Here is a 57671-nt window from a genome sequence, read left to right as displayed (position 1 = left end):
TAGCTGCCCGTATCTACGCGTATTCTAGTTTAGCCGCGTATGAAGCCTTGTTGCCAGCGTATCCACAGTATCGGAGCATGGCAGGACAGTTGAATGAGTACACAGCTACGCCTAAGCCCGAAGCCGATCAGGAGTACTGCTTTCCGCTGGCCAGTAGCCGGGCCTTTCTGCTGGTCGGTCGGCAGTGGACCTTCTCAGGGGGTATGATTGATGATTTTGAAAAAGATTTTTACGAATCGTTTGAAAAGGCTTTGCCTTCGGACGTCTACGAACGCTCCATGCAGTATGGAGAGGCGGTAGCCAAACACGTCATTGCGTATTCGTTAAAAGACCAGTATAAGGAAACCCGGGGATTTCGCTATACCGTAACGAATCAAAAAGGAAGCTGGGTTCCTACGCCACCCGCGTACATGGATGCGTTGGAACCGTTCTGGGCCAAAATCCGGCCTTTGGCACTGGATTCGGCTACTCAATTCCGGCTTAAGGGTTTTCCAGCCTACAGCGATAATCCTGCCAGTGATTGTTACAAAGAGGCAAAAAAGGTGTACGAGGCCGTAAAGTTCAGTACTGAAGAGGAGAAGGAAATCGCAAATTTCTGGGATTGTAATCCTTTCAAAATGAATATTCAGGGGCACGCTGCGTTCGCTACGAAGAAAATGTCCCCAGGTGGGCACTGGATGAGTATCGTGGGTCTTACCACCCGGAAAACCCAGAAAGATTTCATGCAAACTGCCGAAGCGTATCTGCTTACGTCCATCGCTTTATTTGATGGATTCATCGCTTGCTGGGATGAAAAATACCGTACGGTTCGTATTCGACCAGAAACGTACATCAATAACCTGATCGATGAGCAGTGGCAGCCTTTGTTACAAACACCACCCTTTCCTGAATATCCTTCCGGACACAGTGTCGTTTCCGCTGCCTCAGCGGTTGCATTAACGGCTGTACTGGGAGATCATTTAACTTTTGCCGATTCCTCCGAAGTAGCCTATGGATTGCCCGTGCGGCAATACACTTCCTTTAAAGCGGCGGCTACTGAAGCGGCGATCAGTCGGCTATACGGTGGCATTCACTTTAAAACGGCCATTGATCACGGTTTTGATCAGGGAGAGGCAGTAGGTACCTGGATTTTGCATAAAATAAAGACCAGGCAGTAAAATAAATACTTAGGTGTAAAAAACTCATTTGTAAAAAACAATTTTAAGGGATTCAAATTAGGATTTTAGCTAGGTATAAACACTTAAATTGTTTTTTTTAAAACATTAGGGGCTAAATTGTATTATATGAACTAAATATTGTAGTTTGCGTACCGGAAAGCGGTAAAAATGTATCCATCCAATAGTATACTAGACAAATTCGAGTAGTTTGATTTGTCTTTTTTTGATTAGATGTGCATTTTTCTCTAACCAAGTTTACTAATACAATACATAACCCTTACAAATGATGAAACAGACTTACTTGCAGCGTAGCTCGTTGGGTCAAAAAAGTAAATTCAGACAGTGGTCTACCGCATGTCTGAGTCTTTTAATGATTCTTCTCAACATGACGACCTGGGCTCAGCAAAGAACCCTCACTGGAAAGGTTACTTCAGCTGAAGATGGAAGCGATCTCCCCGGGGTGAGCATCCTGGTCGTTGGCACCTCTAACGGTACACAAACCGCCGCCGATGGAACGTATAAGATTAACGTTACATCCGGTTCTAAACTTCGGTTTACGTCGGTTGGTATGATTTCACAGGAAATTGACATCACCAGCCAGACCACACTCAATGTAAGCTTACAGCCTAATTCTCAGTCGCTTTCGGAAGTAGTAGTAGTCGGATACGGTACGCAGCGAAAAGCGGACGTAACTGGAGCCACCGCTACGGTAACCTCGAAAGACTTTAACGCGGGGGTATTGAACAACCCCTTACAGGCCGTACAGGGTAAAGTTTCCGGTCTGGTTATCAGTGCTCCCAACAGTGATCCTACGAACAACCGTCCTACGATTCGTCTACGCGGAACGTCATCGCTGTCTGCTAACTCCGAGCCTCTGATTGTAATTGACGGAGTAGCCGGTGCTCCGTTAAACAGCGTTGCTCCGGAAGATATTCAGTCGGTTGACGTATTGAAAGATGCTTCTGCCGCGGCGATCTACGGTTCACGCGGGGCAAACGGCGTAATCATTGTTACGACTAAAAAAGGTACCGCAGGTCGTACTTCGGTTGAATACAGTGGTTACATCTCGATGGGTAAAGAAGTACGTCGTCCTGGGTTCCTGACGCCAGACGAATTCCGGGCGAAGTTAGCGGAACGGAACGTCACGGGTCAGGACTTTGGAGCTTCAACCAACTGGATTGATCAGGTCACCCAAACTTCCTGGACGCAGAACCACTCGGTAGCCGTCAGTGGTGGGGCCGAAAAATTCAGCTACCGGGGTTCACTGGTGTATCTGGATCAGCCCGGCATCGTGAAAAACTCTGGATTCAACCGGATTAACGCTCGTTTGAACCTGGTACAGAAAGCGTTGGACGACCGGTTGGAAATTCAACTTTTACTGTCCCACCAGACAAATAACAAAAAATTCGTCGATTACGGAGCCCTGCGTTCAGCGGTACGTTTCAACCCGACGCAGCCGATCTACAACGCCGACGGAACCTTCAACCAACCTCAGGGACAGTTTGAAGTAGAAAACCCGTTGGCTCGACTGATGCAATTGACGAACGAAGGCAAAGAGCGTCAGACCTTACTGAATGCCAAAGCCAGCTACGAAATTGTGAAAGGCTTGAAAGTAGGGGTGAATGCTTCGCAAAGTACGTTTGATTACCTGTATGGTTTCTTCATCCCCAGTTATTTCCGGGGTAGTGGAAACAGTATTTCGCGGGCCCGTCGGGAAACGCAGGAAGTACTGGATCGCTTGATTGAAAGCACCGTTAACTATTCGAATACGATTGATAAACACAACTTTAGCGTTCTGTTAGGTCATACGTATCAAAAGGTTAGCAACGAAGGTTTTGGTGCCGAGCACAGCAATTTCCCCGATGCCTTTGGTTACAATAACCTGGAATCGGGTAACGATAACGCGGACGGATCGACCAACCGTCGGGTAAACTCCTATAAATCAGAAGCGATCCTGGTAGGTCTGATTGGTCGGCTTAACTATTCGTACAACGAAAAGTATCTGTTGACGGCCAATATTCGCCGTGATGGTTCTTCGCGTTTCGGTGCCAATAACCGCTGGGGTTGGTTCCCCTCCGTATCAGCGGGCTGGCGTTTAATTGAAGAGGATTTCATTAAAAATAGTAACCTCTTTAGCGATTTGAAACTGCGGGCCGGATACGGCGTCACGGGTAACCAGGATGGTATTGCGGACTACGCAGCTCGGCGTTTATACGGTTCGCAAGGATCGTATTACACCAACGGTGGATTCCAAACGGCTTACTTCTACTCACAAAACGCGAATCCAGACTTGAAATGGGAAACCTCTGCCATGACCAACATCGGGGTAGACTTCGGTTTCATGAAAGGCCGCCTGACGGGCTCGCTGGAATTTTACTACAAAGACACCCGCGATCTGTTGTTTAACTACCCCGTTGCCATTGGCTCCCGGTATGGTTCACAGCAACTCGTTGCCGGAACGAACAACGTCCTGGCAAACGTAGGTCGGGTATCCAATAAAGGGGTTGAGTTAGCTCTGGATTTCCAGGCCATTAGCAAACAGGATTTCGAGTGGCGTACCACCCTGAATCTGGCTCACAACACGAATAAAATCGTATCGTTGAGTAACGACCTGTTTCAGTACAACACCAGTAACCCTATCCTTTACGGTGGTTTTGGTAGCGGACAAGGCGGTATTGCTTCCCCCATCGTATTGCAGGAAGGCTATCCCATCGGTACGTTCTACGGTCCCCGGGTAACGGGTTTCAACGACCGGGGTGAGTACATTTATCAGGATTTAGGGGGTGGAGGAACGCAACCTGCCGGTGCCGACCGTACTTACCTGGGTAATGCTCAACCCAAGCTGACCTTAGGCTGGCAAAACAACTTCACGTACAAGAACTGGGATTTGTCCATCTTCTTCCGCGGAAGTTTAGGTCAGAAAGTAGCCAACGGAATGTACATCTACTTTGCGAACCCCAACCGGTTCCCCGGCGAAAACTTGCTGAAAGATGCGTTTACGACGGGTATCGGCACGGGCGTATCCTCTGCCTGGTCGGATCTATGGCTGGAAAATGCCTCGTTTGTACGCCTGGACAACTTCCGTTTGGGTTACCGTATTCCGGGCCTGAAGAAAATTCTTCAGAATGCTCAGGTCTACCTTTCCGGTCAAAACATTTTCGTTATTACGAAATACCGTGGAGCTGATCCAGAAGTACGTACCGGAGACTCGCGTAGCCAGTATGGTTCAATCAGCGACGATAACCGGGCGGTGAACCTGTCACCCGGCGTTGACCCTGTGTCTTACTACCCGCGGGCTCGCACGTTGGTAGCTGGTGTTTCATTAACGTTCTAGGCTAGTTGCGAGTAAATTCATTATGTAATCAGTAATAGGCTTTACGCTTATTTATAGAATATCATACTTCTTATGAAAACGCTTAAAATTTTATACGGACTCGGGCTTACAGGGATGATGATTTTCAATCAATCCTGTACCAATCTGGATTCTACCGTATACGATCGGGCCGATGCAAGTAATTTCCCAGCTACTGAATCCGATCTGAACGCCGTTATTGGTTCCTCCTACGGAACGTTACGGTCTTTCGTAGACGATCCCTTCGTGTTGCAGGAAACCACTACGGATGAAGTGGTAGTACCGACGCGGGGACCTGACTGGTACGATGATGGTCGCTGGCAACAGTTAGCCCGCCATCAGTTTACGCCCGTTATTCCATCAAACATTAACGGAGCCTGGGAAGCTTTTTACCGCAGTATTGCTAACGTTAATATCAATATTGGTACTCTGAAAGAGTCTAACGTAGCCAATAAGGAGAACACGATTGCGGAATTGCGGGGAATCCGGGCTTTGAACTACTACTATCTGGTGGATCTGTTCGGTAGGGTTCCCATTCTGACGGAAAATTCTCCTGCCGGAAACCCCCGACAAAGCCCCCGGGATAGCGTATTCTACTTTATTGAAAAGGAGTTGAAAGAAGCGATTCCTCTGATGCGGAATGAAAACAGCGTCGCCATGTACGGACGGATGTCACGCGGGGCTGGACATGCTCTGCTGGCTCACGTGTACCTGAACGCAGGAGTCTTCACGGGTACGCCTCGCTGGGCTCAGGCCGCCGCAGAAGCAGACTCGGTGATCAACTCAAAACTGTACTCGCTATCGCCGAATTTCCTGGACAACTTCGCCGTCAATAACGATCGGAACGGATCAAGAGCCGAGAACATTTTCGTCATTCCTTACGACAAAACGTTTGCTACCGGGAACACCTTCCAATTGCGTACCCTGCACTACGCGTTGCAGCAGAAGTATGGACTGGCCAACAGCCCCTGGAATGGCTACTGTACGTACGCTGATTTCTATTCAACGTTCAGCGATCAGGATGCCCGTAAGAAAATGTGGTTAGCTGGTCCGCAGACGGGTCCCGATGGACGGGTTATCCAGTACGATGACCGCGTAGATGGACAACGGCACGACGTGAATTTTACCCCGGAAATCAATGCTCTGGAACGAGCTCTGGCTTATCAGGGGGTTCGTTTTCAGAAATTCGAAATTCAGGCGAATAACTTGATTACCAGTCAGGATAACGACTTTCCGATTTTCCGGTATGCATCCGTGTTGATGACCAAGGCCGAAGCTTTATTCCGCCAGGGAAAAGTAGCGGAGGCACTGCCTTACATCAATCAGATTCGGAAACGGGCGGGTGTAGCTGATTTTACGGCTTCCGATATGACGCTGGACAACCTGCTGAAAGAATACGGACGGGAATTTGCTTTCGAAGGCCGTCGCCGTACGGATTTGATTCGCTTCCAGTCCTTTACTCAAAAAGCATGGCAGTTTAAACCCGTAACGGATCCCAAGTATAACCTGATGCCGATTCCGGCTACGCAGCGAAACAGTAACCCTCTGCTGGAGCAAAATCCGGGTTATTAATTACAAATGCTTTACCTTATTTTACAGGCTCCTTTCCAGGTTGGGAAGGGGCCTGTATTGATACTAGCCCCAGTAAACAAGTAATCAATGCGTGAGCAGTGTAACGTAGTCCTGAAAGTACTAATCGTAGCGAGTGGTTTCTTACTAGGCTTGACGGCCTGTACATCTTCCCATGAAAAACCCCTGTTTGAAACGCTGGATTCGACCCAAACGGGTATTGCGTTTCAGAATACCGTTATAGACGATGACAGCCTGAATATTGTCGAATACCTGTATTTCTACAATGGAGCGGGCGTAGCGGCGGGAGACATTAACAACGATGGACTAACGGATTTGTACTTCGTTAGCAACCGTGGCAAGAATAAATTATACCTCAATAAAGGAAACTGGAAGTTTGAAGACATTACCGAGCAGGCGGGCGTCGGCGGTTTTGCCGACTGGCAGACGGGCGTGAGTATGGCCGATGTCAACGGTGACGGCTGGCTGGATATGTACGTATGTGCCGTCGGAAATTACCGGGGACTGGAAGGTTCCAACGAACTGTATATCAACAATCACGACGGAACCTTTACGGAAAAGGCCGCCGAGTATGGGCTGGATTTTACGGGCTTTTCAACGCAGGCAGCCTTTTTCGATTACGATCACGATGGCGACCTGGATTGCTATCTGCTCAACCACGCCATTCATAAAGCCATTTCGTACAACAACGTAAATGCCCGGTTTCTGCGGGATAACGAAGCCGGGGATTACCTCTTCGAAAATAAAATCATTGATAAGGAAAATCAGGCGAAACCCTTGTTTGTGAATGTATCCGAAAAAGCGGGTATCTACGGAGCACCCATGGGCTACGGTCTGGGGATTTCCGTGGGCGATCTGGATAACGACGGTTGGGAAGATCTTTACGTTTCCAACGACTTTCACGAAGACGATTACTACTATCACAATAATGGAAACGGCACGTTTACCGAAAAACTAAAGGAGACTTTTGCTCATACCAGCCGCTTTTCGATGGGCAACGACATGGCCGACATCAACAACGATGGCTGGCTGGACGTGATGACGCTGGATATGTATCCCGAAGATGAAACCGTCGAAAAATCATCGGCGGGCGAAGATGCGTTCGACGTTTTTTCGTTCAAACTCAGCTATGGGTATCACTATCAGTATGCCCGCAATTGTCTGCAATTAAACCTACAGGGTAAACGCTTCGTGGATATTGCCGCCCAACTCGGCATGGCTGCTACGGACTGGAGCTGGGCACCGCTCTGGGCCGACTACGACGGCGATGGCGTGAAGGACGTATTCATCACCAACGGTATCGTCCGGCGACCCAACAACATGGATTACATTAAATACGTCTTTCAGGACTCCGTATACGCCGCCTTGGATAAACGGGTGAAAGATGCCGTTCGCAGATCCATTCAACACATGCCCGAAGGAAAAACGCACAATTATTTATACCAGGGCGTTGCTAAAGGGCCTTTCGATTTCAACTTCAAAAACCGCTCTGCGGACTGGGGATTTGCGAAGGAAAATATAAGTAACGGAGCGGTATACGCCGATCTGGATAACGACGGCGATCTGGATCTGATCAGTAATGATATCAATGAGACCGCGGGCGTGTATCGAAATACAGCCCGTCAGACGCTGGGCAATCATTACCTGAAAGTAAAGTTTCAGGGAGAGAAAGCGAATGTTTTTGGCGTCGGGGCGAAAGTATTGATGCGGGACAGTACCCAGTTGTTTTACCAGCAAAACAGCCCCGTACGCGGGTTCCAATCGTCCGTAGAACCTACGTTAACGTTTGGTTTAGGGAAACAGACCGTGATCGACAGCCTGCTGGTCATCTGGCCGGATGGAAAATCAGAAATCCTGCGGAATGTTAAAACGGACCAGAACCTGACCTTGCGGCATGCTTCTGCCAAAAATCAGGAAGTATCGCAGTGGTGGAAAACCGCCGAAACGCCCGTACTGGAAGAAGTACAGCCCGGTCCTATTCCCTACACGCATTACGAAAACAAAGATTATTTTGACTTTAGCCGCGAACCACTGATGCCTTTTCAGCTTTCGACGGAAGGCCCGCGACTGGCCAAGGGTGACATAAACGGCGATGGCCTGGAAGATATTTACATTCCCGGAGCCAAGCTCAAGGTCGGGCAGCTATTCATGCAGAAACCCGACGGTCAGTTGGTCCGTAGTAAGCAACCCGCATTCGACGCTGATTCTTCGGCTGAACACGTAGCCGCTACGTTTTTTGATGCCGATGGGGATGGTGATCTGGATCTGTACGTTGTTGCGGGGGGGAACGAATACTACGGCGAAATGGGTCAGTTACAGGACCTGTTGTACTTCAATGACGGAAAAGGTTCATTCACCAAAGCCAGTACGGCGTTACCGAAAATGCTGGAAAACAAGTCGGGCGTGTACCCGGCGGACTTCGATAAAGACGGGGATATTGATTTGTTCGTTTCGGGCCGCGTGACGGCTTATGCCTACGGTAAACCACCCCGGTCTTTCCTGCTCGTAAATGATGGGAAAGGGAATTTCAGTGATCAAACAGATCGGCTAGCTCCCGAATTAAGGTTGGCAGGTTTACTAACGGATGCCCACTGGAGTGACTTTGATGGCGACCAGAAACCCGATCTACTGGTGATCGGCGATTGGATGCAACCCCAACTCTTCGTACAAAAAGGTGGAAAATTCACCCGAAAACCCATTCGGATGGAAGAAGCCGACGGTACGGAATCCACCCGTATGAAAGGTTTCTGGAGTCGTATGGCCTGGGGCGATCTCAATAAAGACGGGCGGGAAGATGTCGTACTTGGTAACCTGGGTCTGAATAGTCGTTTTCGGCGAAAAGGCTCTAACCATCTGAAAATGTGGGTGAAAGACATCGATTCGAATGGACAGGCCGAACAAATTCTGGCGTACGAAGATCAATCTGGCTCGTATTACCCACTGGCGGGCAAAGACGAATTGGGCAAACAGCTTCCTTCGGTCATCAATAAGAAGTTTACCACCTACGCTGATTTCGCCGGAAAAACCGTTGAGGACATCTTCAATAAAGGCGAGCTGAACGGAGCGACTGAATTTGAAATCAACCGCTACAGTTCCGTCTGGCTGGAAAACAAAGGCGGCCTTCGGTTTGTCATTCACGAACTGCCAGCCCCGGCCCAATGGTCAAAACTGTACGCGTTCGCGATTGGCGATGTGGACGGTAACGGAACACCGGACGTACTGACCGGCGGAAACCTCTACAGCGTTAATCCGGCTCAGGGGCAGTATAATGCAAACCCCGGCCTGGTACTGTTCAACGACGGCAAAGGGAACTTCCGAGCCAGTCCCGGACCTCTTTCCGGATTTTCGGTAAACGGCGAAATCCGCGACATCCAGGCCCTTCGAACGGCAGCGGGCACCCGCTGGCTGGTTAGCCGGAACAATGATCGGCTTCTTGTATTTAAAACCCATACGCACCCCATTCAGTGAATTCCCTATACCCCATGAAGCAATTGATTCGAATAATGGCCCTGATTCTGATCCTGGCCGCGTGCGGAAAGAAGCAGGAAGAAACCCTGTTTGAGTCGCTCCCGGCGGAACAAACGGGGATTACGTTCGTCAACGAAGTGAAGGACGATAAGGAACTGAACATTTTCAATTACCGAAACTTCTACAACGGCGGCGGCGTAGCCATCGGTGACATCAACAATGACAGTTTGCCCGACGTGTTGCTAACGTCCAACATGGGCGATAACAAGCTATATCTCAACAAAGGCAATTTTAAGTTTGAGGATATTTCCGAGAAAGCCGGAATCAAAGGAAAGCACGCCTGGAGTACCGGAGCCACGTTTGCGGATGTGAACGGCGATGGTCTTCTGGATTTGTACATCTGTAATGCAGGGAATCGTCCCAATGACGACCGGGCCAACGAACTCTTTATCAACAACGGCAACCTGACCTTTACCGAAAAAGCCAAAGAATACGGGCTGGATGATCGGGGCGTATCGACGCACGCCGCCTTTTTCGACTACGACCGCGATGGCGATCTGGACATGTTTCTGCTTAACAACAGCTTCATGCCGGTTGGGCGACTGGGCTATAAAAATCTGCGGAACCAACGCGATTACGACGGCGGTCACAAGTTTTTTGAAAACCGGGTCATTCACAAAGATGCGGCTCCGGTAACCACGCAGTTCGTAGATATTTCAGAGAAAGCGGGCATTTATGGAAGTGTCATTGGTTTTGGATTAGGCATTACCGTGGGGGACGTAAACGACGACGATTGGCTGGACATCTACGTTTCCAATGATTTCTACGAACACGATTATCTGTACCTCAACAATCACGACGGAACCTTCCGCGAATCGCTGAAGGAAACCTTTCCGCACATCAGCCTGTCCTCGATGGGAGCGGACGTAGCTGACGTGAACAACGACGGACGACTGGATATTTTCGTAACAGAAATGTTGCCCGGCACCGACCGCCGACTGAAAACGACCACGTTGTTTGAAAGTTACGAGCTGGAACAGTTCAAGCTCAGTCAGGACTACCATTACCAGTACATGCGAAACATGCTGCACCTTAACAACGGACTGGATGCGAAGGGAAAACTATCGTTCAGTGATGTGGGGCAGTACGCGGGAGTAGCCGCCACCGACTGGAGCTGGGGAGCCCTGCTATTCGACATGGACAACGATGGGCAGAAGGATATTTTCGTAGCGAATGGTCTATATAAAACTATTTCGGATCAGGATTTTATCTCCTTCTTTTCCGACGACCAGACCATGCAACAAGTGGTAACCCAGGGCTTCAATTTTGCGGAATTTCTACCCAAAATGCCCTCGGAACCGATTCCCAATTATGCCTTTCGCAACGAAGGCAATCTGAAATTCAGTAATCAGGCCCAGGCGTGGGGACTCGCTGAACCCAACTTCTCGAACGGATCGGCTTACGGCGATCTGGATAATGACGGCGACCTGGATCTGATTGTCAGCAACGTCAACCAACCCCTGTCGGTCTACCGCAATCACGCCAGCGACCGTAACCACCAGCATTTTTTACGGGTGAAACTGAAAGGAACGGATCAGAACCGGAATGGCATCGGAGCGAAAGTTCGGGTGCACCAGCCTAATCGTACGATACTCCTGCAACAAATGCCGAACCGGGGTTTTCAGTCTTCCGTAGACCTGACGCTGGTCTTTGGCCTGGGAACGGAAACCAAGATTGATTCCGTAACGATTGTCTGGCCGGACGGTCAGCAACAGGCCCTCCCGAAGGTAAAAGCGGATACGGAACTCGTTCTGGATTATCGACAATCAAAAGCCGGGGTACCTCGAAGTGAAGCGACGCCTGCTTCTTACTTCACTGATGCAACGGCTCCCGCTCGCCTGGACTATACCCACGTAGAAAATACGTTTGTGGACTACAATCGCGATCCACTGCTCAAACAGATGTACTCCACGCAGGGACCGCCGCTGGCCGTAGGGGATGTCAACGGCGATGGTTTGGATGACGTATACCTCGGCGGGGCTTCCGGCTCGCCCAAAAAATTATTCGTGCAACAAGCCAATGGTACGTTTAAAGGTCAGGAGCTGATCATGCTGGATACCGAACGCCTGTACGAGGACGTTGCGGCCACCTTCTTTGACGCGGATCAGGACGGTGACCAGGACTTGTACGTGGTGAGCGGAGGGAATGAATTTATCGACGGCTCCGCTGAACTCGAAGATCGTCTGTACCTGAACGATGGGAAAGGAACGTTTACTCGTGACCGTCGCCTGCCCTTATTGTATTTAAACGGCTCCAGTGTCACGGCGGCTGACTTCGATCGCGATGGGGATCAGGATTTGTTTGTGGGAAGTCGCATGGTATCCGGACAGTACGGGGTGTCGCCGCAGAGTCAGTTGCTCGTCAATAATGGTCGGGGAGAATTCAAGGTAATGACCAAACGGTATATCCCGGAATTTTCAAAAATTGGAATGGTAACTGACGCGGTCTGGGCGGACGTCAACCGCGATTCCTGGCCCGATCTGATCATCAGTGAAGACTGGGGTCCCGTTACCATTTTCCTGAATGAAAAGGGGCAACGCCTGGCAAGGTCGCCTCAACTGTCGGAACTGACGGGTTGGTGGAATCGCCTGTACGTGCGGGATCTCGACGGCGATGGCGATCTCGATCTGGTAGCGGGTAATCTGGGTAGCAATAATCGGTACCATGCTTCGGCAGAGCACCCGGCGGAGCTGTACGTCAACGATTTTGACCGCAATGGTACCATGGAACAAATCATCAATTGCTGGACCGAAACCGGCAAAAGCTATCCCATGGTACTCAAGCAGGATTTACAGAAAGCAGTGCCTTCCATCAAAAAGAAATTCCTGAAGTTTACGGATTACGCCGAAAAAACGGTCGAAGACCTGTTCGATGAAAGCTCCCGCGAAGGTATGCTCAAGCGTTCAGCCGTGGAAGACCGGACGGGCGTATTCTGGAACGACGGAAAGGGGAATTTCCGCTTTGAAGCCTTACCCCGGGATGTTCAGTTTTCGCCCATTTATGGAATCAGCAGTGTAGATTACGATCAGGATGGAAAGCTGGATTTGATCCTGACGGGTAATTTCTTCGAGTGCCTGCCCGAACTGGGCCGTTACGACGCCAACCGGGGAGTCGTATTAAAAGGCATGGGACAACAAAAATTCAACGTCGTACCTTCCGCTCAGACGGGTTTGATCGTCGAAGGGCAGGTACGACGTTCGGCCGAGCTAAAAACGCCGCAGGGAACCGGACTGATTTTTGCCAAAAATGGAGCGGCCGCTCAATGGGTGCGTACGCAGCCAAAGCCTCGCTAGTTAACCGGAATCTTAAGCAAAAATTTATTCTGCTCCTGGTACGAAGCGGGCAAATGGTTAATAGCCGTAGGCGTATTGAGATCCGAAGCCGAGTAGGCAGAACCGAACAAATAGCGGCCGTCTACATTTTCGACTTTGGAAGCGTAAAACGGCGTATCAATGTGGAATTCAGTACGAAATTGGGCGTCCGTGGACAGCGTCAGGTAATTACGGAATTTCAGCGGACTGTTCGCTTCTGAAAACTCATAACGCACCAGAGACTGTTTCTTTACCTGAGTCGCCACAATAGGGATATCTATTTGCTCTACAGCGGTAGGCTCTTTCGAAAAACGCCAGGCCTTGCCAGGAGCTACTACGAATTTAGCCTGTACCAGTTTAGTTTTGGGCGGAATAAACGCAATCCGGTCCTCTTTGCGAAGAGTGCCGCTGAATGATCCACCCTGGTAGGAATACCAACGGTATCGATTAGCAGAGGTGCCCGAATATTCTCCCTGAAAGCTAGCCTCATCAACCCAGTAATCAAACTTTTCAGTGTCTTTAATAAAGGCCGAGCGTTTCCAGTCGATGTATAAGGGTACCTCTAGTTTGTTGTAGATGTTCATCCGAACTACACCATTTTCTCCCTGAAAGTTAAATTGAAGGCGGAGCGAATCGGTTTCGTAAACGAAAGCCTTATCCTGCAGAATAACGTTTGGACTGTGTAACGTAACCACCTGAACCTTGGGCGTACAAGACACAAGCCCTAAGGCGAGTAGGAATAGTAATAAACGTAAAGTTTTCATAGCGGTTGATTTTGAAGCGTTAAAGTAAAACAAAGTGAGAAGTGGGGAAGTTAAAAGTTCTTAAAAGCCTACAGGTTGGGCAAAACGATCCCTAGAAGAGTTTCCTGCAAAAGGATGTTTTTTTTAGCAAAAAAGAGAGTGCAAATATTTTGATATTTGTCAAATTATGCGGAGTTTAATACTTTCAAGCAACGTATGCTTACCTTAGCTTAACTCGCTGGTTACGAAAGCAGTACTTCGGATTCAGTAAGTCAAAATCTGGCATTATTTTTTAGATTTTCCTGCCGCTTACGAACCCAGTTCTTCAGAAAACCAAATTTCCATTTAAATACGGCTTCACGGCCATTAACTTTTATGAAACAGTTTTTATTTGTTTTTGCTGTTATGGGCGTGCTATGCTCAGCCTGTAATCCGAAAAGTCTGGTTATCCACTCAGGATATGCTCCCAATTACACGCACCTTTACAATACGTACTGTATTGCTTTCGATCCCATCACTGCTCAGGATACAACACTTCAACACGACATTATTACAGCCGAAATCAATCGGCAAATGCAATTGAGAGGTTTTCAGTATACCACCCAACAACCGGACGTACTGGTCTTTTATTCCCTGCATCCCGATAAAATCAAACTGAACACCTACGTAAAAAGCTACCGTTATCCAGACGTGGATTACGTAGTGGACAAAACGTTTCTGCGGAAAGGAACCCTGCTGATTCAATTTCAGGATACGTTCATGAACAAAACGGTGTGGCAGGGTTACGCGGCTCGCGTATCACCCGAAGGGTTTTTCGATCGAAAAGCCATTCGCACCGCTACCCGAAATGTACTGCTTGGCTATAATACGTTCTCGCTGACGTATCAGGCTCAAAACCGCGAGCGTTCTTCCTACTAACAAGTACAGGAAAGACAAAAGAAAACCTCCGTTGCTGAGCAGCGGAGGTTTTCTTTTAATGGAGTAACAAGCACTAGAGTCCCTTCAAAACGGCTTCTTCAATCACCGAAGGATAATGTTTATATTCCAGCTGGTGGCATTTACGGGCCACTTCAGCGGCGGTATCACCCGGTTCTACGGGGAAGGAAGCCTGAAAAATGATGTTTCCTTCGTCGTAATGTTCATTGACAACGTGAATCGTAATGCCCGATTGCGTTTCGTTCGCCGCCACGACCGCTTCGTGTACGCGTTCGCCGTACATGCCCTTACCACCGTACGAAGGCAGCAACGCCGGATGAATATTGAGAATTCGATTAGGAAAAGCTTCGACCAGCTCTTTGGGTACCAGCCAGAGGAATCCAGCCAGAATGACCCAGTCGATGCGGGCTTCCTGGAGCCAGCTCAGTACCTCGCCGGAGCGAAACTGCTGCCGATCGAATAAACGAAGGGGAATGCCCAGGCGATTCGCCCGTTCGATGACGCCCGCCGATGGGTTATTACAGAGAATCAGTTCGACCGAAATCTCAGCGTGACCGTCGAAGTAGCGGGCGATATTCTCGACATTCGTACCCGAACCCGAAGCAAAAAGTGCTAAACGTTTCAAAAGCAAATAGTAGTTACGCAGGTACCTTCAACGTACCCGAAAAGTCAAAACAGTTGGAACTTACCGCAGGTACACGCCCGCCTCGGGACCTTCCAGTACCACCTCAATGTGGTCATTGAGCGTGGTCATCAGAGCGTAGCCGACGAAATCAGCGGATACGGGGTAGCGGCGGTAGTTGCGATCGACCATCACCGATACCTGTAAGCGTTTGAGCTTCGTCTGAAAAAAGGGCATCAGGCTGTAGGCGAGTGTACGGCCCGTATACAACACGTCATCGCAGACAATCACGCATTTGCCCGCCAGCGTGGCTGAGTCAATGTCTAGTTGAATGGCGTGGGAGGCGGGATCGGTTTTTTGAAGCTGAATGTCAATCTGCTGTACCTTCAGCGGCGAAATGGCTTCCAGTTGTTCTTTCAACAGGGTTGCCATCACGACACCCTGACCTACGATGCCCGCCAGAACGATTTCCCGCTCTTCAAAATTGGTTTCGTAGACCTCAAACGCAATCCGGCGTAACTTCTGCTTGAGTTGTTCCGGATTCAGGAGCAAAGTTTTTTCAGTCGAAATCATGGCCGAATTTACGGGGTCCGCTTCGTACGGAAACCATAGTACGCCGGAAAAATCATAAAATTGACCGTCGATAAGATATTCTCGGAGCCGACATCATTTAGTACACCCGCCTTTTCGTATTTTTGTACTTTCGATGAGAATCGGTCAGCAAGCCCGTCAAGTTTCCCGATTTTCGTTATTTAGTTTTTCACTACTGAAGAAATGGCAAAAGTTCCGGTAAATCGCTACCAACAGCCCTACATTAACAGCGGTCAGATGGGAATGCCCCAGGGTGTTCGCACGAAAAAATATGGCCTTGAACCCAAAAAGTACATTAACCTGGCCCTGCGTGACTGGATTAAGCAGGAATGGTTCTGGTTTTTGATCCCCGTGGCTGTAATTATCATCAACGTAGTTCTGAACGTCACCAATGCGTATCCCAACTGGTGGATTTATCTGGTAGCCGTCTTAGGTGCAGTAGGTTTCGGATTGTTCCGGGCCATGCAGTTCACGGCTACTACGCAGGTGGAACAGAATAAGCAGATGTTTGAAAAATTCGTTTATGAATTCGACAACCGTCAGATCTTTGTCTGGAAAAACCGCGAGAAGAAAGAAGGAGGTCAGTTGCCCTGGAATATGATTCAGTCGGTACAGAAGGAGAAAGATGCGTATCTGTTCATTTTAGGAAAATATCAGTATCTCTACCTTCCTTTCAATGTCTTTAATTCGGAGCACGACATCAAAATGTTCGAGACGATTTTGACGCGTAAAGAACTGTTGAAGTAATTGAAAAGGTATTCCATATAATCAAGCGAAAAGGTCGGTGGCTTGCCATCGGCCTTTTCTTTTAGTTAGCGAATCAGACTACGACACCGCAAATCCCCAAAACCATGTATCAACATCTGCTCAACGAACGACTGGACCCCTTACGTCAGCAGTTAATTGAACACTCCGTCTATCACCGTATTCACTCCATAGAGGCTCTACGGGTCTTTACCCAAAGTCACGCCTTTGCCGTCTGGGATTTTATGTCGTTGCTCAAAGCCCTGCAACGGCAATTGACCTGCGTGCAAGTGCCCTGGTTACCAACGGCTTCAGGGAACACGGCGTATCTGATTAATGAAATCGTAACGGGTGAAGAAAGTGACGTCGATCAGCACGGCGTACGCATGAGCCACTACGAATTGTACCTGCGGGCCATGCAGGAACTACAGGCGGATACTACGGTCATTGAAACGTTCGTAGCCGACCTGCGGCAGGGTAAATCCGTAAGCGAAGTCCTGGAAAATACTGGCATTCCCGAAGGAGCCCGGAATTTCGTAGCCTTTACATTTTCCGTCATTGATCGCAATCGTCCCCACGAAATTGCCGCCGCTTTTACGTACGGACGCGAAGACCTGATTCCGGATCTGTTCATCGAACTGGTACGCAATCTCAACGAACGCTTTCCGGGTCAGCTCGATACCTTCCGGTACTACCTCGAACGACACATTGAAGTAGACGGCGGTCATCATGGTCATCTGGCCGAAGCCATGGTGCAGGAACTCTGTGGTAACGACGAGACCAAATGGCAGGAAGCCATTGCCACGGCGGAAGAATCCATTCGTCAGCGGATTGATCTATGGAATTCCATCACGAGTCGTTTAGAACCCGTCGATCAGAACTAATTCGTAAAATTTTTAAGTAATTGTAGCGTTTCTAAAAGGAGCGTACTCAGGAAAAGCAGTGGCTTTGGAGCAGACATTTTTATTCCAGAAAAGAGTTCTAAACCTTCTTGGAAAAATTCTACTTGCTTCAAAGCCTGACTTCTCTGGAAGTAAGCGTACAAATCTTTACCTTTAAGTTTCAGTACCAACAACGAGTCTATACCTATTTCTTCACGCACTGCTTATGAGCAATTTCCACATCCAGGAAACGCCCGAAGTATTCGATGTCATCATCGTTGGCTCGGGTGCGGGTGGCGGCATGGCGGCTTATCAGTTATCGAAAGCCGGAGCCAAAGTCTGTTTACTGGAAGCAGGAGGTTACTACGATCCTGCTGATCCCAAGTACATTACGCAATTGAAATTTCCCTGGGAGTCCCCTCGTCGCGGAGCCAGTACCACACGTCCCTTCGGCGATTTCGACGCCGCCTGGGGAGGCTGGCAATTGGAAGGCGAACCGTATTCAGCGGCACCGGGTACCGAATTTCACTGGTTTCGTAGCCGGATGCTCGGCGGCCGTACCAACCACTGGGGGCGTATTTCCCTGCGTTTTGGTCCCGACGATTTTCGTCGCGGAACGCTCACGGGCATCGGGGATGACTGGCCGATTACATATGACGATGTCGCTCCGTATTACGATAAAGTCGATAAACTCATCGGTATTTTCGGTTCGAAAGAAGGGCTTCGCAACGAACCCGACGGTCATTTCTTACCGGCTCCCAAACCGCGTTTGCACGAATTGATGCTTAAGAAGGCGGGAAAAAATCTGGGAATTCCGGTTATTCCGTCGCGTCTATCGATTCTGACAAAAAAAATTAACGACGAACGCGGTCAGTGTTTCTACTGCTCGCAGTGTGGCCGGGCCTGTCAGGTATACGCTGACTTTTCTTCTTCGTCCTGCCTTTGCAAACCCGCGGTCAAAACGGGTAATACCCGGCTGATCAACGGAGCGATGGTTCGCGAAGTACTGACCGATCAGAAAACCGGATTGTGTACGGGCGTTTCGTACGTGGATACCGCTACCTTACAGGAGCGGACGGTACGCGGAAAGATTGTGGTACTGGCGGCTAGTTCCTGTGAATCAGCCCGATTGCTGTTGAACTCCAAATCAGCCCGTTTCCCGAATGGACTCGCTAACTCCAGCGGGGTCATCGGTAAATACCTGAATGACTCGACGGGAGCCAGCCGTTCGGCCTTCATTCCGGCTCTGATGAACCGGAAACGGTACAACGAAGACGGTGTGGGTGGTATGCACGTATACACACCCTGGTGGCTGGATAACAAAAAGCTGGACTTCCCCCGGGGCTACCACATCGAATACGGCGGCGGCATGGGTATGCCCATGTACGGCTACGGCATGGGGATTCACGGCATGAACGGCAAGTACGCCTATACCGATGGAAAGTCATTGCCTTCGGGTGGTTACGGTTCGCGTTTGAAAGAAGATGCCCGCCGTTTCTACGGAGCGTACGTGGGTATGGCCGGTCGCGGTGAACCGATTCCCTTGGAAAGTAACTACTGCGAAATCGATCCGAATAACGTTGATAAATACGGGATTCCTACGCTGCGATTCCACTACAAATGGTCGGAAAACGAAGTGAAGCAGGCCCAGCACATGCAGGATACGTTTGAAGAAATGATCCACGAAATGGGCGGTATTGCGTTAGGAAACAAACCGGGTAAAGAACAGAACTACGGTCTGGAAGCTCCTGGCAAGATCATTCACGAAATCGGTACGGTCCGGATGGGCAGCGATCCCAAAAAATCCGCTCTGAACTCGTTCATGCAGGGTCACGACGTGAAGAACCTGTTCGTCGTAGACGCCGCTCCGTTCGTTACCCAGGGCGACAAAAACGTAACCTGGACGATCCTGGCGATGTCCATGCGAACGAGTGACTACATCATTGATCAGGTGAAACAGAAGAATTTATAAAGAGTTGATGCGTTTTGGGTTTAGTGTTTTGAGTTAAAATACCTGGCATGGCTACAGTCAATCGTTTCGAAGATTTACAGGTATGGCAAAAAGCTCGTCTTTTTTCTAAAGCCATTTTCGATCTGACGAGTCAGGGTTCCTTTTCAACGGATTTTGACCATAAACGTCAGCTCCGAAGAGCTGTAGATTCGGTCATGGATAACATTGCTGAAGGATTTGGCCGCGGGAATCGAAATGAATTCGTTCATTTTTTGTCGATTGCCAAAGGCTCTCTAGAGGAATCAAAATCGCAATTGTATCGAGCCCTGGATCGTGGCTATATGAAACAGTCCGTATTTGACGATCACTATAAAACAGCGGATGAAATAGCTGGCATGATTCGTAAACTGATGCAGTATTTAAATCAGTCTACGATCAAAGGCAGTCGGTATCAATCGGGTAATCCGTCTTCCAAAGTAGAAGAACCAGAAATGGCCTATGAGTTAGTAATCGATCAGGAAAGCTCACGCTGACAACTCAAAACCCTAAACTCAAAACTTCAAACACTGACACACATGAAACGTCGCGATACACTTAAATCCATTGCACTCGGGTCGCTGGGCATGGCTACGGTTCCTTCGACGGACCTGGTGGCGGCACCGCCCGAAAAACCGCTACCCATTCCCGGTGGACGGCAGAAATCCGAAGCCATTCGGGATGCCAAACTCATGGCGGAAAAGTTCTTTACGCCGCACGAGCTGAAAACGATTACGGTCCTCTGCGACATCATCCTTCCCGCCGATCAGAAGTCGGGGAGTGCCTCGCAGGCGGGCGTACCCGCGTTCATCGAGTTTATGGCGAAAGACCAGCCCGTACACCAGACGCCCCTGCGGGGTGGGCTGGCCTGGCTCGACAGCGAAAGCCGCAAACGCTTTAACAAGAAGTTCGTAGAACTGACGAAGCCCCAGCAAATCGAAATCGTCGATGACATTGCCTACCCTGAACAGGCCAAGCCCCAGTACTCTCAGGGAGTAGCTTTCTTCAACAAAATGCGTGACATGACGCTCACCGGCTTCTATACCACTCGCATGGGCTTTGACGACCTCGGCTACGTAGGAAACACCCCCAACAATTGGGAAGGTGTACCCGAAGAGGTGCTGAAACAGTATGGCTTGAGTTATGAATAAGATTTGAGGTTTAAAGGTGGTTTGATAGGGTTTGAAGTTTGAGTAAAGTTTGAAGTTTAAGTAGAGTGCAAGGTTGAGCAAAATAGGTTAGTAACATTCATAGCCTAGGTTCATCTGAATGTACTTACAAGCTCCTCTCTCATCTGAAATCCCTATCAAACCTTTTCACACTTGAAACTTTACTCGCACCTCAAACCCATTCCCCAATGCTGATTCGGAGAAATACCGGGTCAGCATTTTTATTTTCCCTACTTTTGCGGACGTTTTAGGTTTCGGTACCTCCCGGTACCGGATTAAAAGGGAACACCGGTGTAAATCCGGGGCTATCCCCGTAGCTGTAAGTTTCGGGATCGTTTCGAGTGTGAGTTTAGCGTTTGGGGTTCTAATGAATAGTAACGCAAAACGCTGAACACAAAACCCAAAACAATCCAATTTCCAGACAATTCGCCACTGTACGCATTCCGGTATGGGAAGGCGTCTGGGATGAAACGAGCCAGAAGACCTGCCTGAAACGAAATCCATTTCGAGCTTTCGGGTGAAAAGTCGTTTAGGAAAGGTAGACTATTGGCGGGTGGCTCTGACGCCCGTCCGTATCGTTTATGCCTTTCGCCTCGCGTAACCGGATTGCTCATCATCTCTTTTATTCAGAAAACGATGAGCGTTTTTACCAAAAGTACCCTTCTCTGTTTGTTGGCTACGACCGCCGTTTGGGCTCAGGAAACCCAGCTGGAACCCGTCACCGTGACGGCCAACCGTACCGATCAGAAACTCTCCCAGACCGGAAAAGTCGTCACTGTACTCCCGGATTCAGTCCTGCAAAAATACGCTACGCAGTCCGTCGGTGAATTGCTTTCGCGTCAGGCTGGCTTCATGGTAGTTGGTGCCCAGGGGCCTCTCGGTACCAATCAGGACGTATACGTACGTGGAGCTGGCCAGGGCAATACCTTGATTCTTCTCGACGGTGTACCCATTTACGATCCTTCCGGCATCAACAATACCTTCGATCTGAACTTACTCTCCGTGGGCGAAATCGAACGGATCGAAATTCTTAAAGGAGCCCAGTCTACCCTGTACGGCTCGGATGCCGTAGCCGGGGTCATCAACATTTTCACCCGAAAAGAAGGCGACCGTCCGTTAGGAGCTTCGGCTACGGTACAGGGCGGGAGTTATGGTACGTTTCGGGGTACGGTGGGCCTGAATGGTTCTTCCAAAGCCGGATACTTCAACGCCCAGTACACGCGGTTACGTTCCGATGGGTTTTCGGCGGCATACGATGCCAAAGGCAATCAAAACTTCGACAAAGACGGTTTCTGGCAGGATAACGCCTTGTTCAACGGCGGAATCCAATTGGGATCGAAGTTGCTCTGGAAAGTACGGGGCATGTATTCCTGGTACCGAAATGAACTTGACGGGGGAGCCTTCAAGGATAGTACTCAATACGACTATACCAATACCATGAAAATGGCCGGTACGGGTTTTGAGTATACGCACAAACTCGGAAAGCTGACGGCCAATTATGCGTTTACGACCTTTGACCGGAAATCCGAGCTGGATCAGTCGAGTTTTGAGGGGAATACCCATTTCGCCGAACTCTACCATTCCTGGAATATACGACCCTGGTTTGATCTCATCACGGGAGCCGATCTTCGTTCACAAAATACCTATCAGGCTAATCCATACGGCCCACCCATTCAAAAAGATACGGCTCATACGCAGTTGATAAGTGCCTACGTAACCGCTCTGTTACGTAGTCGAACCAACCTTGCTCTGGAATTGGGTGGCCGGTATAATCACCATTCGTTGTACGGAAGCAACGTTACGTATTCGATCAACCCTTCGTATCTGTTCAAGGATCGATACAAAGCCTTTGCCAATCTCTCTAGTGGCTTCCGAACGCCTACGCTGTATCAGTTGTATTCGGAATATGGCAACAAAAGCCTGAAACCGGAAACCAGTCGTTCGCTGGAGCTGGGGGTACAATGGTTTAGCAAAGACAAAAAGTCCAATGTACGGGTACTGTACTTTGATCGATTAATTAAACAAGTGATCGATTTCCAGTCACTCAGTCAGCCTCCGTATGGCCGGTATGTGAATTACAATCAACAAAAAGATCATGGGTTTGAACTCGAAGGCTCTTACCTGTCAAACGGCTGGTCGCTGACGGCGAATGCCACTTACGTGACCGGGCAGGTTACGCAGCCCGTGAATGGACGCGATACGACGTTTAATAATCTATTCCGTCGCCCAAAGATTTTGGTCAATGCGACGCTGGGTTATCAGATTACCCCGAAAGTATTTGCTTCCGCTACAGTACGCTCTTTAGGGAAACGTGCAGATCGATTCTACAACGGTGAAACCTACCAAACGGAGCTTGTCGAGCTGAAACCTTACACCACTCTGGACGTTTACGCCGACTACCAGATCAATACTTTCCTACGCGTATACGGCGATGTCCGTAATCTGTTTGATATGCAGTATTTTGACATTTACGGATACAATACCCGGGGCCGAAACTTTACGGCGGGCGTGCGATTTCAGTTTTAATACGAGAAGTACGTAAGTTGAAGGGTCTGGCCCGGGGTGCAACCCCGGGCTAAGCAAATTGAACCCCGTTGGGGTTTTTAGTACAGCTCAATAGCAAGCGTTTGAGTGGAGGCTTTAGCAAATGTGTCTACTTCAAACAGCCCTTAAACCACCTATCAAACCATTCAAACCTTAAACCAAAACACCCCATGACTTTAGAAGAAACGCTTCGTCGAAAGATTGATCTAAAAACCAAACCGCTGGGAGCCCTGGGTCAACTCGAAACGCTGGCCCTACGGATCGGTCTGATCCAGCAAACGGAGGCCCCTGCGTTGAAACATCCGACGATACTGGTATTTGCCGCTGACCACGGGATTGCGGCGGAAGGCGTGAGTGCCTACCCGGCGGAGGTGACGTATCAGATGGTCCTTAATTTTTTAGGGGGTGGAGCGGCCATCAACGTTTTTTGCCGGGAAAATGGTCTTGATTTACGCGTCGTAGATGCGGGCGTGAATGCTGCTTTTCCGGAGCATTCTTCTTTAATCGCAGCGAAAGCGGGCTACGGAACGGCTAGTTTTCTACACGGTCCCGCCCTGACGGTTGAACAGCTGGAATTCTGTCTGGCCAAAGGAGCGGAACTGGTACAAAGCTTACAGCAAACCGGCTGTAATGTCGTCGGATTTGGGGAAATGGGAATCGGAAATACTTCCTCGGCGAGTATGCTCATGAGCGTTTGTACGGGCATCCCGCTGGACCAGTGCGTGGGCAAAGGAACGGGACTGACGACGGATCAGCTATCCCGTAAACAAAGCGTATTACAGCAAGCTCTGACTCGGCACGGTTCGCCCACCGACCCTTATAAAATCCTGCAAACCTACGGAGCTTCGAAATCGCCCAGATGGTGGGAGCAATGCTAACGGCCCGTTCGTTACACATGGTGTTGCTGGTGGATGGTTTTATCTCGACGGCTGCTTTGCTCGTAGCCAGCCGGATACAGCCGGAGGTGTTGGAGAACGTAATCTTCTGCCACCATTCCGCCGAACAGGGGCATGGCTTACTACTGGATTTTCTGCAAGCGGAACCTTTGTTACGGATGAACCTGCGGTTAGGCGAGGGTACGGGCTGTGCTTTGGCGTATCCACTGCTAAAAAATGCCGTGGCCTTTCTCAATCAAATGTCTACTTTCGCCGAAGCCGGTGTTTCTTCGCTCGATGACTGAATTACGATTATTCCTAACGGCGGTGGGTTTTTACACCCGCATTCCCATTCCGGGCTGGGTGGGCTACGGGGCCGAACAACTCAATGCCTCCCGCAAATACTTCCCCCTGATTGGAGCCATCGTGGGGGGAATGATGCTGGCGGTCTATTTCAGTAGTGAACTGATTTTCCCCAAAACGATCAGTATTTTGCTGAGTATGATTGCTGGAATCCTAACGACGGGAGCCTTCCACGAAGACGGCTTTGCGGACGTATGCGATGGCTTTGGCGGTGGCTGGACGAAGGAGCAAATCCTGACGATCATGAAAGACAGTCGGGTCGGAACGTATGGAGTAGTCGGCTTGGGTCTGCTACTGAGTCTGAAATTTCTGATTTTACTGGAAATAGCGGGAGTCTCCTCGCAACTGTTCTGGAGTGGTATTCTGAGTGGACAAATCGTAAGTCGCTTTATCGCCTCCACCATGATTGATACGCACGCCTACGTTCGGGATATCGATACCAGTAAAGTGAAACCGATGGCTTCCGCCCGATTAAAGAGGCCAGCGTTGTTCGTAGGATTCTTCTTTTGCCTGGTATCCCTGCTGACCTTACCCAATTACTGGCTGGGATTGGCGGCAGTATTGGCGTTCGGCAGTAAAGTAATACTAGCTCAGTACTTCAATCGATGGATCGGCGGGTATACGGGCGATTGCCTGGGTGCCATTCAGCAGGTGAGTGAAGTGATTTTTTACCTTAGTCTGTACGCGGGATGGAAGTGTTTGTAATTCGTCATACCGCCGTCAAAGAGGCCCAGGGGCTTTGTTATGGGCAGAGTGAAATGGCTCTGGCCGAAACGTTTGCCGCTGAATCACAGCGAATCGTAGATCGGTGTCCGGAAATCTTTGATGTGGTATTCAGTAGTCCCTTACAGCGTTGTACGCAATTGGCCGGGCAGTTGCCCACCCGGGAAGTACAAACGGATGATCGACTGAAAGAAGTATCTTTCGGGAGCTGGGAACAAAAAGCCTGGAACGACATTACCCGAACGGAACTCGATCCCTGGATGGATGATTTTGTTGACGTAGCCCCGCCGGACGGGGAGAGTTTACGGCAACTGTATACGCGGGTAAACGAGTTTCTGAATGAACTGCGAAACGTACCTCATCAGCGGGTGGGGGTCGTAACCCACGCGGGAGTCGTACGTTGCGTATGGGCGGCTTTGCTGGGTGTACCCTTGCAAAACATCTTTAAAATTGAGGTTTCCTACGGTCAGATCCAGGTATTCGAACTGGGTCCGGAACCCGCCTTTGATCGCTGGATAAGCTCGGTAGTTAACTGATTTTTTGTTTATTTGTGAAGTTCCCGTATCTAAGGGGGGGCCTCGCAAACCTATGAAATCCTTACTTCTGCTTTCGGCAGCCCTGGGGCTAAGCCTGACTGCCTGCCGAAATTCTACGGACCGCCAGACGGCCCAGCAAACCACTACCTCGCCCGACTCAACCGGTACCGACTGGGCCATGCTTCCCTTCGAAAAAGTGGATAGTCTGAATCCCGTTCTGGTACCGTCGCCCGCATTAACCTTCCGTGATCCCATCTGGAAAAAAGACGTGAAGTGGGAAGAAAAAGACGTATTCAATCCGGCGGCGGTGGTACGGGATGGGAAAGTCTATCTGGTATACCGGGCCGAAGATAAACTGGGCAAATACGCGGGCGTTTCGCGACTAGGGCTAGCGATTAGTAGCGATGGCCTGCATTTCGAAAAAGAGGATAAACCCATTTTCTTTCCCGACAACGACGCCCAGAAAAAGTACGAGTGGGAGGGTGGTTCCGAAGATCCGCGTATTGTGGAAAGTCCGCAGGGCGATTACGTCATGACCTATACGGCCTACGATGGAAAAACGGCCCGGATGATGCTGGCCACTTCCCCGGACTTACGGAAATGGACGAAACACGGCCCCGTACTCGGCGAAGGCAAACACCTGAATACCTGGTCAAAATCCGGAGCCATCGTAGCGAAGCAAAAGGGGGATCAGATTGTAGCCGAAAAGATCAATGGAAAGTACTGGATGTATTTTGGCGATACGAATCTGTTTTTGGCCCAATCCGATGACCTGATTCACTGGACGCCGCTGGAAGAAGCCGATGGCTCGCTTAAACCGATTGTGCGGCCACGCCCCGGTAAATTTGACGGCCAGCTCGTTGAACCTGGTCCCTATGCGTTACTGACGGAAAAGGGAATTTTACTGATCTATAACTCTGCCCGCCCCATTCCCGATAAAAAAGACGCACTGGTCTATTCAGCCGGACAAGTGCTGCTCGATAAACAGGATCCGACGCGAATAGTAGCCCGAACCAGCGAACCCTTTTTCGTTACTGAAAAAAACTACGAACTCACGGGGCAGGTCAACAACGTCGTCTTTCTGGAGGGACTGGTTCCCTTTAAAAATAAGTGGTTTCTATACTACGGAACGGCGGACTCTAAAATTGCCGTAGCCGTTCACGAAAACTGACCTAAAGACTCAGGTACGCCTGCAGGCCCCCTTCCAGGTTATGGATACGGTTGAAACCCTGCTTGGCGAGTACGCGGGTCACGCGACTTTGCATTCCCGAGCCACAGATGACGACGATTTCTTCGTTCTTCCAGCTATCGGGAATATCGTGTACCCGCAGCAGTAACTCATCGAGTGGAATATGCAGACCGCCGATGGAAAAGCTTTCCCATTCGTAGGGCGTTCGGATGTCCAGAATTCGAAGGTCTTCGCCTGCATCCAGACGACGTTTTAATTCAAAGGCAGAAATAGCTTCCATAGCTGTAAAAATAAAAACGCTCAGGGTCTATACAGGCCCTGAGCGTTTCGTGTATGCTTACTTCGATTCGATTTCGTTGTACGCCAGAATGCCTCCCAGTACGTTGCGAACGTTCGTAAAGCCCTGACTTTCCAAAAACTGCTGAGCTCGGGCGGAGCGGGCACCAGAACGGCAGTGAATAATGACTTCTTCATTTTTCATCGGCTCCAGTTCGTCGATCCGGTCGGGCAGATCGCCCAGCGGAATTAGCGTACCACCCAGGTTTTGCTCTTCGTATTCGTCGGGGTTGCGAACATCAATCAGGTTTATTTTTTCACCTTTGTCGAGGCGTTCCTTCAGTTCCTGCACAGAAATATCCATGTGTCGTAGCGTTTGGTAAACGGTTAAAAAAGCAAATCGTTAGAGGTTGCTAAGCGGGCCTTTTCTGCTGAACGTTCAGCGAGTAGCCATTAGTATCCCCCTTAGTTAAGGCAAAGCAAGCAAAATGTTCGCACAACTTACTTTTCAACGACCAGTTTTTTCACCAGGGTTTGTTTCCCATTCGAAAGACGCAGCAGGTACAGTCCCCGACTCAGGCCCGAAAGATCGGCCGCGGGTTCCGGCAGGTCGGATTTCGACCAGAGCGTGCGTCCCGACAGGTCCAGTACTTCCAGCGACCGGAAGCTGTCAAGATTCCAGCGAATACGCCCGACACTCGGATTGGGATGAATCCTTAGATCGTTTTCCCTGATTTCCTCTACGCCCGTAACCACTTCGCTCGCTTGTCCACCCATAACCGGACGAATCATCAGAGCTCCTTGTAGATTGGTATTCTGAGCCCATTCATTGCCCAGATTGTAATAAATCTGATTGGAAAATTTCGTACTGTTTTTATCCAGTCCAATCGATATCCGGTTTTGCGAAAGCTGCTGGTAGGCTACCCAAAAGGTGTCACGTACGGCGACAGGATTTTGAAGTTTGAACTCGACAAAACCTTGTGGATCGTCGGGATATCTAATCAGAAACGACTGTCGGGTAAGCGTTTGACCGGGCTGACCGTTGCGGTTAGCCAGAATATGTAAAACAAAAGTATTGTTTGGGGTATCCGTTGGATACCGGATGGTTTGCATCCGTACGGCGGAAACTACGTCAGCTTTTCGCGTAACAAATCGAACCGCTACAAAGCCATACTGCTGGTTGATGCCGGCCGCATATTCCGCCGATCCGTCATCATAGGCAAAGTAATCCGCCAATTCAGTAATGGAAGAGAGCGTATCATTCCGCCGCAAATCTACGCCCGGAATACTCGGGTTCTGGTCGTCCGTGGTGAGAATATCAAACGTGGTCCGAACGAGGGCTCGTTTACCCGCAAAGGCGGGCAGGGGCGAAGGAACTACCCGTTTTTCCTGTGAACGGAGCTGGGGAATGTTCTCGGAAATATTCTGCGTAAAATTCTGAATAGCCTGACCCGTTGTAAGTTCCTGAATCCGGAATCGTAAGGTCGTAAAGTTGTTGTTGTTGAACAGGTTCGTAATGTCCGTACTGATCGTATCTGCCGTTTCAGCCGCCGGATTGACTAAGTAATGAGCCAGCGGCATCGCCCGGTAGTGCTTCAAATACGAACTGATGGACCGGCGGATGGAAACATCCTTAATGTACTGATCGCGAACCGAACGACCCTTGTTCAAGTATACGTAATCAATATGCCAAGCATCGAACTCGCCCGATTGCCTGCCAAAAGTCTGAAACCGAAACTGAAAACCCGCGTGTAAATATAGAGCCGCCCGTACGGCAATGCGAGCCTGGGCGTATTCATTCATTACCTGCCCACCCTTTTGAACCCAGACGGTCTGCCAAACATTGCCAGTAGTAAGAAACTGTACCCGCAATGAATCTTTTGAATCGGGTTGTTCGCCCAGCCCTTTGGTGATCCAGAAAAAACTCAAGTATACCGAGTCACGGGGCGATAGACCGGCCAGATTAATCGGCTGAGAAGTAAGGGAATCCGTTTCTCCAGTAGCTAATGGAGTATTTGAATTATAAGGGATTCCATCGCGGCGAAGGCCATCAAACGAAACGATATTCAGCGAAGGATGATTATTGGTGAGGCTATTGTTGACCACCGTACCACCGCCGGGCATCCACAGTGAAGGATCGGGTATACCCGTTCGTGTAATGGAAAAATCGTCAAAAAAGGGCAGCGATACCGCAGCGGTACGGGCTCCGGAAGACTGCGTAGGTATCGGAGCTGTCGTAATCGGAAACTCTCGGAATTGGGCCTGTACTCCAAAACCTAAGGAACACAGCAGAAGGGTAAAAAGTAATCGCATACAGATACCGGACCAATGAGCCATTGATCGTTGATGGATTGGGTAGGATATTCAGAAAAGCAAACGAAGCGGAACCTGTTTTATGGTTCCGCTTCGGTATTAATTACGCTCGGGTTCGGTGGGGCCTTCACCCGTGTCGGTATCGGGTTTTCCGGCGATCCACAAGTCAATAATTTCACCCACGTTGATTTTGGTGCCAATGCCGGGAGCGGGTCGCTGTTCAACTACCGTACCGGGGGCCGCTCCGGGAACCTGCTTGTAGAGGATGGTGCCCATGCGAAGGTCCGAGCCCTTGATGATGATTTCGGCTTCTTCCAGCGAAACGCCAATCAGGTTAGGTACGTCGAGTTCGGTATTGCCAATCCCGTTACCCACCACCAGTTCGATTTTGGAGCCTTTGGGAACCTGCGTGCCCGGTTCAATCTTCTTGCCCTGGTACCATTGTTCCAGTACGGCATTTTCGGCGATATCGGGAATGTAGCGAATGTTGCCTTCCTGCAAACCCACACTGCGTAAGAGCGACAAGGCACTGCGAAGACCCATGTTCGTGGATACCAGATCCGGCATCCGAATCATGGGGGCCGTCGCCATGGTGACGGTGAGATAAATGTTCCGGCCCTCTTTTACCAGTGAATTAGGAAAAGGATACTGGGAAAGCACCGTAAAAGGCGGTACGCCAGGCACAAAGGTGCAGTCCGAGACAATGTAGTCGAGTTTCCGTTCGCTCAGCGTTGCTTTCACATCTTCCAGGTTCGCTTTTCGTAAATCAGGGACCGTAATACTTTGTCCGTGGTTAGTCGACCAGGGCAGATAAACGAAGAAAAAACTGAGAAATAGAGAAAGAATGATACCGACGACCAGCATCAGGTGAATGATGAGGTCTTTTCGGGAACGGGTATTCAGATAAATGGCCATAGTTGGGTAATAGGGTGCGAAGCCGTGCAGGAGCTACGTACCTAACGAAAATTTCTGCGTCAATTGGGATACAAGTTTACAGAAAATACAGGATTTGCGGGCGTTTACGCTGGGGCTTTTCCGCAGTAGCCACGGAATTTATCTTGAAAACTCCAGCTGACCTTTTTATTTTGTTCGTATTAATTGCTTAATAAACCGAAGTAGATTCTCATGAAAGTACGCCCCGCAGTCGTTCTGGTTGAAAATGACCATGTTTTACTGACTCGCTATGAATACGGTGATCAAACTGTTTTTCAGTTACCCGGAGGCAATCCCGATCCTGGCGAAACCCTGCCCGAAGCCCTTATGCGGGAACTTCGGGAAGAACTAGGCATCGAGATTGAAGTACAGGGCTTGCTGGTCATGGGTGAAGTATTACTCCCTCAGCTCAAACAGGGTGTTTTGCACTGCGTATTTCTGGGTACGTTGGTGGGAGGAATTCCCCGAATTAATCCAGCCGAAACAACGGCTCTGGAAGTTGTATGGCGACCGCTGTCAAGTATCGCTGGACTACATCTGTATCCAAATGTGGGCGTTGAGTTACTGGAACTGGTAACGGGTGTACGAAGCTCCCCGTACATCGGCAAAATTCGCCAGGAATGGTTTGGTTAAAGGCTTTGGGAATATTTACTTCCCAAGCCCCAAAGCAATGGTCTAAGCTAAATTAGTAAGGCTTTTGGGCAGACTATGACTTCGTTCGCATTTTTCTGGAACGAATATACGTCTCATGGCACATCATTTTTTTAAAGGAAGCTTAGTATAAATAGGGGGCATACAAAGCCCACTCATTTTAAACGATAAAAGCCATGATGATCCTACCCATAGTTATCGTAATGCTCCTCGTAATGGCGAGCATGTTCTTAGGTATCCGGGAAAATTTTACGGGTTCCAACCAGGACGACAAAACCGGTTTTGAAGGAAACGTTCGGACGATCCGTACGCTATACAAAGCATCCCCGCACGAGCTCGCTCGTTAATGCGAAAGATGAGCTAACATATCCGATGAGTGAAGAATCGTATCAAAAGGAAAAAGCCCCTCAGAAATTAATCTGAGGGGCTTTTGAAGTTGACCGACAAGGATTCGAACCCTGAATAAGAGAACCAAAATCTCCTGTGTTACCATTACACCATCGGTCATTTCCGTGTTCCGTGGTGCAAATATAGGGGGTTTTTGAAAGCCTTGTCAAGTCGTTCCTGAAAATAAATTTGAATTCAGTGAGCAAATTTTTTTAAATGCCTGAATACGAATCGCTTTTCATTGAAAAAAATTACACACCTGCGGTCTCGGCAGCGGCGTCGATCTTTTTCACCAGTCCTTGTAACACTTTACCCGGGCCGCATTCAACAAATAACGTGGCTCCGTCGGCCCGCATGGCCTGTACCGATTGCGTCCAGCGTACGGGAGCAGTTAGTTGAGCAATCAGATTCGTTTTGATGGCGTCAATCTGCGTAGCGGGCTGGGCGTTCACGTTTTGGTACACGGGAAACCTGGCCGTATGGAAAGGCGTCACTTCGATGGCAGCAGCCAGTTCTTCCCGAGCGGGTTCCATCAAAGGAGAGTGGAACGCTCCACCTACGGGCAAGGGCAGTACGCGTTTGGCTCCCGCTTCCTTCAAGCGTTCGCCCGCAATACGTACGCCTTCGTGCGAACCGGAAATGACCAGCTGACCCGGGCAGTTGTAGTTAGCCGCTACGACGATCTCGCCCGTTTCCTGACGTACCTGCTCACACAACTGAGCTACCTGCTCATCCGGCAGCGAGCTTAGAACAGCCGCCATCGTTGAGGGGTTGATTTCGCAGGCTCGCTGCATCGCCAAAGCCCGTTTGGAAACCAGCCGTACGCCATCTTCAAACGATAAAACACCCGCCGTAACCAGAGCCGAGAATTCACCCAGGGAGTGACCTGCGACCATATCCGGATTGAGATCGGGCGTAATGGATGCCAGGATCACGGAATGCAGGAAAATAGCCGGTTGCGTAACTTTCGTTTGCTTGAGTTCTTCATCGGAACCATTGAACATGATGTCCGTAATGCGAAACCCTAAAATATCGTTAGCCTTTTCAAAAAGAATGCGGGCTTCTTCGGAACGTTCGTACAGGTCTTTTCCCATACCCGAAAATTGCGATCCCTGACCCGGGAAAACATAAGCTTTCATACTGACAAGTTTGATAGAACCGCAAAAATAGAACTTCCCCGGCTTATCCCACAAAACGAAGCCGCTCTTTGGGGCTCGGCAGTCGGCAACTCTCGCGTTTGCCAAACCAGGTATAGCGGTTTCGGGCAATCAGACTGTACACGCGATCACGGATTGAAAGGGGTAAAAACCGAAAGCCCCAGAGCCATTGCCACCCTTTAACGTGGAGGGCGATGCGGAGGGCGGCTTCCGATTTCTGGTAGATGCGACCGTTTTCCCAAAGCAGTACACTATCAAAAGTACGGGAAGGCCGATTCAGTTGTTCAAGTAAGACTGACCATACGCGGATTGCAGGGAAGCAAACTGATGCCTTCCGCCGTCATGATCCATGATGTAGTTGATGGTGGCGTTACAGAAGTTACAAACGCCATCAAAGAGAATGACTACCATGCGTGAAGGCCCTGATGTTACTGGATGAAGACACGGGTAAGGACTGAAACGTTCAGATACAGAAAAAGGAACCGCCCAGCAGTTCCTTTTTCTGTATCTGAATCAAAATAAGCTAGCGAATAATCTGTACCCAGCTCTTCAGAATAACCGGACGATTTTCGTCAGCCCGGTTCAGGCGTTCGTAAGTAACCTGAGCTTCGTAGTAGTACGTACCCGCGGCCAGTTCCTTACCTGCGTCCGTCCGTCCGTCCCACTGAATGAGCACATTGTCATTGCTCTCAAAAACTTTCACTCCCCAGCGGTTGTACACCCGGAACCGGACGTTTTTCACAAAACGAGGACAGCGAATCGGCTCGAATGTATCGTTTTTGCCGTCACTGTTGGGCGTGATTACGTTCGGTAAGGAGTAATCGGGACAGTTGTCTTTGCAGACCGTATTACTCGGCACAGACTCCGTACCAAAACGGTTTACCGAAGTTACGTAATAACACCCAGCGTAACTACCGAGGTTATCGTGCGTAAAGTTGCGGCTTGGAGGCGATTTGGTTTCACCGATTTTCTCAAAGTCACCCGTATCGCCGTAGCGTTTGTAGTAAATGTTATATTGAACAATGTTCGGATCACAGGCGGCACCGTTGGGACCCGTCGTTGCGTCGGTCCAGCTTAACCTATTGCTATACGGTCCTGTTTCGCAGATGCCTTGTACGTACGTTGCACAGTCAAGCTGGTCAAGCGTGAGCACGGGCGGGCAGGGACGAGTCGTATCCGTAGGCGTCAGACACAGGCGTTGCGAGAAGTTGTACAACAGACCGCTGTGAATGCTCGGGTCACCGTACGTGCCCACCGTTTCCACGCGGTAACAATACGTAGAGTCAGCGGAAAGTGTCGTACTGATGTCACCATCGGAGGTTACGTTATCGCGTCCATTATCCGTGTAGGTATAGGTTCCGGGGCCCTGTACGGCTACCTGCTGAATCAGGTTGTACACGCCCGGCCGTACCTGACGGTAAATGCGGTGAGTCTGGTTATCATTGCTCCAGGGTACATTGGCCTGCCAGGAGAGCTGTACCGCACGTGACTGACCGCTTCCGCTCAGACGAACACTACTGGCCGCCTGCGAAGAATCCTGCCGCGTGGTACCGTTGAACACATCTACGCGGTAGCGGTAGGCATTCGCTTCGGTATTCAGTCCACGATCCACATAAATGGTATCGTTGGTACGGGGGGCTGATAAGTTGGTATTGATCGTGCCCACTTGCGTATAGGCCGTACCATTCAAACCCGTAGTCCGGAAAATGCGATACTGCCGGGCTCCTGCACCTTCAGGCCGGGTCCATTTTACGGTAATCTGACCCTGCGTAGTCGAAGTTTCATCGACCGTCACATTGGTAATGTACAGGGCCTGATTGGGTAATCGCTGACAGGCCTGGTTTGAGAACGTACTGTTAAATCGCGTCAGGTTATTCGGACCGGGGAACGAAGCCACAAGCCGGTAACTGTATTCGGTATTGGGTCGTAGACCGCTGGAATTGTCAGTGTACGTTGTTTGCGTAATCGGCACGCGACCTACTTCTACATAACCCGGCGGTGGCCCCGGTTTACAGAGATCAGGGGTCAGGTTCACACAACCCTGTCGACGATAAATCACGATTTGGGCACCCGTAATCTGGCAGGGGTACGCATCCCAGTTGAGTACATAGCCCGGGCCGCTGGGTTCAGAGCGTAAGTTTTTGGGAGCGGGAGCTACCACCCGGACTTTCACCGTTTTGCTATCTGTCAAATAGGGTTGAACGGATCCGGGGTGATCCCGTACCTTGAACAGCACTTCGTAGGGCAACTGTCGTAAATGGGTACAGTTGGTTTGCCAGCTAAAAGTACCCGTGGCTGGCGACGCCTGCGGTTGGGTAGGGGTAGTGAACGTCGCAAAGGGCGGCTGGATCAGGTTTATGCCGAGTGAACTTTGCTGATACACCCCGCTCGTAGAGGTAATCGTCAGGCGGTTGCCGTCAGGGTCCGTAGCCCGGACATTGAACGTAGCGGTTGATCCTGCCTCTACGCAAATTTCATCGGGAGCTTCTAACGTAGGCCGTTTATTCTGACAGTCACGAACGATAATCTGCATATCCCGCGTGATCTCGCCAATTTTCACCCCACTTCGCCATTCTTCAATAATAAAGGCTACGTTGTACTGACCGGGGCAGGTGGGAGCATCCCATATTAAATCACCAGTAACAGAATTAATACTATAACCCGCAGGGCCATTGTTGGCTTCGTTACGATCATTACAATTCGGAATGTCGTTGGGGTACACAATACTTGGAATCACAAATCCATTACAGGACTCGCCCACCAGCGTTGATTTGTTTTGCGTCAGGCGATACGCCAGGCTGTCGCCGTCTGCATCAAAAGCACTGGGGTTGTGGATGTATCGCTGACCCGCACAGGCTTCAAAATCAACGGGGGGATTCAACATGACTGGCGTGCTGTTCAGACCCAGGAAGGCGTTGATAGCCAGCGTAGATTCAACAAAGAAAGGATATTCGTCTGATCTGTTATTGGTAATGTTAAGCGTTCCTTTGTTTCGGTTGTCGATGCCAACGGAAACGGTATACGTACCGGGAGCACTGAAGGTATGCGTCGTGCGAAAGATCAGCCGGACCGTACTATTCCCCACATCGACTATGCCTCCACTCGGTAAACCCTGCGTGAAAAGGGGGGTGTTCTGAACGGGGGTTCCATCCCCAAAACAGAATTTTACGCCAGTACCAGCCGTACCCTCGGTAGCCGGACGGCCCTGAGCCCAGTCGCAATAGATCGTAAGCGTTAACTCGTAGGTTAGGCTGGTACTGGAGATCCGGCGGGAGGTAATCTCACCGGCCCGCACGTGGGTAGCCCAGGCCGTGGAGGTTAACCCACAAATGGTAAAAACCAGTAATCCAAATAAACGGTAAAGGGTTCTCATGCTACGCTGGTATAATCAGACAATCAGTTCGGTAGTATTCAAAAAATAGCGGTAATCGGTACAGATGCCTCAAAAACAGGCTTGTAAAGGTACGGGTGTAATGCAGGGCCAAGGTACAGATTTGAATGTTCTTTCAATTCTGAAAACAATTGTTTTTACAACAAACTTTTTCACTGCTAAAGAAGTTTTTTTCCTGGGGGAAAATGTTCTGACAATAAGGTACTGAAACAGAGCTTGACCAGCCTTGAAGCGGGCACTAATTTCAAATGCTGAACGCTTTTCGGAAGCAAAAGGTATTTTTAATTAGCAAAAAATCAGAAATCGACTTTGGCAACCCACCGTTTGTGCCGTAGTTTTGATGCCTAATTAAGGGTTGGTTCCCTACCATTTTTAACTGTTCTTCGAGTCAAAAAACGATGTCCTGGGTCACACAAACTTTTTCGAGTTCGCTGGGCCGCAAGCTCATTATGTCCTTAACCGGGTTGTTCTTATGTACTTTCCTGGTGGTACACGTGAGCGGTAACCTGCAATTGTTCAATCACGATGAAGGCTATGGCTTTAATAAGTACGCTGCCTTCATGTCTACGTTCACGCCCATTCGGGTCGTTTCCTACGGCTTGTATGCATTCATTCTCTGGCATGCCGTCCAGGGTCTGTGGCTGGCAAAAGACAACCGCAAAGCTCGTGGGGCACAGCGGTATGTAGTCGTTCATAACCAAAGTACCTGGGCAAGCCGTAACATGGCCCTGCTGGGTACGATGCTGTTGCTGTACATTGTGGTACACATGCACGATTTCTGGTATGTGTATCATTATGGAGATGTACCGTATCGTCAGTACGAAGAAAGCCTGGTAACGGGTGAAATTTCTTCTACGCCGTATACGGGACAACCGATTAAGGGCCGGCTGGAAGAGTACGTACGTGAAGATTCACAAACCCGTGTTACGATTGTAAAGGATTTGTACAAGGAAACGACCGTAGCTTTCTCTAATCCACTGCTGGTACTCTTTTATGTACTGGGAATGGCGGCACTGGCCTATCACCTGGTGCACGGCTTCTGGAGTGCCTTCCAGACACTAGGCTGGAATCACCCCAAGTATAATCCGCTGATCCGTTTTCTGGGCGTGTGGGTATTTGGTATTGGTATCCCGCTGGCTTTTGCAGCCATGCCGATTTATTTTTACATTAAGAGTTTAGGAGCGTAACCTTTGCCTTCAACCTTAGTGAAGGCGTGTGTATTCTCGTTAGTCATCAGTCCGGAATTATCCGGAGTTTATAAACTGAAATCATTCCATGGCAACATCACCCAAATTGGATGCCAAAATACCTGACGGGCCGCTGGAGACGAAGTGGACAAAGTACCGCTCGACCGTGCCGCTCGTTAACCCTGCCAATAAACGGAGTCTGGAAATCATCGTCATTGGTACGGGGCTTGCAGGAGCTTCGGCAGCTGCAACTTTGGCGGAATTAGGTTATAAAGTAAAAGCGTTTTGTTTTCAGGATTCCCCTCGTCGGGCTCACTCCATTGCAGCTCAGGGTGGAATCAACGCTGCTAAAAACTATCAGAACGATGGTGACTCTGTCTACCGTTTGTTCTACGATACGATTAAAGGTGGCGATTACCGGGCCCGGGAGTCTAACGTATATCGTTTGGCTGAGGTATCAGGTAACATCATTGACCAGTGCGTAGCCGCTGGGGTCCCCTTTGCCCGTGAATACGGCGGACTGCTTTCCAACCGTTCATTCGGTGGTACGCAGGTTCAACGTACGTTCTATGCGGCAGGTCAAACGGGTCAGCAATTGCTGCTGGGAGCCTATTCAGGTCTACAGCGTCAGGTAGGAGCCGGGAACATTGCGATGTATACCCGCCACGAAATGCTTGACGTCGTAATGATTGACGGCAAATGCCGGGGGATCATTGCTCGTAACCTGATTACGGGTGAACTTGAGCGTCACTTTGGTCATGCGGTTCTGATTTGTTCAGGAGGGTACGGAAACGTATTCTACCTGTCAACGAACGCCATGGGTTCCAACGTAACGGCTGCCTGGAAAGCTCATAAAAAAGGAGCTTTCTTCGGAAATCCCTGCTTTACGCAAATTCACCCCACGTGTATTCCGGTATCGGGCGATCATCAGTCGAAACTGACGCTGATGTCCGAATCCTTACGGAATGACGGTCGGATCTGGGTTCCTAAGAAGAAAGATGACAATCGTCCCGCAGATCAGATTCCCGAAGACGAGCGTGATTATTACCTCGAGCGTCGTTACCCGGCTTTCGGTAACCTCGTACCCCGGGATATTGCCAGCCGTGCCGCCAAGGAGCGTTGCGACGCAGGCTATGGGGTAGGGACTTCGAAAATGGCCGTTTACCTGGACTACTACGCAGCCTATGAGCGGTACGGTAAAGGTGAAGTAAATAAAAGAGGTATCCACAATGCCTCAGCCGATCAGATTCTTCAGTTAGGAAAGGCCGTCGTAAAAGAGAAATACGGTAACCTTTTCGATATGTATAAGCAGATTACGGGTGAAGATCCGTATCAGGTGCCAATGCGTATTTACCCAGCCGTTCACTACACCATGGGAGGTCTTTGGGTGGATTACAACCTGATGACGACGGTACCCGGTCTGTATGCCCTGGGCGAAGCCAACTTCTCCGATCACGGAGCGAACCGTCTGGGAGCTTCAGCCCTGATGCAGGGGCTGGCCGATGGTTACTTCGTAATTCCTTATACGATTGGAGCGTATCTGGCGAGCGAAATCCGGACGAAAGCGATTTCAACGGATCACCCTGCCTTCGTACAGGCTGAGAAAGAAGTAAACGACCGGATCACTAAACTGATTTCGATCAAAGGCACGAAATCTCCCGAAGCTTACCACAAAGAACTGGGTAAGATCATGTGGGATAAGTGTGGAATGGCCCGTAATGAGCAGGGTTTGAAAGAAGCCATCCAGGAAATTCGTGCATTGAAAAAAGAATTCTGGTCGAATGTGAAAGTTATGGGTGACGTAGATGAGTTCAACCCAGAACTGGATAAGGCGAACCGCGTGGCTGACTTTATTGAGCTGGGCGAACTGATGTGTATGGACGCTCTGGATCGCAATGAATCCTGCGGCGGTCACTTCCGCGAAGAATATCAGACGGAAGAAGGCGAAGCGAAACGCGACGACGAGAATTACATGTACGTATCCGCTTGGGAATATCAGGGTGAATCGCAGTGGGAGCTTCACAAAGAAGAACTCAACTACGAGAACATCAAAATCGCCCAGCGTTCTTATAAGTAATAGGTTAACAATTAGAGAGTTAACGAAACAATGGAAGGTAATATGAATCTGACGCTCCAGGTGTGGCGTCAAAAAAATAGTAGAACGGAAGGCCGGATGGAAACCTACCAGCTTTCCGGCATTTCCGAGGATATGTCGTTCCTGGAAATGTTTGATGTACTGAACGAGCAACTCGTACACGAAGGCAAAGACCCCGTATCCTTCGATCACGATTGCCGTGAAGGGATCTGCGGAGCCTGTTCCATGTACATCAACGGTCGTCCTCATGGACCCTTACAGGGCGTAACTACCTGCCAACTGCACATGCGTAGCTTCAAAGATGGCGATACGATTGTAGTAGAACCCTGGCGGGCTCAGGCATTCCCGGTTATCAAAGATCTGGTAACAGACCGTGCCGCCTTCGACCGGATTATTTCGGCAGGTGGGTATATTTCGGTCAATACGGGTAATGCTCAGGATGCAAATGCGATCCCGGTTGCCAAAGAAAACGCAGATGCTTCCTTCATGGCAGCAGCCTGTATTGGTTGCGGAGCCTGTGTAGCCGCTTGTAAAAACGCTTCGGCGATGCTGTTTACTTCGGCTAAAATCTCTCAGTTAGCCCTGTTACCGCAGGGTGAAGCCGAACGGACCGCACGAGCCAAGAAAATGGTAGCCCAGATGGACGAAGAAGGCTTTGGAGCCTGTACCAACACGGGAGCCTGTGCTGCCGAGTGCCCGAAAGGCATCAGCATGGAAAATATTGCCCGTATGAACCGCGAATTTTTTGTGGCAGAAATTGGTACAAAAGATTAATTATAAATTAATGATAAACCAGTACTTGAGCAAAAACTTGCTTAGGTACTGGTTTTTAAATCAATAAGTTAGGATTAGAGGATAGAATAATATAGAAATTATTATACGGTATTTGGCCACTTGGCACAGTTATTATATTTATTACAGCGAAGTATCCTTTCGATAAATTATTCTCTGGGAAGTAAACAATGTCACTGGGACTTAGTTTACTTTGTGGAACTGAAAGTCAAATTTCTCCGTATATTTGAGAAAGTACTTCATTGCTGTTGTTTAGCTTAGCGACTTATCAAACAAAAACACACAAACTATGAAGAGTATCTACCGCTCGTTGTGCATGGGGTGGGGAATTTTAGCAATTTTACTTTGTTCAACCCAATTCAAAGCAACAGCTCAGACCACCGATCCGTCAACCTCTAGCAAACGTCTAACGTTACGCCAGTGGCGGAAGCAGGCTTTGAACGCACAAACCTCATCAACGTACATTACTGTTGGTGACTCTCTGACCGCTTGTGACACGATCACGTACATTCCGGTTCTTGGAAAATCACCCTGGCGTCTTGCCATCCCATTTGGTCCAGGTATTGCCTATTGCGGCACTTGGAACGGCACCTTTAACGATCACCGCGATCGCTCCCTGTTTAACGGCTTTGGTCTGAACGTTTCTGTAGGAGCGGATTATTTCTTCAGACCTGAAAATCGTTTCAAATTTGGTTTGGGCGTTGAAGGGGGCTGGCAAACGTTCTTCGTTCGTGGAGCGTACCGTAACTACCTTCTGAATCAACCTGCAGCTGCAAACATTGGTGCAGATAACATCGACATTAGAAAGCGTGCTTCTGAAGACATGTTCCTCTTAGTCGGTCCCGTTATTTCATACGATCTGACGAAGAAACCACAGAGTAGCTTCCTGGAAGCTGCTGTAAAAGGAGGGGTTTTCCGTACACAGTCAGCGATGATTGGTGCAATTGACACCCGCAACAACCAGTTGATTTCAATGGTTTCTCCGACGGACAAACTATTACACCCAGGCGTTAAAGGACACATTGGAGCCTTCTTCCCCTTCGGTAATAACTGGTACGGTGGAGCACAAATCAGCGGTTTCTACACGCAGGTAAACTACTTTACGCAAGATAACGCAGCTCACATCTGGGAATTCAAGCGTAAGCATGGTGGCTGGGCTCTGCAATTAGCTCTTCGCAAATCGTTCAACCGTACGACGCTGGTACAAGTGGCTCCGGCTGAATGCCCCACTTGCGTAGCTCCGACGATTACGGGTGTGACGCTGGGTGATCAAACAATCACGGGTCTGACAGTAAAAGATTCGTTAGCGAACACGTTCTTCCGGGCCGGTACCTATCCAAAAGTTACCTGGACGAGTGGAAGCTCAGAAGCTGGCGAAACGTATACGGTGAATGTTCATAAGAAATCTCCGAACTCGGATGAAATCGTATACTCACTGAAGAGTACGACCGAACGTAGCTTCGAATGGCCTCAGGATTTGAAATTCCCGGGTGACTCGATCGCTCAAACGGAATTCTACTACGTAACGGTTCACTCAGAGCGTAACAACAAGTGTGGACGTTGTATCTCTGAAGTAGCTACGGCAAGCTTCGGTTTCGAAAAAGCAGCTCCGAAAGTTGTTGAAGAAAAAACTCGCTTCCGTCACCGCTTAGTTGAAGTTTCTGCATACTACTCTACGGTAGTAGGCCGTGATTCAGTACAATGCTACTGCTACTGCGATGGAACGCGTCAAGCAAGTGGTACGTACCGCAAACGCACCCTGTACGGAACGTATACGCAAGAACTGGAACAAGCTAAGCTGAACGCTTTCGAAGAACTGAAAGACGATATCGAAATCGCAGTTCCTGCTCAATTCGATGCTCTGGTATCTAGCATGAAGCGTCCAAGATACTTCAAGGCTATCTACGAAATCGATGAAGTGAAAGCAAACGGTGAAGTGGTTCGTCACTTAGGTGATTACCAGGTAACCATCACTCGTTCGAAAGGTAAATACATCATCTCTAAAACCAGTATTCGTCAGATTACGGAAGAAGAGAAACAACGTATCATCGAACAAGAAGGCCGTAAGGCTAAAAAAGGAAAGCCTAGAAGAAGAAACTAATCTTTCCTGAGTAACAAAAAAGGCTCCGCTACAAGTGGAGCCTTTTTTGTTTACAGGTTGCCTGATTAAACGCGGAGTTGTACGTATGGGAAGGTGAGTTTCTTCCTGTACAGCCTGTCAATAAAAAGGCGGATCGTATCTACGATCCGCCTTTTTATTAATTTATGAGTAATGGATGCTAAAGTTCCCGGCGAATTTTGGCAATGGGTATGTTCAGTTGTTCACGGTATTTGGCCACCGTACGTCGGGCAACCGGATACCCTTTCTCCGTCAATAGTTCCTGAATCTGCTGGTCGGTATACGGCGACTGCTTGTCTTCTTTTTCGATGATTTCAACGATGGCCTGTTGGATCTCACGGTTAGAAACCTCTTCACCTTCGTCGTTTTTTACGCCCTCGGTAAACAGGTCTTTCAGGTGAATGATCCCGAAAGGCGTTTGAGCGTATTTGCCCGAAGTAACCCGTGAAATGGTCGAAATGTCCATGCCAATGCGGTCAGCAATATCCTTGAGAATCATGGGTCTAAGCTGCCGTACATCGCCCGTTATGAAGTAGTCCTTCTGAAACTCAATGATGGCCCGCATCGTATTCAGCATGGTTTGCTCGCGTTGCTTCAGAGCATCGATAAACCAGCGGGCCGAAGCCAGCTTGCTTTTAACGAACTGAGCCGTGGCCCGGTCACTTTTGTTGCGGGATTCGGCCATTTCGACTACTGCCTTACTCAGCCGGATGCTGGGTAAGTCGCGACCATTGAGGTTTACTTCAAAAAGACCATTATCGTTCGTAACAAAGTACTCGGGCAGAATATTCTCATTAACGACCAGACTACTGCTTTGTCCACCCACTACGGGTTTGGGGTTCAGGTGAGCAATCACGCCGAGTACTTCCTTCAACTGTTCGTTGTCCAGGTTCATCACCCGCATGATTTTCTCGTAATTTCGTCCTGCCAGTTCGTGCATGTGCCGCCGTACGACTTCTATACTCAACGTATTTTCGGGCGTATGCGGCTTGCGTTCCAGTTGTAACAGTAAACAATCCTGCAGGTCGCGGGCGGCCACACCCGGTGGGTCGAGCGAGCGGATCAGGGGAAGAATTTCTTCTATCTCCGATTCTTCTACCCAGATGTTATTGGTAAAGCTAATGTCGTCCGCGATGTTGTAGGCGTCGTACTTCAGAAAGCCATCATCATCGAGCGAGTCCACGATGAAATCAGCAATCAATCGCTGCCGCTCGGTTAATTCAAGCGTACCTACCTGTTCTTTGAGTTCCTCCCGCCAGGTATTCAGCTGAACGATGGGAGAAGTATAGAAATCCTCGTCGGCGGCAAAGTTATCCGACCGGGTTTTGTATTCAGGAATGTCATCATCGGCAAATTCATCCCAGTCCCGAAAATCATCGGTGGGTAAATCATTGCCTTCGGGTTGGAAGTCATCCAGACCGTCGGAATTTTCTTCTGCTTGTTCGGGCGTTTCAACGCCTTCTTCCAGTACCGGATTTTCTTCCAGCTCATCTTTTATTCGCTGCTCCAATTCCAAGGTATTCAGACCCAGCAAATTCAACATCTGAATCTGCAGGGGTGAAAACTTCAGCGTTTGGCGTTGCGTTTGGGTCAGTCGCTGCATATCTCTTCCTAGTAAAAGGTCCCCATACCCATTAAATGAGTACATGGGGCGGTGATTTCTACAAAGCTAAGGATAGTTAAAAGGTAGCGAAAGAATAAAACCTTAAAATTGAGCAGGTATTTATGCTAACGGAGCAGTCCGCAATGGTTATTTTTGCAGCCAATCCACTGGGTGGATGTATTGTCAACATTCCCTGAGAAGGGTGATATTAAATCATGCAACTTTCTGAACAAGAATTACTCCGTCGTCAGAAACGGGAAGAACTATACCGGCTGGGCATCGATCCGTATCCGGCTGAAGGCTACGAAATCAACGTTACGGCCGCTGACATTCTCCAAAACTACGAACGGAATAAAACCGATTATAAAACCGTTTCCATTGCCGGCCGCCTGATGAGCTTCCGGATTATGGGTTCGGCCAGTTTTGCTGAATTACAGGATGCTACGGGCCGTATTCAGTTGTACTTCCGTCGCGATGACCTGTGTCCGGACGAAGACAAGACCCTGTATAATACGGTTTTCAAAAAGCTGCTTGACATCGGAGACATTATCGGTATTAAGGGGTACGTATTTACGACGCAGACCGGCGAGATTTCCATTCACGTACAGGAATTTACGATCCTGACCAAATCGCTTCGTCCGCTTCCCATCGTGAAACGGGATGAAGAAGGGAACGTGTACGACGGCTTTACGGATCCTGAGTTACGTTACCGGCAGCGATACGTCGATTTGATTGTAAACCCGCAGGTAAAAGATATTTTCGTAAAACGGGCCAAAATCATTTCAACCATGCGGCGAATCTTTGATGATCGCGGCTGGCTGGAAGTAGAAACCCCGATTCTGCAACCCATTCACGGTGGAGCCGCGGCTCGTCCGTTTAAAACGCACCACAATACGCTCGATATGCCTCTATATCTGCGGATTGCGAACGAATTATACCTGAAACGACTGATTGTGGGTGGATTCGAAGGGGTGTATGAATTTGGAAAGATGTTCCGTAACGAAGGGATGGACCGGACGCATAATCCGGAATATACCGCCATGGAATTCTACGTAGCCTACAAGGATTACGAGTGGATGATGAACATGACGGAAGAAATCCTGGAAAAGGTTGCCATCGCTACCAATGGACAAACGCAGGTACAGATCGGTGAGAACCTCGTTGAATTCCAGGGACCGTATGCCCGGCTGAGTATTTCCGAGGCCATTCAGAAGTACACGGGCCTTGACGTAGACGCGTTATCGGAAGACGAACTGCGGGCCGAAGCTCAGAAACTCGGCGTGGAAGTAGATGCCACCATGGGTAAAGGAAAACTCATCGACGAGATCTTTGGTGAAGCTGTGGAGAGCAATCTGGTGCAGCCTACGTTCATCATGGACCACCCGCTGGAAATGTCACCCCTGACCAAAAAGCACCGGAGCAAACCCGGAGTAGTGGAGCGGTTTGAAATATACGTTAACGGGAAGGAGATTGCTAACGCCTACTCGGAGTTGAACGATCCGATTGATCAGCGGGAGCGTTTTGAAGAACAGCTTCGTCTGGCAGAACGTGGCGATGAAGAAGCCATGGCTCTCGATGAAGATTTCATCCGTTCACTGGAATACGGTATGCCGCCTACCGCCGGCATTGGCTTCGGCATTGATCGTTTGACGATGATGATGACCAATAACGCCAGCATTCAGGAAGTTCTGTTCTTCCCACAAATGCGTCCGGAGAAGAAAGCGGAAGTAGCTACCGAAGCCGATTACGTAGCCGCGGGGATCCCTGCCGAGTGGGTACCGGCTATCCAGAAGATGGGCTTTCTGACCGTAGAAGCCCTGAAAGGAGCAAATCCGAACAAAGTATTCAATGATCTGGGTGGACTGCGTAAGAAGCTGAAAATCGAAGCGAAAATGCCGACGCTGGACGAGGTGAAAAGCTGGGTATAGGCTTAGGCGTTTACCATTTTGAACAGGCGAACGGGTTTTCTCAGGGGAGAACCCGTTTCGCTTGTTAAGGGCAAAAAAAAGGCCGTATCGTTGCGAACAGTCCTCATAAAGAGTCCCACGGAAACTGGTTTGTAAAAGAATAGGTCGAGAAACGGATAGTACGATACGTTAATTAGCGAACTATTTTCCTGACTACCCGTGTATCCGTCCATTTATCATGCCAGGGAATATTTTCAAAAAAGATGGAAAGCGTTTCCAGGGGTACACATCGGTACAGGTTGCGTTTGAACAGCGTACTTAAATCGGGTGTCTCGCCTGATTCCGTTACGACCTGAGTTTTTGTAATCCACTTACCCATCGATCGGCCCTGCGTTAGAATCTCCTGCAGAGCCATCACCAACCCATACAGTAGTACTGTGATGATGCGTTGAATTAGTTCAGGAAGAGAATCAATGGTCCGAAATAAAGAATCATTGAGACGTTCATCCACCAGGGTAAGAATAATGCTAACGGTCAGTAGCCCCAGCATTAAAACCAAACCAAAGAAAATCCAATCGATAATGTAGTTGGCAAGACGAGTCCATCTGGACGCATACGTAAGGTCAATACTAGGCAGAGGGGAGTAGGAAAACGGTTCCATTAAAGGGATATGATTCAGGTAGAAAAGGTAAATAGGTAGCTTTTGAAAGATATAAATAAAAAGCGTACGCTCGAATAATTTCCAATCCGTCCGGACAGAAAAAAATCCCGAACTCTGCTAGAGTCCGGGACCGGAGTTAAGACAAGTGACTTAGAAAGACTAAGCCAATTTCTTTACGTTTACTGCGTTCACGCCTTTTTTACCGCTGATCGTTTCATACGATACGCGATCATCCTGACGGATTTGCAATCCATTCAAACCCGTGACGTGAACGAAGATGTCCTGTCCCGTGGCATCGTCAACGATGAAGCCAAACCCCTTGCTTTCGTTGTAAAACTTTACTGTACCTGTTTGCATAACAAATTAAATATTGAAACGGAAGATTTTCCCGAAATAAAAGAGAAATTATTAGGGTTAATACAGTTTTAGCGAAAAAATTTTTTTTTAAACATTGGTATGAATTTTTAAGTTTTCGGGAAGTGTCCGTATTTTCGATTAACAAAAGATCGCCCAATCATGAACCGTTTACGATATCTTGTTGAAAGTCAGGCTTTTGGCGTGTGTTCGTTGGTAGGCGAACGGCTTGGAATCTCCGCCAGCAGCATCCGTTTGTACTTCATCTATACGTCCTGCTTAACGATGGGCTCGCCATTGGTTCTGTACCTGATCATGGCCTTCTGGATGAACTTTGGAAAGCACCTGCGTCGGCATCAAAACCCTACGGTTTGGGAGCTATAGCTTAGGCTTAGTCCACGAACAGGTTCTTACCCTGATAGTAATCGAGAATTTTTACCCGAAACAGATAATCATAACGAGCCTGGATCTGATTTAAGCGGGCCCGATCCAGATTGGTTTTGGCAATGTTGTATTCAACCACGTTCAGCGTACCGGCCTGAAAACGGCTTTCGGCCGATTTCAAGGTCTCATCGAAGTTTTTCACTTGACTTTCCAGAGCGTCGTACCGCATTTTGGCTACCTCCAGGTTAGCGTATGCCTGCTCAATGCCTTGTTTAACCTGAATCTGTACATTCTGAGCCTGCACTTCGTTGCGTTTTTTATCTACAATTGCGTTTTGAACCCGGTTTCTGTAAATCCAGCTTCGAAAGATGGGAATGGCTAAATCCAGCGAAAAGTATCGGTTAAAATTGTTGCCCAGCTGATCCCCGTAAGTCAGGTTTGCCGTAGAAGAGTACCGCGTACTGAAGTACGAATTCAACGAAAGGAGCGGATACTGCAAACCCCGGTACATCTTGATGGTATGATCAAAGCTCTTGACGCGAAGCTGGGCCGCTTTGATGACCCCCAGGTTTTGTTCGGCCAGTTCGTACACCTGTGTGGCCGTGCTTTCATAACCCATTTCGCCCTGTGGGGTTAAACGTTCCAGTTTAAAGTCCAGGGGAACCTGCGGGTTGTTGAGGGTTTGCCAGAAGGCCAGTCGGTTGAGCTTCAACTGACCCTGCATGGTAACCAGACTCAACTGGTCATTTGCCACCTGCGAACCGAGGGTGTATTCATCGTACGGAGCCAGGTTTCCGGCCTTTACCAGAGCTACGGCCCGTTCCAGCTGCATTTTGGAAGCTTCCAGCTGCTGTTCTGCCAGGTTGACCTGATCTTCACTGCTAAGCACCTGTAAATACGCCAGAATCGTCGTGATCGTCACCTGATCCTTCGCTTGTCGGACATCCTGTTCGGCAGCTTTCATGAGCAGGTTATTCTGCTTGATAAAATTCTGATTGTATAGACCATTGAAGAGGGTTACACCCGCCGAAAGACTGAAAGCCGAAGAGTTTAGCTTTTCGTTAACGAACCCGTTCGTGTAGGGGTCAATACTGCGGCCGTAATTGATCGATTGCGAGGCGGCAGCCTGTGCCGTAGGCAGAAGTGCCAGCTTCGCCTGCAGAAGGTTATTTTCACTGGTTTCCACCAGCAGTTCATTCTGCCGCACCGTCAGGTTATTACGGATGGCTACATCTACGGCCTGTTTCAGCGTCATGGGCGTTTGGGCCTGCAGGGAGCCACTCAACAGGAGTCCGGTGAAAAGGAGTAATTTTTTCATGGAAATGCGTACCTAAAGGAAAACAAGGGGGAAGTTGAAGGTCGAACGAGAGACGCTAGGCGATGGATTCTACGCGAAGGTCTTCGACAATTTTTCCGTCGTTCAGGTGTAAAATCCGGTTGCCGTAAGCCGCATTCTTCTCCGAGTGCGTCACCTGAATGATCGTAATACCTTCCTGATTCAACTGCTTGAAAATCTGCATGATTTCTTCAGCCTGGGCCGACTGGAGGTTACCCGTAGGTTCATCCGCCAAAATAATTTTAGGTTGACCCACTAATGCCCGGGCGATGCCTACCAGTTGCTGTTGCCCACCGGAAAGCTGATTGGGAAACAAATCCTTTTTAGCAACCATATTAAATCGATCCAGAATATCGGCTATGCGGCTTTTCCGCTCTGAACTCGGTACGTTTTTGTACAGTAGCGGCGTTTCCAGGTTTTCGTATACGGTCAGTTCATCGATGAGGTGATAGGCCTGAAAGACGAAACCGATATAGGCTTTGTACAACTCCGAACGTTTCTTCTCACTGAGTCGCTGTACCGGCTGATCGAGGAACGTATACTCACCTGAAGTAGGCTGATCGAGTAGGCCAATGATGTTCAGTAGGGTAGACTTGCCCGCCCCGGATGGACCCATGATACTAACAAATTCTCCTTCCTTAATTTCGGTCGTAACGTGCCGGAGAATGTATGTTTTGGTGAACCCGTTCTGGTAATACCGTTCGATGTCTTGCAGTGAAATCATGGAGATGCTGTTTGAAGGTTCTATTTTCTAAAGCTGTGCCAAAGCGATAAAAAAAGAATTAATGTTTTGATTATGAGATATTTATAAAATAATTATGTCCGAAAACGAACAATTGAGTGTTCGCTTTCGGACATGCAAGAAAGGAAATTCAGTTATTGAATGGATACAGAATTACTCCCGTGAATCGTGAGGGGTACGCCACCGCCGTTGAGTTTGCCATCCACGTGCGTATCATCGGCTTCTCCCCGGAACTTCGCGAGCGGAAAGTGAATCCGGCTACCACGTACGGCCAGATCTACGCCCTGATTCTGGGGTAAGCGGACCTTGATGCTGCCCGCTGAGCACCGCAATTTGACGTACTTATTGAGTTTAGCAAATTCTACATCCAAACTACCGGCACTCGTTTCTGCGTCCACCGCCGCTGACAAATTATATAAACGGATGGAGCCGCCTGAGCTTTTCGCATAAAGTTCTCCGCTAATGGCATCGCCCTGAACGCTGCCCCCACTGGTGGTGGCTTCGATGGTACCGTTCAGGCGAGTCAGACGTACACTACCACCGGAAGTTTTTAACGTGATTTTACCTTCCAGGTCTTCGGCCTGAATGCTACCCCCACTGGTCTGTACGTTCATTTCCTTCCGGCAATTGTTCAGATGAATGCTGCCGCCACTGGTCCGACCCTGAATCAGACCGGCTACGTCGCTCATGTGCAAACTGCCCCCGCTGGTCTGAAACTGTTGCGGTCCGTCCAGGTGAGCCAACCGAATACTTCCTCCGCTGGTACGCAGGTCCGTAGAGAAGGTGCGAGGCGTAAAAATCTTGAAGGATACGCTGATGTTACGATCTGAATTCCAGGAGACCCCTGATTTACGACGGGAGTAGACGACCACCGACGAACCTTCTGTTTTCATGCTCAGCTCATACTCGGCGAGTTGCTTTTCAATTTCCGCTTTATCGATCTTGTTCGCGGGCCAGTTATTCAGCCGTACGTACATTTCTACTTTCACGTCGGAAGAAGAACCCCCTTCAACCTGAATACTACCGCCGGAAACGTCCACGCGAACATTGGATAAGTTACCCGTGAAGGTTTTCGTCTGGTAAGGTTGATCTTCAGAGGATTGGGCCGAGGCTGTACCCAACGCAAGCGTCAGCAACGGGAAAAGGTACAAACGTTTCATCATTTCTGGTAGTTTTTGGACAAAGACAACGCTCGTTTCCTTTTTGTTGCACGGCTCGACGCTTCACTCCGCTTTCAGACTGTATACGGGATTGGTACGGGCGGCTCGAATGGACTGATACGCAATGACTGCCAGCGTTAAGGCCAGCGTACTAAGCAGGGTGCCGCCGAAATACAGCCAATGCAGTGAAATACGGTACGTAAACTGTTCAAGCCAGCTTTGCATGAGTACGGTAGCAATGGGTACTGCCACTACGAAGCCTAATGCAGCCATGATCACGAAGGATTTCCCGAAGAGGTACAGAATCTGTCCTTCGCTGGCCCCCAGGACTTTTCGGATGCCTATTTCTTTGGTTCGTGTTTCGGCCATAAACCGGATGAGGCCAAACAGACCTAAGCCGCAAATCCAGACGGCTACCCCTGCAAACAGTACAATCAGGTTGGCTAGGCTACCTTCGGCCTGGTACGACTGGGCCAACTGCTGATCCAACCACTGGTACTCGAAGGGTTGTTGCGGATAAATTTTTTCCCAAACCGTTCGTATCCGGGGTAGTGTTTCTTCCAGATCATCCACGGCCAGTTTGATACCTACCTGCTGGTAAAGCGAAGCCTGACTACCGATGAAGCAGGGTTCAATGGCTTTGTGTAAGGATAAGTGATGGAAATCTTTAACAACGCCCACAATGGGTAACGAGCTGTGAGCCAGGTAATAATCCAGTTTTCGTCCCAGAATCTGGTTGGGGTCTTTGAGGTGAAGCTTGCGTAAAAAAGCCTCATTCACCACGATTTCCCGAAGGGTGTCACTCGGTATAATATTTCGCCCGGCCACGAGCTGTAAGCCATACGTCGGTATAAAGGCCGCATCCGCAATTTTTTCCCGTAGGGCGAAGGTTTCAAACGAAGCTTTGTCGGCAAACTTAAACGTACCGCCGTTTATCTTCGTCGAGGAAGGTGGACGAAACTGGAAGGTAAGAGCCTGAATTTCCGGATACGTCTCCAGGGCCTGTCGTACTACGTGCTCTTTGCCTTTCTCGGGGAGATTGATTAGCAGGATATTATCTTTTTTAAATCCCAAATCTGCTTGCTCGAAATACCGGGTCTGGCACACCATCACAATCGCACCGGTGATCAGTACCTGACAAACAACAAACTGCGTAACGGTAAGTACCTGTCGCAAGGAAAGAGTACGGTGGGAACGAAGGGTACCTTTCAACGCCGCGATGGGAGCAAAGCTGGCTTGAAGGTACGCCGGATAAGCACCCGCCAGCCCCGTAATCGTTCCGGCAAGTAGCAGTAGAAAAAACGTAAGACTGGTGTCCAGTTGCCAGCTTAGCTGACTCTGGGTCCATTGATTCAGATACGGAAGCAATACTTCCACCAGAAACAGGGCCAGTAGAAAAGCAATCCCTACGAGTACGGCCGTTTCAAGCAGAAACTGAGTTAGTAACTGCCGGCGTGAACTACCCAGGCTCTTGCGAATGCCCACTTCCTTCACCCGGCGAAGCGATTGAGCCGTTGTAAGGTTAATGAAGTTCATACAGGCCGTTAGTACCAGAAAAAGCCCCACCCAGGCCAGTGTATGTACCAGCATACGGCGGATGGAGCCGGGCGTACGTGGATCGAAATGCACGTCTCGCAGGGGTTGCCAATGCAGTTGAATATAACGAGCATCCGCTCCGAGGGCCTTTCGGATAACCTTTGGCATGGCCTGTTCCATTTGGGCCTCTTTGGTAGGATCTTTAAGCGTAGCGTAAACGCGATTGGTACTGTTTAAATACCACCAATTGTCTTTTTCAAAAGTGGGAATAACGTCTAGCGGTAAGAACATCCCTGCTTTCAGATCCGTCGTGGGTGGGGGATCAGCGATAATACCCGTGACGAGTACGCTCGTTTCTTTGTCGATGTCGAGGCGTTGGCCCATTGGATTCCGATCACCAAAGTATTTTTTTGCCCAACGCTCGGTTAGAATCGCCGTATTTTTTTGCAGCGACGCGGGTGTCCCTTGCTTCCACTGGTAGTCGAAAATCTTGAAATAGGAGGAATCGACCAGAAAAACGCCCGTATGTTCGGGAAAAACCCGGTCACCCTGACGTACCGTTACATCCTGATTGGTCACGAAGAAGGTGGCCTCTTCTACCTGCGGAAACTGACGCCGTAACAAAGGAGCCAGCGGAGGCATGGCTTCGGGATAGGCTTCAACGGACCCATCGTCCAGCCGTAAATCGGTCACTACTCGAAAAATGCGATCGAATTTCTGATGATGCCGATCCGTAGTATAATGGTAGCGGATAAACAGAAACGTTAGGATGCCACCAGCTATGCCCACGGCCAAACCCGCCAAATGCAGAAAAGTATAGACTTTCTGACGAGCAAACTGACGGAAGATAAGGGTAAGGAAATTTCCGAACATAGGCGAATGAAAGAAATGAAAAAACGAACGGAAGTAAGTGGCCCTAAAAGTATTCCAATAAAAGTTAAAGTTTGTTAAGTCTCAGATAAACAAGTAGTTATAAATAAAGGGTTGCTCAGTTATGAACAGTAAGCTGTGCGGTTTTGAACAATAGCATACTAGTTTTGTCATTAATGAATGATACTTCAGTAACCAGCTTATACTGCTATGTCAAAAATTCTGCTCGTTGAGGATGATAGCCGGGTGGCTTCCTTTGTTGAAAAAGGATTGCGGGAAAAAATGTTTCAGGTCCGGCACGTCACGAAGGGTTACGAGGCCATCGAGGAGTGTATGCAGCAGGAATTTGATGCCATTATTCTGGACATTATGTTGCCGGATCTGGATGGATTTGATGTTTGCCGAACGATTCGGCGGCGGGAAATCAACGTTCCGATCATCATGCTGAGTGCGTTAAATACGCCGGAGGAGAAGATTCAGGGACTCGAAGCTGGGGCCGACGATTACCTGGGAAAGCCCTTCAACTTTCTGGAACTGATTGCTCGAATCAATGCTCAGCTGCGGCGGAAATCCTTCGAAAAAGGAAACTTTGAACAGTATACGTATCATGATTTAAGCATCAATCTGGACCGCCATGTCGTGAAACGGGGAGAAACCGAAATTACATTATCACCGCGTGAGTTTAAACTCTTATTGTTTTTTATGCAGAACAAAGAGAGAGTAGTAACGCGTGCTGAAATCGCCGAAGCAGCCTGGGATTTAAACTTTGATACGAACACTAATGTAGTAGATGTATATATTAACTATCTGAGAAATAAACTGGATAAAGGGTACGATACGAAGTTCATCCAAACGATTAAAGGAAGAGGATATTTGTTTGAACAATATACGGAAGAATAGAATGGTATTTATTGGTTTAGAAAACAGCTATTAGATAGACTTTGTTGAATGAAACTTCGTTTTAAACTTACGTTACAATCCACCCTGATTTTCGCCATTACCCTGGTGATTGTTTTCGTAGGCACCTATATCATCTTTAAGAAACATACGGATACCATATTTTTTAATAAACTCAGTGATCGGGCTTTAATTGCTGCCTTTGTATACTTTGAAAAAGATGAAGCGACAAAATTAAATTACAGCAAACAGGAATCCATTTACCGCGTGCCATTAGTGGATGAAATTGTACAGGTATACGACACGACGGGTAAATTGATTTTCGTGGATAATGGTCCGGCTGTAACGATTAATCCGAAGCGATTAAAGGAAATACCGCAAGCAAAGTCGGTACAGTTTTATCAGAATGGACGGCAATGTGTGGGCATTTATTATCAGGATAATCAGGGTGATTTTATCATCATTTCTTCGGGAATTAATGTAAGCGGGCAGGACCGGCTTACCAACCTGGGAATCACCATGTTGACCTTCTTTTTCGGAGGGATTGCCATTAACCTGCTCCTGAATGCCTGGCTCTCCAAACGAACGTTTCACCCTTTTACGGAAGTCATTGATCAGGTCAATACGATTTCGGCGGATAACCTGCACTTACGCTTACCCCAGCAGAAAGGAGCCACGGACGATGAGTTGCAGCAGGTCGTGGCCACGTTCAATTATTTTCTGGAGCGGCTGGAAAAAAGCGTAAAAAGCCAGAAACACTTCTTGAAACACGCTTCCCATGAGTTAAAAACACCTCTGGCTGCCCTGATTGGTGAGCTACAGGTAAACCTGCAACAGAAGCGAAGTGAAGAAGAGTACCAGTCTTTATTACAAACCCTGTTGCTGGATGCTCAGCATTTAAAGGATATACTGGAGGGCTTACTCATCCTGTCGGGACTGGAATCCAGCCGTAATTTTCCAATTCATGCCATTCAAATGGATGACGTTTTATGGGATGTGTTAGGGAAAATTCAGTTGACGCATCCATCGGCGGTAGTCGAAGTGGAAGTTTCGTCAGAACAGGAAAACACGGACTGGCTACTTGTTGAAGGAAATGAAGTATTACTATCACTCGTATTAACCAATTTAATTGAGAATGCGGTTAAGTTTTCGGATGCAAAACCCGTCACTGTATCGTTAGATTATACTTCAAATTTACAAATTCGTATTGTTGATCAGGGTAGAGGGATCGAACCGACGGAGCAATCGAAAATTTTTGATCTTTTCTATCGTGGGTCAAACACTACTTCGGTTGCTGGCCATGGCTTGGGCTTACACTTAACGCAACGTATTCTGGATCTTCATGGCTTTATGTTAAACTTTCAATCCGTCGTAGGAGAAGGGTCAGTATTTGTGGTTGATTTCAAGAAATCGTAAGCTAGAATCAGTACGGATGTTACAAAACGCTGGATTCTTTTCGTAGATTAAAAAACTCTAATCTACTTCCAATCTACTTTTAATAATTCTGTTAATTTCCCCTTAATCTTGACTTCGCACTTTTGCCAATGTAATTGTCATTGGTCATTATGCGTCGGATCTTATTTCTCTTTTTTATACTAAGCGTAGGCAGCAGTTGGGCCCAATCGGTCCCGGTGGATACCATGCGTATTACCCGGGCGGAGGCCGAGCAGTTATTCCTGACGAATAACCTGCGTCTACTTGCCGAAAAGCTGACGATTTCCCAGGCGGAGGCTCAGATTCTGCAGGCAAAGGCCTGGCCTAACCCCAACTTTGGGATCGATCAGGTAAACCTTTGGGCCACCCAGCGACAAACGCGGGGCCAGGAGGTTTCCCCACCCCTGGGCAAGAACTTCGGACGAAACCAGCAGTTTGCCTTTGATCTCGAACAACTCATCCTAACCGCCGGGAAACGTCGGAAAATGGTTGCCATCGAAAAGGTGAACCGGGATCGGACGGAGCAGTATTTCCTCGACTTACTGGTTTCCCTGAAAGCCGAATTCCGCAATCTGCTTACCGAACTGACGTACGATCAGCAGACCAAACAACTTTTCGCGGATCAGCTAACGGTGCTGTCGGAAGTGTTTAAGGCTCAAGAGCGTCAGTATCAGAATAATAACCTTTCGAAGGCGGAGTACTTCCGGTTAAAGTCTCTGGAGCTGGAGTTGATGGACGATTTGCGGGAGCTGGATCAGGAAATCCAGGATTCGCAGCAGCAGCTCAAAACGCTGATGGCCCTGCCCGTAACGACGTATTTGGTTATTAGTGACGGCTCAGTCCTGCCCGCGTATACCGCATTAAAACAGGGAGGTTTTTCTTTCTTCCGCCAACGCGTTAGTGAAGATCCGCCACGCTTGCGGGCGGCCCAGAGCGAAGTAGCCTATGCCAAAGCCCAGAGCCGTTACGAGGAAGCCAAAAGAACGCCCGATCTAACCCTCAAGGCAGGCTACGATCGAAACGGGAATACCATGCTTGATTTCGTTGGGTTTGGTGTATCGGCAGATATTCCCGTTTTCGATCGGAACAAGGGCAACATTCTGTCGAGTAAAATCGAAATCGAAAAAACGAGTCGACAGCTGGAAGAAGCTCGTAATGATTGGCAGAATCAATTGTTTAAAGCCTATGCCAACTTTCTCGGGGCTAGCGATTTCTACGAACGAATCGACGTCAATTACGCGACGGAACTGGAGGAACTCAGCGAGGCCATCAGTCGCAACTTCCAGCGAAAAAATATCAGTCTGCTGGAATTCCTCAACTACTTCGAAGCCTTCCGGTCCAACCGCGAAACGCTGCTGAAAGCGACTAAAAATCTCAGAAATTCTTTGGAAGAACTTAATTATTTAGCTGGAACCGACCTGCCATGAAGTTAATGTATGCTACTCTTAATGGCCTGACACTCGCTCTGTTGGGCGGTCTTGTGCTGAGCTGCAACCAAAAGCCCGAGCAACAGACCCAAAACGTTCCCCAGGCCGATTCTACCCATTGCCTGGCCAAGGAGGTAACCACTCAAACGACTGAAGTAAAGGCGACAACGCCCATTCAGAAAATTTCGCTGACGGGAAAAGTCAATTACAATCCCGATAAGGTCGTTCGGTTTGTGCCTTTGATCGATGGGGTCGTAAGCAAAGTGAATTTTGCCCTGGGCGACTACGTGAAAAAAGGCCAGGTCATGCTCGAACTACGCAGTTCTGAACTGACCAACTTGAGTACGGATCTGAAAACGGCTCAGGCTACCCTGCGAACCGCCGAACGAAACCTGGCTTCCGTGAAGGAAATGTACGAAGACAAACTGGCTACGGAAAAAGAGCTGGTCGTGGCCGAAAGCGAAGTAGACGTGGCCAAGCAAAGCATCATCAAAGCTCAGGAAACTTTGAACCTGTACGGAGGTAGTCTGGAAAAAGGCGTACTCGTCGTCAAAGCTGTCAGTAATGGGTATGTCGTGGAGAAAAACATTGTCGTCGGGCAGCAGGTGGAAGCGGGTACCGATGCCCTGTTTACCATTTCTGACCTCAAGCAGGTGTGGGTTACGGCAAACATCTACACGGGTCAGTTGGGACAGGTGAAAGAAGGCATGCCCGTCGAGATTACGACAACGGCGTACCCCAATACCGTTTTCCACGGAAAGATCAGTCGTTTTTCTAATGTCTTCGATCCGAACGAGCGGGTACTGAAAGCTCAGATTTTCCTGGATAACCCCGGCCTGCTGCTGAAGCCCGAAATGTTCGTCATCATTCGCGTGAAAAAAACGGGTAATGAAACCACCATGGCCGTTCCTACCCAGGCCGTCGTGTTTGATGAAGACCGCTATTTCGTCGTAAAGTACCAGGATGAATGCAATCTCGAACTCGTCAATTTGACGCCCTTGTTCCAGAATAGTGACTCCACGTACTTCCACGGAGGCGTACGGGTAGGAGATAAAATTCTGACTAAAAATCAATTGCTGGTTTATAATCAGTTGAAGCAAACTAAAGCCGCACACTGAGTCTGTTATGTCCAAATTTGTCGAAAAGATTGTAGCCTTTTCCCTGAGAAACCACATTCTGGTCTTTTTTATGACCTTTTTGCTGGTGGGTGCCGGGATT

Annotated in this window: 44 protein-coding genes, 1 tRNA gene, 2 pseudogenes and 1 riboswitch (2 of these 48 cut by a window edge); of the genes and pseudogenes, 29 read left to right on the top strand and 18 right to left on the bottom strand. The window is 49.0% G+C overall.

Annotated features, from left to right (window positions below):
* The 5 genes from BWI97_RS10605 to BWI97_RS10585 form a co-directional block, all read left to right on the top strand.
* Window positions 1–1157 carry the 3' portion of a vanadium-dependent haloperoxidase gene (locus BWI97_RS10605; RefSeq protein WP_102200990.1) on the top strand. 163 nt of this gene lie to the left of the window's left edge, so only the last 1157 of its 1320 coding nucleotides appear in the window; its start codon lies beyond the left edge, outside the window; it ends in the stop codon at window positions 1155–1157.
* A 286-nt stretch (window positions 1158–1443) separates the two neighbouring features.
* Window positions 1444–4491 (top strand): TonB-dependent receptor, encoded by a 3048-nt coding sequence (locus BWI97_RS10600; protein WP_158242737.1) that lies wholly within the window; start codon window positions 1444–1446, stop codon window positions 4489–4491.
* Window positions 4492–4563: 72 nt separating this feature from the next.
* Complete coding sequence (locus tag BWI97_RS10595; protein WP_094809484.1) at window positions 4564–6081, top strand: RagB/SusD family nutrient uptake outer membrane protein; 1518 nt, start codon at window positions 4564–4566, stop codon at window positions 6079–6081.
* 87 nt (window positions 6082–6168) lie between these two features.
* Window positions 6169–9567 carry a VCBS repeat-containing protein gene (locus tag BWI97_RS10590; RefSeq protein WP_102200989.1) on the top strand — a complete coding sequence of 1133 codons (3399 nt, stop codon included), beginning with the start codon at window positions 6169–6171 and terminating at the stop codon, window positions 9565–9567.
* A gap of 14 nt (window positions 9568–9581) precedes the next feature.
* Window positions 9582–12920, top strand: a complete 3339-nt coding sequence (locus tag BWI97_RS10585; RefSeq protein ID WP_102201103.1) for a VCBS repeat-containing protein — start codon at window positions 9582–9584, stop codon at window positions 12918–12920.
* Here the strand turns inward: BWI97_RS10585 and BWI97_RS10580 are convergent.
* Window positions 12917–13702 carry a hypothetical protein gene (locus tag BWI97_RS10580; protein ID WP_094809488.1) on the bottom strand — a complete coding sequence of 262 codons (786 nt, stop codon included), beginning with the start codon at window positions 13700–13702 and terminating at the stop codon, window positions 12917–12919. The genes BWI97_RS10585 and BWI97_RS10580 overlap by 4 nt on opposite strands.
* 354 nt (window positions 13703–14056) lie before the next feature.
* Here BWI97_RS10580 and BWI97_RS10575 point away from each other — a divergent pair, with 354 nt between their 5' ends.
* Window positions 14057–14599 carry a DUF4136 domain-containing protein gene (locus BWI97_RS10575; protein ID WP_094809490.1) on the top strand — a complete coding sequence of 181 codons (543 nt, stop codon included), beginning with the start codon at window positions 14057–14059 and terminating at the stop codon, window positions 14597–14599.
* A 73-nt stretch (window positions 14600–14672) separates the two neighbouring features.
* Here BWI97_RS10575 and BWI97_RS10570 read toward each other — a convergent pair whose 3' ends face one another.
* Both BWI97_RS10570 and BWI97_RS10565 read right to left on the bottom strand, forming a co-directional pair.
* Entirely contained in the window at window positions 14673–15242 is a 570-nt protein-coding gene (locus BWI97_RS10570; protein WP_094809590.1) for a phosphoribosylglycinamide formyltransferase, read from the bottom strand.
* A gap of 60 nt (window positions 15243–15302) precedes the next feature.
* Entirely contained in the window at window positions 15303–15812 is a 510-nt protein-coding gene (locus BWI97_RS10565) for a phosphoribosyltransferase family protein (RefSeq protein WP_102200988.1), read from the bottom strand.
* A gap of 201 nt (window positions 15813–16013) precedes the next feature.
* Here BWI97_RS10565 and BWI97_RS10560 point away from each other — a divergent pair, with 201 nt between their 5' ends.
* From BWI97_RS10560 to BWI97_RS10510, 10 genes and pseudogenes are all read left to right on the top strand, one after another.
* Window positions 16014–16577: a YcxB family protein gene (locus BWI97_RS10560; RefSeq protein WP_094809492.1), complete on the top strand. Its 564-nt coding sequence runs from the start codon at window positions 16014–16016 to the stop codon at window positions 16575–16577.
* 104 nt (window positions 16578–16681) lie between these two features.
* Window positions 16682–17458, top strand: a complete 777-nt coding sequence (locus BWI97_RS10555; protein WP_102200987.1) for a DUF3050 domain-containing protein — start codon at window positions 16682–16684, stop codon at window positions 17456–17458.
* Window positions 17459–17681: 223 nt separating this feature from the next.
* Window positions 17682–19427, top strand: coding sequence for a GMC oxidoreductase (locus tag BWI97_RS10545; RefSeq protein WP_094809496.1), 1746 nt, complete (start codon window positions 17682–17684; stop codon window positions 19425–19427).
* Between the two features lie 47 nt (window positions 19428–19474).
* A complete protein-coding gene (locus tag BWI97_RS10540) occupies window positions 19475–19939 on the top strand; it encodes a four helix bundle protein (RefSeq protein WP_102200985.1) in 465 nt (154 codons plus the stop codon).
* 42 nt (window positions 19940–19981) lie between these two features.
* Window positions 19982–20593: a gluconate 2-dehydrogenase subunit 3 family protein gene (locus BWI97_RS10535; protein WP_094809500.1), complete on the top strand. Its 612-nt coding sequence runs from the start codon at window positions 19982–19984 to the stop codon at window positions 20591–20593.
* Between the two features lie 250 nt (window positions 20594–20843).
* A riboswitch (cobalamin riboswitch) is annotated at window positions 20844–21118 on the top strand.
* 129 nt (window positions 21119–21247) lie between these two features.
* Window positions 21248–23137, top strand: coding sequence for a TonB-dependent siderophore receptor (locus BWI97_RS10530; protein ID WP_146010908.1), 1890 nt, complete (start codon window positions 21248–21250; stop codon window positions 23135–23137).
* Between the two features lie 188 nt (window positions 23138–23325).
* Window positions 23326–24335, top strand: a pseudogene (gene cobT / locus BWI97_RS10525) (nicotinate-nucleotide--dimethylbenzimidazole phosphoribosyltransferase).
* Complete coding sequence (locus BWI97_RS10520; protein ID WP_102200983.1) at window positions 24328–25098, top strand: adenosylcobinamide-GDP ribazoletransferase; 771 nt, start codon at window positions 24328–24330, stop codon at window positions 25096–25098. Before cobT ends, BWI97_RS10520 begins: the two are co-directional and overlap by 8 nt.
* Entirely contained in the window at window positions 25083–25652 is a 570-nt protein-coding gene (gene cobC / locus BWI97_RS10515; RefSeq protein ID WP_102200982.1) for an alpha-ribazole phosphatase, read from the top strand. The genes BWI97_RS10520 and cobC overlap by 16 nt, the downstream gene beginning before the upstream one ends.
* A gap of 52 nt (window positions 25653–25704) precedes the next feature.
* Complete coding sequence (locus BWI97_RS10510; protein ID WP_102200981.1) at window positions 25705–26823, top strand: glycoside hydrolase family 130 protein; 1119 nt, start codon at window positions 25705–25707, stop codon at window positions 26821–26823.
* Between the two features lies 1 nt (window position 26824).
* Here BWI97_RS10510 and BWI97_RS10505 read toward each other — a convergent pair whose 3' ends face one another.
* From BWI97_RS10505 to BWI97_RS10490, 4 genes are all read right to left on the bottom strand, one after another.
* Entirely contained in the window at window positions 26825–27121 is a 297-nt protein-coding gene (locus BWI97_RS10505) for a rhodanese-like domain-containing protein (RefSeq protein ID WP_102200980.1), read from the bottom strand.
* A gap of 57 nt (window positions 27122–27178) precedes the next feature.
* Window positions 27179–27481, bottom strand: a complete 303-nt coding sequence (locus tag BWI97_RS10500) for a rhodanese-like domain-containing protein (protein WP_094809514.1) — start codon at window positions 27479–27481, stop codon at window positions 27179–27181.
* A gap of 137 nt (window positions 27482–27618) precedes the next feature.
* On the bottom strand, window positions 27619–29430 hold the full coding sequence (locus BWI97_RS10495) for a T9SS type A sorting domain-containing protein (RefSeq protein ID WP_158242736.1): 1812 nt from the start codon (window positions 29428–29430) through the stop codon (window positions 27619–27621).
* Window positions 29431–29529: 99 nt separating this feature from the next.
* Complete coding sequence (locus tag BWI97_RS10490) at window positions 29530–30345, bottom strand: PASTA domain-containing protein (protein WP_094809518.1); 816 nt, start codon at window positions 30343–30345, stop codon at window positions 29530–29532.
* A 210-nt stretch (window positions 30346–30555) separates the two neighbouring features.
* Here BWI97_RS10490 and BWI97_RS10485 point away from each other — a divergent pair, with 210 nt between their 5' ends.
* Together BWI97_RS10485 and BWI97_RS27660 are read left to right on the top strand one after the other, a co-directional pair.
* The gene (locus BWI97_RS10485) at window positions 30556–30996 is read left to right on the top strand and encodes an NUDIX domain-containing protein (protein WP_102200978.1); all 441 of its coding nucleotides are present in this window, start codon (window positions 30556–30558) and stop codon (window positions 30994–30996) included.
* 194 nt (window positions 30997–31190) lie between these two features.
* The gene (locus tag BWI97_RS27660) at window positions 31191–31361 is read left to right on the top strand and encodes a hypothetical protein (RefSeq protein ID WP_158242735.1); all 171 of its coding nucleotides are present in this window, start codon (window positions 31191–31193) and stop codon (window positions 31359–31361) included.
* Between the two features lie 89 nt (window positions 31362–31450).
* Here BWI97_RS27660 and BWI97_RS10480 read toward each other — a convergent pair.
* The 4 genes and pseudogenes from BWI97_RS10480 to BWI97_RS10465 all read right to left on the bottom strand — a co-directional run bounded on the left by BWI97_RS10480 (window position 31451) and on the right by BWI97_RS10465 (window position 35931).
* Window positions 31451–31521 (bottom strand) — tRNA-Gln (locus tag BWI97_RS10480).
* Between the two features lie 131 nt (window positions 31522–31652).
* Window positions 31653–32540: an ACP S-malonyltransferase gene (fabD, locus tag BWI97_RS10475; protein WP_094809522.1), complete on the bottom strand. Its 888-nt coding sequence runs from the start codon at window positions 32538–32540 to the stop codon at window positions 31653–31655.
* A 43-nt stretch (window positions 32541–32583) separates the two neighbouring features.
* Window positions 32584–32909: pseudogene (locus BWI97_RS10470) on the bottom strand (thiol-disulfide oxidoreductase DCC family protein).
* Window positions 32910–33081: 172 nt separating this feature from the next.
* Window positions 33082–35931: a gliding motility-associated C-terminal domain-containing protein gene (locus tag BWI97_RS10465; RefSeq protein WP_094809526.1), complete on the bottom strand. Its 2850-nt coding sequence runs from the start codon at window positions 35929–35931 to the stop codon at window positions 33082–33084.
* A 416-nt stretch (window positions 35932–36347) separates the two neighbouring features.
* On the opposite strand from BWI97_RS10465, the gene BWI97_RS10460 reads away from it, so the two are divergent.
* The 4 genes from BWI97_RS10460 to BWI97_RS10445 all read left to right on the top strand — a co-directional run bounded on the left by BWI97_RS10460 (window position 36348) and on the right by BWI97_RS10445 (window position 42124).
* The gene (locus tag BWI97_RS10460; RefSeq protein ID WP_102200977.1) at window positions 36348–37136 is read left to right on the top strand and encodes a succinate dehydrogenase cytochrome b subunit; all 789 of its coding nucleotides are present in this window, start codon (window positions 36348–36350) and stop codon (window positions 37134–37136) included.
* An 88-nt stretch (window positions 37137–37224) separates the two neighbouring features.
* Window positions 37225–39213, top strand: a complete 1989-nt coding sequence (locus BWI97_RS10455; protein WP_094809528.1) for a fumarate reductase/succinate dehydrogenase flavoprotein subunit — start codon at window positions 37225–37227, stop codon at window positions 39211–39213.
* Between the two features lie 42 nt (window positions 39214–39255).
* A complete protein-coding gene (locus tag BWI97_RS10450) occupies window positions 39256–40005 on the top strand; it encodes a succinate dehydrogenase/fumarate reductase iron-sulfur subunit (protein ID WP_199182003.1) in 750 nt (249 codons plus the stop codon).
* Between the two features lie 307 nt (window positions 40006–40312).
* On the top strand, window positions 40313–42124 hold the full coding sequence (locus BWI97_RS10445; protein WP_146010907.1) for a hypothetical protein: 1812 nt from the start codon (window positions 40313–40315) through the stop codon (window positions 42122–42124).
* Between the two features lie 178 nt (window positions 42125–42302).
* On the opposite strand, the gene rpoN is transcribed toward BWI97_RS10445, so the two are convergent.
* Window positions 42303–43745, bottom strand: a complete 1443-nt coding sequence (gene rpoN, locus BWI97_RS10440) for an RNA polymerase factor sigma-54 (RefSeq protein ID WP_102200975.1) — start codon at window positions 43743–43745, stop codon at window positions 42303–42305.
* Window positions 43746–43960: 215 nt separating this feature from the next.
* On the opposite strand from rpoN, the gene lysS reads away from it, so the two are divergent.
* Entirely contained in the window at window positions 43961–45673 is a 1713-nt protein-coding gene (gene lysS, locus BWI97_RS10435) for a lysine--tRNA ligase (RefSeq protein WP_102200974.1), read from the top strand.
* A 172-nt stretch (window positions 45674–45845) separates the two neighbouring features.
* Here the strand turns inward: lysS and BWI97_RS10430 are convergent, their stop codons facing one another.
* Together BWI97_RS10430 and BWI97_RS10425 are read right to left on the bottom strand one after the other, a co-directional pair.
* Window positions 45846–46313: an RDD family protein gene (locus tag BWI97_RS10430; protein WP_102200973.1), complete on the bottom strand. Its 468-nt coding sequence runs from the start codon at window positions 46311–46313 to the stop codon at window positions 45846–45848.
* 159 nt (window positions 46314–46472) lie between these two features.
* Window positions 46473–46670 carry a cold-shock protein gene (locus tag BWI97_RS10425; protein ID WP_094809538.1) on the bottom strand — a complete coding sequence of 66 codons (198 nt, stop codon included), beginning with the start codon at window positions 46668–46670 and terminating at the stop codon, window positions 46473–46475.
* 159 nt (window positions 46671–46829) lie between these two features.
* Between BWI97_RS10425 and BWI97_RS10420 the strand changes: the two genes are divergently transcribed.
* Complete coding sequence (locus tag BWI97_RS10420) at window positions 46830–47051, top strand: PspC domain-containing protein (RefSeq protein WP_094809540.1); 222 nt, start codon at window positions 46830–46832, stop codon at window positions 47049–47051.
* A gap of 7 nt (window positions 47052–47058) precedes the next feature.
* Here BWI97_RS10420 and BWI97_RS10415 read toward each other — a convergent pair whose 3' ends face one another.
* The 4 genes from BWI97_RS10415 to BWI97_RS10400 form a co-directional block, all read right to left on the bottom strand.
* Window positions 47059–48369, bottom strand: a complete 1311-nt coding sequence (locus BWI97_RS10415; RefSeq protein ID WP_094809542.1) for a TolC family protein — start codon at window positions 48367–48369, stop codon at window positions 47059–47061.
* Window positions 48370–48424: 55 nt separating this feature from the next.
* Complete coding sequence (locus BWI97_RS10410) at window positions 48425–49111, bottom strand: ABC transporter ATP-binding protein (RefSeq protein ID WP_094809544.1); 687 nt, start codon at window positions 49109–49111, stop codon at window positions 48425–48427.
* Window positions 49112–49263: 152 nt separating this feature from the next.
* Window positions 49264–50292, bottom strand: coding sequence for a DUF4097 family beta strand repeat-containing protein (locus tag BWI97_RS10405; protein WP_102200972.1), 1029 nt, complete (start codon window positions 50290–50292; stop codon window positions 49264–49266).
* 60 nt (window positions 50293–50352) lie between these two features.
* Complete coding sequence (locus BWI97_RS10400) at window positions 50353–52698, bottom strand: ABC transporter permease (protein WP_102200971.1); 2346 nt, start codon at window positions 52696–52698, stop codon at window positions 50353–50355.
* 207 nt (window positions 52699–52905) lie between these two features.
* On the opposite strand from BWI97_RS10400, the gene BWI97_RS10395 reads away from it, so the two are divergent.
* The 5 genes from BWI97_RS10395 to BWI97_RS10375 form a co-directional block, all read left to right on the top strand.
* Window positions 52906–53595, top strand: coding sequence for a response regulator transcription factor (locus BWI97_RS10395; protein WP_102200970.1), 690 nt, complete (start codon window positions 52906–52908; stop codon window positions 53593–53595).
* Between the two features lie 48 nt (window positions 53596–53643).
* Window positions 53644–55008, top strand: coding sequence for a HAMP domain-containing sensor histidine kinase (locus BWI97_RS10390; RefSeq protein WP_102200969.1), 1365 nt, complete (start codon window positions 53644–53646; stop codon window positions 55006–55008).
* A 224-nt stretch (window positions 55009–55232) separates the two neighbouring features.
* On the top strand, window positions 55233–56453 hold the full coding sequence (locus tag BWI97_RS10385) for a TolC family protein (RefSeq protein WP_158242734.1): 1221 nt from the start codon (window positions 55233–55235) through the stop codon (window positions 56451–56453).
* On the top strand, window positions 56450–57571 hold the full coding sequence (locus BWI97_RS10380; protein ID WP_102200967.1) for an efflux RND transporter periplasmic adaptor subunit: 1122 nt from the start codon (window positions 56450–56452) through the stop codon (window positions 57569–57571). Before BWI97_RS10385 ends, BWI97_RS10380 begins: the two co-directional genes overlap by 4 nt.
* A 7-nt stretch (window positions 57572–57578) precedes the next feature.
* Window positions 57579–57671, top strand: the 5' portion of a protein-coding gene (locus tag BWI97_RS10375) for an efflux RND transporter permease subunit (protein ID WP_102200966.1). It continues 3018 nt past the right edge of the window; 93 of the gene's 3111 nt are visible here — the first part of the coding sequence; its start codon is at window positions 57579–57581; its stop codon lies beyond the right edge, outside the window.

Origin of the sequence: Siphonobacter sp. BAB-5405 (assembly GCF_002872335.1) — a bacterium.
In the GTDB taxonomy this organism is placed as follows: domain Bacteria; phylum Bacteroidota; class Bacteroidia; order Cytophagales; family Spirosomataceae; genus Siphonobacter.
Note: the sequence above shows the minus strand (reverse complement) of the source record. Positions and strands in the feature narration are given on the sequence as shown.

What these genes read in the sequence shown, in the direction of transcription:
- BWI97_RS10600 (WP_158242737.1), top strand. Translation starts at nt 1,444, where the DNA reads ATGAAACAGACTTACTTGCAGCGTAGCTCGTTGGGTCAAAAAAGTAAA.
- BWI97_RS10595 (WP_094809484.1), top strand. Translation starts at nt 4,564, where the DNA reads ATGAAAACGCTTAAAATTTTATACGGACTCGGGCTTACAGGGATGATG.
- BWI97_RS10590 (WP_102200989.1), top strand. Translation starts at nt 6,169, where the DNA reads ATGCGTGAGCAGTGTAACGTAGTCCTGAAAGTACTAATCGTAGCGAGT.
- BWI97_RS10585 (WP_102201103.1), top strand. Translation starts at nt 9,582, where the DNA reads ATGAAGCAATTGATTCGAATAATGGCCCTGATTCTGATCCTGGCCGCG.
- BWI97_RS10580 (WP_094809488.1), bottom strand. Translation starts at nt 13,702, where the DNA reads ATGAAAACTTTACGTTTATTACTATTCCTACTCGCCTTAGGGCTTGTG.
- BWI97_RS10575 (WP_094809490.1), top strand. Translation starts at nt 14,057, where the DNA reads ATGAAACAGTTTTTATTTGTTTTTGCTGTTATGGGCGTGCTATGCTCA.
- BWI97_RS10565 (WP_102200988.1), bottom strand. Translation starts at nt 15,812, where the DNA reads ATGATTTCGACTGAAAAAACTTTGCTCCTGAATCCGGAACAACTCAAG.
- BWI97_RS10560 (WP_094809492.1), top strand. Translation starts at nt 16,014, where the DNA reads ATGGCAAAAGTTCCGGTAAATCGCTACCAACAGCCCTACATTAACAGC.
- BWI97_RS10555 (WP_102200987.1), top strand. Translation starts at nt 16,682, where the DNA reads ATGTATCAACATCTGCTCAACGAACGACTGGACCCCTTACGTCAGCAG.
- BWI97_RS10545 (WP_094809496.1), top strand. Translation starts at nt 17,682, where the DNA reads ATGAGCAATTTCCACATCCAGGAAACGCCCGAAGTATTCGATGTCATC.
- BWI97_RS10540 (WP_102200985.1), top strand. Translation starts at nt 19,475, where the DNA reads ATGGCTACAGTCAATCGTTTCGAAGATTTACAGGTATGGCAAAAAGCT.
- BWI97_RS10535 (WP_094809500.1), top strand. Translation starts at nt 19,982, where the DNA reads ATGAAACGTCGCGATACACTTAAATCCATTGCACTCGGGTCGCTGGGC.
- BWI97_RS10530 (WP_146010908.1), top strand. Translation starts at nt 21,248, where the DNA reads ATGAGCGTTTTTACCAAAAGTACCCTTCTCTGTTTGTTGGCTACGACC.
- BWI97_RS10520 (WP_102200983.1), top strand. Translation starts at nt 24,328, where the DNA reads ATGACTGAATTACGATTATTCCTAACGGCGGTGGGTTTTTACACCCGC.
- cobC (WP_102200982.1), top strand. Translation starts at nt 25,083, where the DNA reads ATGGAAGTGTTTGTAATTCGTCATACCGCCGTCAAAGAGGCCCAGGGG.
- BWI97_RS10510 (WP_102200981.1), top strand. Translation starts at nt 25,705, where the DNA reads ATGAAATCCTTACTTCTGCTTTCGGCAGCCCTGGGGCTAAGCCTGACT.
- BWI97_RS10505 (WP_102200980.1), bottom strand. Translation starts at nt 27,121, where the DNA reads ATGGAAGCTATTTCTGCCTTTGAATTAAAACGTCGTCTGGATGCAGGC.
- BWI97_RS10500 (WP_094809514.1), bottom strand. Translation starts at nt 27,481, where the DNA reads ATGGATATTTCTGTGCAGGAACTGAAGGAACGCCTCGACAAAGGTGAA.
- BWI97_RS10495 (WP_158242736.1), bottom strand. Translation starts at nt 29,430, where the DNA reads ATGCGATTACTTTTTACCCTTCTGCTGTGTTCCTTAGGTTTTGGAGTA.
- BWI97_RS10490 (WP_094809518.1), bottom strand. Translation starts at nt 30,345, where the DNA reads ATGGCCATTTATCTGAATACCCGTTCCCGAAAAGACCTCATCATTCAC.
- BWI97_RS10485 (WP_102200978.1), top strand. Translation starts at nt 30,556, where the DNA reads ATGAAAGTACGCCCCGCAGTCGTTCTGGTTGAAAATGACCATGTTTTA.
- BWI97_RS27660 (WP_158242735.1), top strand. Translation starts at nt 31,191, where the DNA reads ATGATGATCCTACCCATAGTTATCGTAATGCTCCTCGTAATGGCGAGC.
- fabD (WP_094809522.1), bottom strand. Translation starts at nt 32,540, where the DNA reads ATGAAAGCTTATGTTTTCCCGGGTCAGGGATCGCAATTTTCGGGTATG.
- BWI97_RS10465 (WP_094809526.1), bottom strand. Translation starts at nt 35,931, where the DNA reads ATGAGAACCCTTTACCGTTTATTTGGATTACTGGTTTTTACCATTTGT.
- BWI97_RS10460 (WP_102200977.1), top strand. Translation starts at nt 36,348, where the DNA reads ATGTCCTGGGTCACACAAACTTTTTCGAGTTCGCTGGGCCGCAAGCTC.
- BWI97_RS10455 (WP_094809528.1), top strand. Translation starts at nt 37,225, where the DNA reads ATGGCAACATCACCCAAATTGGATGCCAAAATACCTGACGGGCCGCTG.
- BWI97_RS10450 (WP_199182003.1), top strand. Translation starts at nt 39,256, where the DNA reads ATGAATCTGACGCTCCAGGTGTGGCGTCAAAAAAATAGTAGAACGGAA.
- BWI97_RS10445 (WP_146010907.1), top strand. Translation starts at nt 40,313, where the DNA reads ATGAAGAGTATCTACCGCTCGTTGTGCATGGGGTGGGGAATTTTAGCA.
- rpoN (WP_102200975.1), bottom strand. Translation starts at nt 43,745, where the DNA reads ATGCAGCGACTGACCCAAACGCAACGCCAAACGCTGAAGTTTTCACCC.
- lysS (WP_102200974.1), top strand. Translation starts at nt 43,961, where the DNA reads ATGCAACTTTCTGAACAAGAATTACTCCGTCGTCAGAAACGGGAAGAA.
- BWI97_RS10430 (WP_102200973.1), bottom strand. Translation starts at nt 46,313, where the DNA reads ATGGAACCGTTTTCCTACTCCCCTCTGCCTAGTATTGACCTTACGTAT.
- BWI97_RS10425 (WP_094809538.1), bottom strand. Translation starts at nt 46,670, where the DNA reads ATGCAAACAGGTACAGTAAAGTTTTACAACGAAAGCAAGGGGTTTGGC.
- BWI97_RS10420 (WP_094809540.1), top strand. Translation starts at nt 46,830, where the DNA reads ATGAACCGTTTACGATATCTTGTTGAAAGTCAGGCTTTTGGCGTGTGT.
- BWI97_RS10415 (WP_094809542.1), bottom strand. Translation starts at nt 48,369, where the DNA reads ATGAAAAAATTACTCCTTTTCACCGGACTCCTGTTGAGTGGCTCCCTG.
- BWI97_RS10410 (WP_094809544.1), bottom strand. Translation starts at nt 49,111, where the DNA reads ATGATTTCACTGCAAGACATCGAACGGTATTACCAGAACGGGTTCACC.
- BWI97_RS10405 (WP_102200972.1), bottom strand. Translation starts at nt 50,292, where the DNA reads ATGATGAAACGTTTGTACCTTTTCCCGTTGCTGACGCTTGCGTTGGGT.
- BWI97_RS10400 (WP_102200971.1), bottom strand. Translation starts at nt 52,698, where the DNA reads ATGTTCGGAAATTTCCTTACCCTTATCTTCCGTCAGTTTGCTCGTCAG.
- BWI97_RS10395 (WP_102200970.1), top strand. Translation starts at nt 52,906, where the DNA reads ATGTCAAAAATTCTGCTCGTTGAGGATGATAGCCGGGTGGCTTCCTTT.
- BWI97_RS10390 (WP_102200969.1), top strand. Translation starts at nt 53,644, where the DNA reads ATGAAACTTCGTTTTAAACTTACGTTACAATCCACCCTGATTTTCGCC.
- BWI97_RS10385 (WP_158242734.1), top strand. Translation starts at nt 55,233, where the DNA reads ATGCGTATTACCCGGGCGGAGGCCGAGCAGTTATTCCTGACGAATAAC.
- BWI97_RS10380 (WP_102200967.1), top strand. Translation starts at nt 56,450, where the DNA reads ATGAAGTTAATGTATGCTACTCTTAATGGCCTGACACTCGCTCTGTTG.